We start from the raw sequence: 57,671 nt of genomic DNA, 5'->3' as shown, positions 1-57,671 counted from the left end.
CTCGGTCGTCAGCCGCTCGCGGCGCAGGGTGCGGTGCAGATCGGTGCCGCCGCGGGTGAGGTGGAGCCGGACCCGGCTGCCGGGCTCGGCGGCGCCGGTCGGGGACGCGGGATCGGAGCCGCGCAGCAGCGCCACGACGGCGGTGACCGGCTTCCCGGTGACCCGGTGCCCGTCCACCGAGCGCAGCCGGTCCCCGGCCCGGACCCCGGCGCGGTCGGCGGGGCTGCCGGGCTGTACGCGATCCACCTCGACAGCGGTACGGCGCGGCGACCGGCCGACGGCGGTCCTGCGGTCGGTGGCGCTCTCGTGGTCCGTGGCCGTGACCGTACCGTCGTCCGAGCCTGCTCCGGCGCCGCGGGCCTGCCGTACGGAGATGCCGACGCCCACGTACGAGCCGTCCAGGGCCTGCCGCAGCCCCTCGTACTCGCGGGCCGAATAGGCGGCGGACCAGCGGTCGCCGCTGCGGCTGACGACGGCGTCCGCGTCGGCGTCCCCGGCGCGCTCGCGGGCCTTGTGCGAGCCGGACGGTGCGCCCTTTGCATCGGCGGAGCCCTGCGGCGGGCCGCCCGGTGCGGCGCGGCCCGCGCCGTGGGCCGCGCTCTGGGGTGAGCCCGAGCCGAACGCGGCCAGCTCTCCGCCGAAGGCTCCGGTGGCCGCGCCGGTCGCCAGCACGCCGGCGAAGACCAGTGTCAGGGTCCCGCGCCGCGGCCGGCGCGGGCGCGTGTCGAGGAACCACGAGCCTGGCATGGTCCGGAGTGTAGGCCAGTGCGGGGCGCCGCATGGGGCGTTGGGCCCACGGCGCCCCGCGTCCTGCGTCACACCTTCAGGTACTTGCGCAACGTGAAGAAGGCTGCCACCGCAGGCATCAGCACCCCCACGGCGACGATCAGCGGCAGCACCTTGATCACCGCGTCCCAGCCGATGAAGTTGATCAGGACGATCTTCTGCTGGAGCCAGTTGTTGATCAGGAAGTACTTGCCGAGGACGAGCAGCACGCAGGCGAACCCGGCGCCGATCAGCCCCGCGATGGCGGCCTCCAGGATGAACGGCATCTGGATGTAGAAGCTGGAGGCGCCGACCAGCCGCATGATCCCGGTCTCCCGGCGCCTGCTGAACGCCGACACCCGCACGGTGTTGACGATCAGCAGCAGCGCAACGACCAGCATCAGCGCCATCACACACAGCGCCGCGATGTTCATGCCGTTGAGGAGGTTGAAGAGGTTCTCCAGCAAGCTGCGCTGGTCCTGCACCTCCTGGACGCCCTGTCTGCCGGAGAACGCAGTCTGCAGGACCTGGTACTTCGTCGGGTCCTTGAGCTTGACCCGATAGGACTCCTGCATCTGGTCCGGCGTCAGCGAGTCGGCCAGCGGCGAGTCCTTGAACTGCTCCTTGTAGTGCTTGTACGCCTCGTCGGCCGACTCGTAGTAGATCTTGTCCACGACGTCGAGCTTCTTGAGGTCGGTCTTGATCTCGCTCTTCTGCTGCTGGGTGACGGCGCCCTTGGCACAGTTGGGGTCCGAGGAGGCGTCGTTCTTGTTGCACAGATAGATGGAGACCTGGACCTTGTCGTACCAGTACCCCTTCATCGTGCTCACCTGCTCGCGCGCGAGCAGCGAACCGCCCGCGAGCGCGAGCGACAGGGCGACGGAGACGATCACCGCGAAGGTCATCGTGAGATTGCGACGGAGACCGACGCCGATCTCCGACAGGACGAACTGGGCGCGCATGGCGTCCTTTCCTCAGTGCTGGTGCCTCAGTGCTGGTATCCGTAGACGCCGCGCGACTGGTCGCGCACGAGGCGGCCCATCTCGAGTTCGACGACGCGCTTGCGCATCTGGTCGACGATCTGCTGGTCGTGGGTGGCCATCACCACGGTGGTCCCCGTGCGGTTGATGCGGTCGAGCAACTTCATGATGCCGACGGAGGTCTGCGGGTCGAGGTTGCCGGTCGGCTCGTCGGCGATCAGCAGCATGGGCCGGTTGGCGAAGGCGCGCGCGATGGCCACGCGCTGCTGCTCACCACCGGACAGCTCGCCGGGCATCCGGCCCTCCTTGCCGCCCAGACCGACGAGGTCGAGGACCTCCGGCACCGTCTTGCGGATCTGACCGCGGGACTTGCCGATCACCTCCAGCGCGAAGGCGACGTTCTCGCCGACGGTCTTGTTGCCCAGCAGCCGGAAGTCCTGGAAGACGGTGCCGAGCTGCCGCCGCATGTGCGGCACCTTCCAGTTCGACAACCGGGCCAGATCCTTGCCGAGCACATGCACCTGCCCGGAGCTGGCGCGCTCCTCGCGCAGGATCAGCCGCAGGAAGGTGGATTTGCCGGAACCGGAGGAGCCCACCAGGAACACGAACTCGCCGCGCTCGATCTCCAGCGAGACATCGCGGAGCGCTGGACGGTTCTGCTTGGGATAGGACTTGGAGACGCTGTCGAATCGGATCACGGATACACCACGTCGACCTGGGTAGGGACAACGGAAGCCGCGGTGCGGCCCCCTGGATGAGCCTCCCAGCGTCTGCCGGGGGGCGGTGTGGGCGACCATACGCGAAGCGTGGTGTGCTGCGCACGCGGCACCGGCGCACACTCTGAGCAACCTCCCCCGAGCTCCTCCGGCAAGCTCCGGAGCAGGGAGTACCCCTGTCCTGCCTGCCTGTTTCCGCCCGCCCGTTCCCGTGAACTGGTGGTTTCGGCGGAAGGCCGCCTCACCTGGCAGAGTGGTGGAGAGCACCCCTGGGGAACGAATCACTCACGGGTGGCGTTGGCGCGACTGAGGAGGAGTTCGCATGACATGCGATCGACTGGTGTGTGCCAACTGCGCGGGGCCCGTGAGCGAGGGCCGCTGCGCCGTGTGCCGTGCCCACCGGGAGCGGCTGCACCGGGAAGCACCGCTGGCGCACCTTTCCCCCACGGCACTGATCGCCTTGTTGGCCACACTGATAGCAGTAGCGCTGGTAGCACAGCGCGTAGCGACGGCTTGAGCGCACTCGGGGCGACACCACAACGCGCTGGGTCCGGCGGTCGTGAGACCACCGCGACCCAGCGCGCTGTTGTGAGCTAGCTCTTAGGCAGCAGTACGCCGCGAGGCCAGCCGCGGCATCAGGCGGAAGCCGATCCCGCCGGCGATCATCGTCGCCGCGCCCACCAGCAGGAACGTCGTCTCGCTGGAACCGGTCTCGGCCAGCTCGTCCTGCTTCTTGCCCGGAGCCGCCGGCTTGCTGTCCTCGACCGGCTGGCTGCCCGCGCTGTCCGGGTCGGCGCCGCCGCCCTCGCAGTTCACCTGGTCGCCGTCGAGGTCGCAGGTGTCGTCGTCGCCACCGCCGGAACCGCCGGTGGTCGCGGGCTCCTCGCCGCCGCCACCGTTGCCGCCGTTCCCGCCGTTGCCGTTGCCGCCGTTGTTGGCCGCACCGCCGTCGTTGCCACCGTTGCCGTTGCCACCGTTGTTGGCGACACCGCCGTCGTTGCCACCGTTGCCGTTGCCGCCATTGTTGGCGACACCGCCGTCGTTGCCACCGTTGCCGTTGCCACCGTTGTTGGCGACACCGCCATCGTTGCCACCGTTGCCGTTGCCGCCATTGTTGGCGACACCGCCATCGTTGCCACCGTTGTCCTCGCCGCCGATGGTGACGGTGCCGCTGATGCCGCCGTCGTCACCGCCGGAGGTGCCACCGTCGTCACCGCCGGAGCTGCCGCTGTCGCCGCCGCCGATGATGCCGCCGATGATGCCGTCGTTCTCGGCGGCCTTGGTGGCACCGTCGGTGTCACCAAGGCCCGCGGCCTGCGCGGCGCCCGCGGCGGTCAGCGAGGCGCCGGCGGCGAACACCGCAGCAGCGGCTATCCGCGCGACCCGCAGCCGCGTCTTCGATTTGCTCATGTTCCAACTACCCCCAGTAGCTGTACTCGTGGATGGGGCAGCTGCGCGTGGAGCGCGACCCGCACCGGGCTTACCGTCGAGGCAAAATGCGTGCCCCACCCCGGACTGCCGCCTTTTGCTCACCGGGGCTCTGAACCCCGTCCGTGCGCCCCTGACACAGGCATGCCGAGCGAACAGCTTTCCCCAGCTCTTACATGCCCGTCAAGCGAAGAACCGTTGAACAGAATTGAATACGGAACTGATCCGCCGTCAGACCTGCGTCTGTTCCTGCTGCTTACGCCAGCGAATCCCGGCTTCCAGAAAGCTGTCGATGTCACCGTCCAGCACGCCCTGCGGGTTGCCCACCTCGTATTCGGTGCGCAAGTCCTTGACCATCTGGTACGGGTGCAGCACATACGAACGCATCTGGCTGCCCCAGGAGTTGCCGCCGTCGCCCTTGAGGGCGTCCATCTTGGCCTGCTCCTCCTGACGGCGGTAGGCCAGCAGCCGGGCCTGCATGACGCGCATGGCGGCGGCACGGTTCTGGATCTGCGACTTCTCGTTCTGGCAGGAGACGACGATGCCGGTCGGCAGGTGCGTCATCCGGACCGCGGAGTCCGTGGTGTTCACCGACTGGCCGCCGGGCCCGGACGAGCGGAATACGTCGATCCGCAGCTCGTTCTCGGGGATGTCGATGTGGTCGACCTGCTCGACGACGGGCAGCACCTCGACCCCGGCGAACGAGGTCTGGCGGCGGCCCTGGTTGTCGAACGGCGAGATGCGCACCATCCGGTGCGTGCCCTGCTCGACGGAGAGCGTGCCGTAGGCGTACGGCGCCTTGACGGTGAAGGTCGCGGACTTGATGCCCGCCTCCTCCGCGTAGGAGATGTCGAACACCTCGGTGGGGTAGCCGCGCCGCTCGGCCCAGCGCAGATACATCCGCATCAGCTGCTCGGCGAAGTCGGCGGCGTCCACACCGCCTGCCTCGGCCCGGACGCTGACGACCGCCTCGCGCGGGTCGTACTCGCCGGACAGCAGCGTACGGACCTCCAGCTCGTCCACCGTCTTGCGGACGGCCGCCAGCTCGTTCTCCGCCTCGGCGCGCGCGTCGGCGTCGTCCTCGCTCTCGGCCAGCTCGAAGAGCACCCCGACATCGTCGATCCGCCCGCGCAGCTCCTCGACCTTCCGCAGCTGCCCCTGGAGGTAGGAGAGCCGGCTGGTCACCTTCTGTGCGTTCTCGACGTCGTCCCACAGATCCGGGGCCGCCGCGTCTTCCTCGAGCGCGGCGATGTCTGACCGCAGCTTGCCCAGGTCAAGGACGGCCTCGATCGACTCCATGGTGGAGGAGAGGGACTTCAGCTCTTCGGATACATCGACGACTGCCACGCTCCCCACCCTAACCGCAAGCCCGCCACCCCAGCCCTAGCCCACTTGGGCGTCACGCTCCGCGCTGTGGTGTGCGGTCAGCGTGGTCACCAGGACATCACGGCGGGCCGGCCGGGTGGTGTCCGCAGGACGGAGCGGGCCGACCTCGTGCAGGGTGGCGCGGTCGTCGCCGAGCAGCAGGGTGCCGGGTTCCTGCAGTGTGGTGACCAGGATGCGGGCGCCGTCGGGCATGTAGACGCTGCTCTGTCCGCCGACGGCGTTCTCCCGGGCGATCATCAGGGAGGTCACCAGGGTGACGCCGTCGCGGTGCCGCCCCTCCGGGGTCGGCAGCCCGGCGCTGTCGGCCGAGGCGACGACCCGGAACGGGTGCACCTTGACGCTCCAGATGTCGGCGTCCTGCAGGCAGCTCGCGATCCGGCCCAGCAGCCGCATCAGCGACTTGAACAACGGGTCGGCGACGAAGACGTCCGTCAGCGGCTCGAAGTGGCGGTCCACACCGGTGTAGAGGGGGTTGGTGTCCTCCGGCTGTGCGAAGGCCAGGTGCGGCATCGGGCGCAGCGCCCCGGTGCGGTCCAGGGTGAAGTGCCCGTATCTGCGCAGCCTGTAGGTGCCCTCCTGTGCCGCGTACTCGTCGTGGGCCAGGTCCTCCCAGTGGACGGCGAACCGGCGCCAGTCCGCCGCGTCCGCGCCCAGGCACCGGGAGACGGCGGCGGGCTCCATCACATGGGCGTGCCGGGAGAGCAGCGCCTTCCGGGCCTCGGCCACCTCACCCGCGCTCCGCAGCGTCGGAGCACCCGAAATATCCTCCATGCCGCAATCCTCCTATGCCCAGTCCGGGTCTGCATCCGGGCTTTCGGCCCAGGCCGTGGGGGCACCTGTCGGCCCGGGACCGGGGGAAGGCTCGGGCGGCGGGAGCGGCTGGAGGGGGACGCGCAGCGCCGAGGCGCCGACCCGCCAGCACTCCAGCAGGGCCGCGCCCAGCCGGTCCTCCAGGAAGACCGTGGCGTCCGCGCCGAAGGCGACGTCGGACTCCAGCGCGGGCTCGTCCTCCAGCAGACCGCCGACCACCTCCCGGCGCACCACCTGCTCGTGCACCGCATCGGCCTCCACATGCTCGTCGTAGAAGCGCTGGGCCGCCTCTCCCGCCTCCAGGCGGCGCAGCGCGGCGGCAAGGCGGCGGGAGCCGGGCGAGGAGGTGATCTCCACACAGGCGAAGTGGCCGACCAGGGCACCGCGCAGCGACCGGTGCAGCCCGAAGAGCGACATCAGGTTGACGGGCGCGAGCGCCGGTCCCGGTGCGGCGTCCAGATAGTGCCCGTACGCGGCGTCCAGATCCAGGTCGCGCAGCAGCTCGGCGAAGAGCCGGGCGTGCACGTTCTCGGCCCGTCCGGCACCGAACTCGTCGTACTCGACGGCGACCATCGCGGCCTTGGCCCGCCCCGCGAGGCGCGGGATCACCCAGGCGTGCGGGTCGGCCTCTTTCAGGTGATAGAGGGAGCGCAGGGCCGCGTACTCGCGCAGCTGCCACAGCTCCCCGCGGTGCTGGAGGTAGGCGGCCACGCTCTCCTGCTGGTCGTCGCCGTGCAGCGCCACGGGGCCGGCCGGCTCCAGCAGCAGCTCGCCGAAGGCGTCGGCCACCGTACGGCCGGCCGGGACGTCCCTGCGCAGGGCCGTCAGGAACCGGTCCTCCAGCACTCCGCGCACCCGCAGCAGGTCGGGGTCCCACTCACGGCCCTCCGGCACCCCCGCGAAGCCCCGGTAGTGCAGTTCGTAGAGCACATAGAGGGCCAGTTGCAGGTCCTCGCCGTACGGGTCGGCGGCTGCGGCCTCGCTTCCGGGCTCCGGCCCGGCCTCCGCACCGGCCTCGCGGAACAGCGCCGCTGTCTCGGGGCGCCCGCCGGTCAGCGCGGTGAGCACGGCCGCCGAGAGGGGGCCACGGGCGGTGGGCAGGACGGGGCCGGTGGCACGTACGAGGTCCGGGATCGCCGTCATGAGGTGCTCCCGTGGAGTCGGCTCCGGGGCGGGTGCCGGCACAGGGCCGGGTCCGCCACCGCCGTCTGCGGCGGTCAGTCGCCCGAGTACCCAGACGAGGGCGCGGGCAACGAGCCGGTCTCCTCCTCGGACGAGGCCAGCCAGCCGCCGACCGCGAGCGCCGCGGCCAGCAGTGCGGCTGCGGCGCCGATCTTGAGCCGCCGGCGGCGTACGGCGACACGGTGCCGCGCGGACCCGGCCCGCGCCTCCCCCGACGCCCGCGGGGCGCGTGCCGTGCCGTGCGCTCCTCCGGCCAGCTCGTCCTCGCCAGGCACCCGCATGCTCGTATGGGTGTCCCGGTTCGCGTCGGGGCCGACCCGTGAGTGGACGAGCGGCACGGCGCCCCCGCCGGCGGCCGGTGCCGCGCCGGCGCCGGAGAGGGAGTGCTCGACGTCCGCGCCGTCGGCGTCCGCGCCGTCACCGTCCTGGTCGTGGTCGCCGTACTCGGCGTAGCCCTCCTCGCCCTGCTCGTCGATGTCGAGCGGCGGCAGCCCCTCCAGCGTCGGCAGCAGCTCCCGCAGCCGGGCCGCCAGCTCGGCGGCGCGCAGCCGGGAGGCAGGCGCCTTGGCGAGGCACTGATGGATGAGCTGCCACAGCTCGTCCGGGATGCCGGGCAGCGGTGCGACGGTCTCGGTGACATGCCGGCGCAGCACCGCGCCGGGGTGGCCGCCGCCGAACGGGGTGAAGCCCGCGAGCAGTTCGTAGACCACGGTGGCCAGGGCGTAGATGTCGACGGCGGCGCGCGGCGGCAGCCCCTCGACGATCTCGGGCGCCAGATAGTCCGGGGTGCCGATGATCGAGGTGGCACGGGTGCGGCTGGGCGAGTCGATGAGCTTGGCGACGCCGAAGTCGGTCAGCAGCGCGGGCGGCGCCCCGCCCGGGCCCTCCAGCGAGAGGGCGTCCAGCAGCACGTTCTCCGGCTTCACATCGCGGTGCACCAGACCGGCGGCGTGCGCGGCGGCCAGCGCGTCGGCGACGTCGGCCGCGATGGCGACGGCCGCAGCGGGCGCCAGGCGACGGTCCCGCTCCAGCCGGGTGCGCAGATCGGTACCGCGCACCAGATCCATGACCAGGGCGAGCTCGTTGCCGTCCACCACCAGGTCGCGGACGCCGACGACGCGCGGGTGGTCGAGGCAGAGCAGGGCGCTGCGTTCCTGCACGAACCGCTCGACCAGATCCTGGTCGGAGGCGAGGTCCTCACGCAGCAGCTTGATGGCGACGGGACCCTCGGGTCCATCGCCGAGCCACACCGTTCCGGCACTCCCGCGCCCCAGGATCCGGTGTGCCGTGTAGCGACTGCCGATCTTCCGTGCCATGGCGACAAAACTACGCGGCGAGGCCCAGGTTGGGAGCCCCGGATGCCGGTAACTGTCACTTCTGTGGGGGAAATCCCCGCTCACGAGTCGACAAATCACCGTAGTCGCCGGTGACTCGACGTACCGTCACCGGCAACTCGTCAGCCGCTGCCGCCGGTGCGGTCACCGGCCACCGGCGGCTCGTCAGTTGTTGAACTGGCCGAAGAAGTCCCCTATCTGGTTGAAGACGTCCTTCGTCGTCTCCCAGGCACTCTGGCCCTCGGCCCACCACTTCGGCGCGTCCGTGAAGTTCCAGACCAGCACGCCCGCCACCACGACGATGACGATCAGGAACAGACAGCCCTTGAGACAGCCCAGCCCCGGGATGCGCATGGGGTTGGCGCTGCGCTGCCGCGGCTCACGGCGCTGCCGGGGCTCGCGCGGCGGCCTCGGCTCCCGCTGCTGCGGCCTGGGTTCCCGGCCCCGGGGCGGCTGCGGTTCGTAGCGCTGCGGCGGCGGCTGCGTGGGCGGCTGCTGCCCGTACTGTCCGCCGTACTGCTGCTGCCCGTAGGACTGACCGCCCTGCGGAGGCGGCGGCGGGGCCGCGCGGCGCTGGGGGCGTCGGCGCAGCGGGTCCATGCTCGGGTCGAGCGGCTGGAACTGGGTCTGCTCGTTGCGGTCCCGGGCCGCGCGCAGCTGGTTCTCCCACGGGTGGGGGCCCTCCTGCTGCGGCGGTCCGCCCTGGCCGCCGTCCGGCGGGTTGCCCGGGACGGGGGACATCACCTGGGTGGGCTCGGAGTTGCTGCCGCCCGGCCCCTGGCCGCCGTAACCGCCCTGGGGGCCGCTGGTCTGCGGGAGGACGTTGGTCTCGGCCGACGGGTCGTACTGCCCGCCCGCGCCCGCCGCACCGCTGTGCGGCAGCACCTGCGTCTGGTCCGACTCCCCCGCACCCGGACCCGGGGCACTTCCGCCGCCGGAGTTCGGGACCGGCGCGGGCGCCGGGTCCGGCGCCAGCAGGGCGGCCACTCCGAGCGCCGCGCTCGCGGCCTGCGGCGTGGCCTGGGCACCGATGCCGTCGGCGACCGTACGCAGACCGCGCGCGAGGCTGACGGCGCTGGGCCGCTCGTCGGGGTTCTTGCGCAGACAGCGCTCGATGACCGTCCACAGCGGGTCGGGGATGTTCCGGGGCCGCTCGGGCTCCTGCGCCAGGTGCTGGTGCAGTACGGCCAGCGCGCTGTCCCCGCTGAACGGCGGATAGCCGCTGACCAGCTCGTACAGCAGGATGCCCGCGCCGTAGATGTCCACGGCGGAGGTCTGCGGGCGGCCCTCGGCCGACTCGGGCGCGACGTAGGCCGGGGTGCCGACGAACTCCTGGGTACGGGTCAGCCCCGGTGAATCGGCGAGGCGGGCGATGCCGAAGTCGGTGAGCATCGGGCGCATGCCGTTCTCGTCCTCGGTGAGCAGGACGTTCGCGGGCTTCAGATCCCGGTGCACGACGCCGTCCGCGTGGCTGGCCGCCAGCGCGTCGGCCACCTGTGCGGTGACCAAACAGGCTGCGATGGGCGAGAACGGGCCGTTCTCGCGCAGGTAGCGATGGAGGTCCGGGCCCTCGATGAGATCCATCACGAGCGCCAGCAGATCGCCTTCGACCACCAGGTCGCGGGTTCTGACGATGTTGTGGTGCGTCAGCCGAAGCAGCACGGAGCGCTCCCGCAGGAAGCGCATCACCACGTCGGGGTCGTTCGCCAGCTCCTCCTTGAGGACCTTGATCGCGACGGTCTCGCCGGGCTGCCCGGCCACCGCCGCCTCGGAGCCCGCCGTCTCTCGCTGGCGGGCCCGCCAGACGGTGCCCGTGGCGCCGCGCCCCAGCGGCTCTTCGAGCAGGTACTTGCTGCCTACCGGCCGCACGTCATGCGCTCCCTGGTCTCGTACTGCAATCCCGCCCACAATAGTGCCGCCACGCAAGGCGGTGTCGGGTCTCCGCGCGCTGTGCTCTTGGGCACCCGCGCGCTTTTGTGCACCGCATGTGCTTCTGTGCACCGCCTGTGCAGTTGAGCACACGCTCGTGCTCGCGGGCACACGCTGTGCACACGCCCGGGCACCCGCTCGGATACCAGGGCACACGATCGTGCGCCTGAGCACGCGGGAGCCGGACGTTCCCCGGATTCCCGGTCCCCGGGTAGACGCACACCGGGTGGCGATGGTTGCGGCGGCGCCGCTGCCCGGACAAGATCCTTCCGCGCGGCAAGATCGTGCGGATGGCCAGGACGGGCCCCGTTGTCCGTCGCGGGTGCGAGTATGCATGCAGTGGTACGGACGATGTGCCGGCGCGCTAGCGCAGTGGTGGGCGGGCAGCCTGCCCGGCACACGGCGCGGACGGGACCTGGAGGCGCAGATGCAGATCCGGCTGACTGTCGCCCTGGCGCCGCGCGGCGCACGCGGCGCGGCCGACGCGGGCGAGCCCGGCGGCACCGGACCGGCGGCGCGCCCGACCGCCCGGCAGCAGCCGGCCCAGTCACGCGCCGGGCACCCGGGCCAGCCCGTCGGACAGGCGAACGTGCTGGTCACAGCGCCCGCCGGCACGGTGCTCTCCGCGGTGACGAACGCCCTGGCGACCTCGGCCGCTGCCGCCCTGGCGACGGCCTCCTCCTCCGGGAGCGAGGCGACGGAGGAAGCCTCCCAGGAACCCGTGGTCGTCTACGCCGGAACGCGGCGGCTCGATCCGCACCGCCAGATCATCGGCGAACCCCCGCTGCTGGACGGCGCGCTCGTCTCGCTGTACGCACCGGTGGCCCCGGCCGCGCTGCCCGCACACGGTGCCGCCGTCACGGCGCTGACGGCGTACGGCTCGGCCAAGGCCAGGCTGCATGTCACCGGCGGCCCCGACGCGGGCGGCATCCACCTTCTCCAGGGCGGCAAGGTCCACCTGGGACGCTCCGCAGAGGCCGACGTCCCGCTGGACGACCCGGACGTCTCCCGGCTGCACTGCGCCGTCACCGTGACCGACGGAGGCGCGGTCACCGTGACCGACCTCGGCTCCACCAACGGCACCACCCTGGACGGCACCCCTGTCGGCCCGCAGCCGGTCCTCTTCCGCCCCGGCGCGACGCTGCGGATCGGCGAGACGACCGTCCGGCTGGAGGCCACCGGCGCCCGTACGGCCCCCGATGCGGGCCCGGGCACGGAGGCGGACACGGCAGTCGGTGCGGGAGAACCCGCCGCCCCGCTGGCCCTGCCCACCACGCCGGACGGCGAGGGGCGGCTCCGCCTCGTCCACGAGGGTTCCGCGGGGGACGGCGCCCGTGCCGAGATCCCGGCCGCCCGCTCCGGCGAGGAGTTCGCCTCCCCCTCCCCCGAGGGCGCCGGGGAGAGCGCGAGGGCCGAGCACTGGGGCACCGGAGAAGGCCCGGACAACCAGGGCCACGCCTACGCACCGGCACCCGGCGGACCCTTCCCGGCTGCCGACATGACCCACAGCGCCGGCATCGTGCCCCCCAGCGACGCGGGGGCCGTACAGCCGCCGGACGCCGACGACGCGGCGCACCGCAAAGGGCGAGGGCTGGGCGCCTGGGCGCGCCGGTTCGCGGGCGGCCGGGCGGAACCGGCGGACAGCGCCGCCGCCGGGCCGGGCGCGGCTCCCGGCAGCGCGCCGCCGCACCCCGGCCGCGGCCCGCACGGGCCGACGCGGTACGGCTCCGGCACGGCGGGGGGCTACAGCCAGGGCTACGCGGCGCACCCTGCCGAGAGCTCCGGCGCCCTCCCCCCGGCTCCTCCGGCAAGCTCCGGAGCTGCCTCCGTGCCCCTGTCCGCCGCGGGCGGCGGGGAGCAGCGCTGGCCGGATCCGGCCGCCGTGCTGCTGAGCGCCCTCGGCCCGGGGCCCCGGCTGTGGGAGCGCGGCCCGGGCCATCCGGACGCGCTGACCGTACGGCTCGGCGTCACGCACCGCAGCGGTGGGCACGGCGATCCGGTCACCGTCGATCTGCAGCAGTCCGGTTCGCTCGGGCTGGCCGGGCCGCGCGCTCGGCTGGCCGGGCTGGCGCGGGCCGTGCTCGCGCAGCTGACGGCGCTGCACGGGCCGAGCGCGCTGGAGATCGTCCTGCTGGCGGCGGACAGAACGCGCAGCGTCCAGGCGCGCCAGCAGGAGTGGTCGTGGCTCGGCTGGCTGCCCCATCTGCGCCCGGCGCACGGCCAGGACTGCGCGCTGCTGACGGCGTACGACCACGAGCAGGCCGCCGCGCGTACGGCCGAGCTGCTGCGGCGGCTGGAGGCGCAGAGCTCGGCGCCCCGCCGCGGGGGCACGCGCGGACCCGCCGTGGTCGTGGTGGTGGACGGCGACCCCGGTCCCGCGGAGCTGCGGACGAGCGTGGCCCGGCTGGCGCGGGAGGGTTCGGCGGCCGGTATTCATCTGCTCTGCCTCGCCGAGACCCCGCCCGCCAGCCCTTCCTCACCGGTCGCCGCGACTCTGGAGGCGGCGTACGCCGCCTGCGCCCCCTTTCCCGAGTGCGGGACCGTCGCCCTGCTGAGCGGCGACGTGGCGACTGCGGTGCGGGTCCTCCAGCCCGCCCCCCGCACAGCGCGCGGCGCCGAGGCACAGGGGCCGCAGCACGGTGCCCGGAGCACGGAGGCCGCACCGGGTCCGTACGGCGGGACCGGTCCGGCGGGGGCTGCCGGGGGCGGTGCCCTGGGGGCACCGAGCGGACCTGTGGCGACCGTGGATGCGGTGTCCGCCGCCTGGGCGGAGCGGTTCGCGCGGGCGCTGGCACCGTTGCGGGAGCCGGAAGGCGCGGGGGCCGACGCCTCGGCGGCCCCGACGGTGACGCTGCCTGACCAGTGCCGGCTGCTGGACGAGCTGGGGCTGGCGCGGGCCACGCCCGCCGCGCTGCTCGCCCGCTGGTCGGAGCGCCCGGCTACCGCTTTCGGGAAGGTGCCCGTGGTCTTCGGCGCCGGCCCGCACGGGCCGCTGGAAGCCGACCTCTCCGATCCGTCGGGGCCGGCCGGACTGGCGGCACAGATCGCGCCGACGGCCCCTGAAGGTGACGCTGACGGGGCGGGCCGCGCCTTGCCGGGGCACACCTTCGTCAGCGGCGGTCCCGGCTCCGGCAAGACCGAGCTGCTCCGCTCGCTGGCGGCCTCCCTCGCCGCCGGGGAGCGCCCGGACCGGCTGGCGCTGGTGCTGGTCGACGGCGCGGGGGCCGACGCCGGTGAGGGGCTGCGGGTGTGCGAGGAGCTGCCGCATGTCACCGGCCGGCTGACCGCGGGCGACCCGGTACGGATGCGGCAGTTCGCCCAGGCACTGAGCGCCGAACTGAAGCGGCGGGCCGAGCTGATCGGCGACGAGAGCAGCTACGAGGAGTACGTACGTACGGCCGCCCGTCCCGGCGGACGGGTGGTTGCGCCGCGCCAGGCCCCCGAGCGGGCACCGGTGCGGGAACAGGCCGCAGCCGCCGAGGAGGGGGTACAGCTCCCGGCTCCCGCCCCGGCACCCGACGAGCGGGCAACCGTGGCCGCCCATCCCTCCGGCCGTCGCGGCGGCGGCTCCGCCGAGGACCGTCCGGCGGGCGAGGGCGGGGCCGGGAACGGGGGCGGGAGCGGGTCCGCGAGCGGGGCCACCGGCGGGCTGAACACACTGCCCTCACAGGCCACGCCCGGAGCAGGCGGCCGACTCGGCGGTAGCAGCAGCGGCAGCGGCAGCAACAGCGGCAGCCGCAGCAGCGGTGAAGCACCCGCTGCCGAGCCGGACAGCACCCGGCGCACCCTGCGGCTGCGCCGCACCGACGAGTCGCCCCGGACCGGTGCGCAGGAAGCCGACCCCGCGGAGTCCGGGCTGACCCCGCCCTCCGCGGCGGGTCCCGATGGGGTGCCGCCCCGGCTGGTGGTGCTGGTGGACGACTTCGACACGCTGGTCGACCCGGCGCTGGGGAATCCCGGTCGGCCGGCGGCCGGATCGGTCGTGCGGGCGCTGGAGGCGGTGGCCCGGTCCGGGGCGCGGCTGGGCGTACATGTGATCGCGGCGACGGGCCGCGCGGACCGTACGGTGCACACGGTGCTGGCCCGCACGGCGGCGCTGCATGTGGAGCTGACCGGCGGCGAGCGCGGTGCGGACGGTACGCCGCGCGGTCGCGGCACCCTCACCATGCGACAGCGCCGCGGCCCTGAGGGCGCGGTCGTGGGCGGGGTACCGGTCGCCTTCCAGGCGGGCCGGGTCACCGGCCGTATTCCGCGTACGGCGACGCTTCGGCCCACCGTGGTGCCCCTCGACTGGGCCCGCGCGGGCGATCCGCCCGCCCGGCGTCAGGTGCGGGAGCTGGGCAACGGCCCCACCGACCTGGCTCTGCTGGCCAGCGCGATGGAGCGTGCGGCGCAACAGGTGACACCGACCGCCGCCCCGCCTTCGTCGTAGCCGCGGCCCCGCCTTCTCGCCATAGCCCCCGCGCGGAGCGCCGCCGGCCCCCGGTACAGGCCGGTTCACCGGCGGGTCCGAGTTGTGGTGCCGCCGGACCGATACGTCGCTCTGGACCGCCAGACCGATATGTCGTTCTGATGCCGCCGGACCGATATGTCGCTCTGGTGCCGCCTGGTACCGCTTGGCCGATACATCGGGGTTGATCGATGCTGCGGTGGAATGAGCGGAATGAGGGAGTCGGCACAGCCATCGCGCACGCCCCTCGGCGGTGTCTCTCCGCTGCCCGCGTCTCCACGGATTCTCTCGCCGATACCGTTCAGATATGTAGACGCGCGTTCAAAAGTTGTAAGAACGCCCCTGGTTGAGGCCGGTTCACGAGGCGGCGAAACGTCCGATCCGTGGACGGCGCATGTAACAGTTGTGTGAAAATTCTGTGCTTCCTCAAGAGCGGCTCGCACGCTGGTCGAGGGGGGCTCGCGGGGGCGGTCAGCGCGGTTCGGCACGGCCCGTCCGCCACCTTTTGGGAGCCCGCGCGAGGTCGCCTCAACTCCCCCTCGTTACCCAGGAGTTCGCAGATGAGGGCGTATGAGAGCGCTCTGCCAGGTCACGGACTGATCAAGATACCGGCAGCGAGCCGAACACTGTTGCCAGAGGGCGTCCTCCCGGCGTACAAACTTCCGCACAGATAGGTACGACGCGGTGCCGCCCCCCGGCAGGCCGCGTCTGCTCATCTCCCGTTCATCCGATGGAAACGGGAGTACACGGGGAAAGGGACGGCACTCAACCATGCGTATCTCGCGTGCTCCACGCACGGCTCTCGCGCTCGCCTCCGCAGCCGCCCTGACACTCACCGCTGCGGGCTGTGCCGCCGAGGACGAGGGGAGCGAGTGGGCGGCTTCGCACAAGCCGACCGTGGATCTCCCCAAGCTCAACGGCCAGAAACTCCAGGTCGCAGCGGTGTGGACAGGCGACGAGCAGAAGAACTTCCGTAAGGTCCTCGACGAGTTCGAGAAACGAACCGGCGCCAAGGTCGAGTTCGTGCCGACCGGCGACAACGTGGCCACCTACATCAGCTCCAAGATCGAGGGTGGTTCGCCGCCGGATGTGGCGATGATGCCGCAGGTGGGTGTGTTGCGGGAGTTCGCCAAGAAGGGCTACCTCAAACCGCTGGGCAAGCAGGCACTGGCCGAGTCCAAGAAGAACTTCGCCAAGGGCTGGCGGGACCTGGGCAGCTACGAGGGCAAGCAGTACGGCGTCTACTACAAGGCCGCCAACAAGTCCCTCATCTGGTACAACTCCCAGGCGTTCCAGGACGCGGGCGTCAAGGAGGCGAAGGACTGGAAGTCCTTCGTCAAGGACGCTGAGACGCTCTCCGACTCGGGCGTCGACCCGGTGTCGGTCGGCGGCGCCGACGGCTGGACGCTCACCGACTGGTTCGAGAACATCTACCTCTCCCAGGCCGGTCCGGAGAAGTACGACCAGCTCTCGGAGCACAAGATCAAATGGACCGACGAGTCGGTCACCAAGGCGCTGAAGACCCTGGCGCAGCTGTGGGGCCAGAAGCATCTGCTGGCGGGCGGCAACCAGGGCGCGCTCCAGACGGACTTCCCGAAGTCCGTGACCCAGACCTTCGGCAACCTCGCCTCGCCGGAGGCCGCGCTCGTCTTCGAGGCCGACTTCGTCGGCGTCAACATCGCTGGCGACACCAAGGCCCGGATCGGCAAGGACGCACAGGTCTACCCGTTCCCGAAGGTCGGCGACCAGTCCCCGGTGGTCACCGGGGGCGACGCGGCAGCCGTGCTGAAGAACGGCAAGGGCGCGCAGGCACTGGCCACCTTCCTCGCCTCCAAGGACGCGGCGGGGATCTGGGCGGCCGAGGGCGGTTATGTCTCCCCCAACAAGGAGCTGGACCTGTCCGCCTACCCGAACCAGCCGCAACGCGAGATCGCCAAGGCGCTGGTCGACGCCGGGAACGACTTCCGCTTCGATATGTCCGACCAGGCGCCCGCCGCGTTCGGCGGCACCAAGGGTGAGGGCGAGTGGAAGGCCCTCCAGGACTTCCTGACGAACCCCAAGGACATCAAGGGCACTCAGCAGGCGCTGGAGAAGGCCGCCGCCAAGGCGTACGAGAAGTGAACCGCGCCGTAACCACATCCGCCGCGACCCGTACGACGCGTACGACAGCTACGACGCGTACCTCCCGTACGGCTCTCGCGATCTCCACGCCTCACTGACGGACCAGACAGGGGAGACCACCGTCATGCCGACCCCGAGCCAGCCAGGAAGCGGCGCGACCGGAGGCATACCGGACGACACCGGCACGCCCGACGCGCCGGTCACCGGTGCCGCTACCAGCACCAGCTCCAGCACAAAAGCAAGCAGCACAGCAAGTACCGCAGAGACCGGCGCGGCAACCGCCGCCGCCGACGCGGCCCCGGCCGCAACCCCCGCCGAGCAGACCTCCGCGGAGCGCACCGGCGCCCGTACGACCGGGAAGGGGGCCTCGGCACTGCGCCGCCGCCCCTGGATCGCCGCGGCGTTCCTGCTGCCCGCGCTGGTGGTCCTCGGCGCGCTGGTCGTCTACCCGATCGGGTACTCGACCTTCCGCAGCCTGATGAACGCCGACGGCTCCAGCTTCGTCGGGCTGGACAACTTCAAGGAAGTCTTCACCGACGACGGCACACTGATCGCCTTCCGCAACAACCTCATCTGGGTCATCGTCGCGCCGGCCGTCTGTACGGCGCTCGGCCTGATCTTCGCCGTACTGACCGAGAAGGTGCGCTGGGGAACGGCGTTCAAGCTGCTGATCTTCATGCCGATGGCCATCTCGATGCTGGCCTCGGGCATCATCTTCCGGCTCGTCTACGAGCAGGACCCGGACCGCGGCGTGGCCAACGCGATGTGGACCACCGTCCACGACACGTTCGCCGAGACCTCGCCCTGGCCGGACGCGCGACCGCGCACCGATGCGCCGCTGTCCATCTCCGGCGGCGCCTACACCACCAGGAAGACCGTCGACGCCGCCAGCCCGGCCTACCTCCCGCTGGTGGGCATCCCGCCGAAGGAGGCGAGCGACGCGGCACCCGCCAAGAAGCCCGCCAAGGCCGAGGGCGACAAGGTCACCGGCGCCGTGTGGCTGGACTTCGTCAAGGGCGGACGCAGCGAGCACGGCGTCATCGACCAGCAGGAGAAGGCGCTGGCCGGCATCAAGGTGGAGGCGGTCAAGGACGGCCGCAAGGTCGCCGAGGCCACCACGGCCGACGACGGCACCTTCACGCTCCCGGCCGCCGCCGACGGCGCCAAACTACGGCTGCCCGCCTCCAACTTCGCGGCGCCCTACAACGGGGTCGACTGGCTCGGCCCCACCCTGGTGACCCCGGCCATCATCGGCTCGTACGTCTGGATGTGGGCGGGCTTCGCGATGGTGCTGATCGCGGCGGGCCTGGCCGGTGTGCCCCGTGAACTGCTGGAGCAGGCGCGGGTCGACGGCTGCAACGAGTGGAAGGTCTTCCGCAAGATCACGGTGCCGCTGCTGGCACCGGTGCTCGGCGTCGTCACCGTCACCCTGATGATCAACGTCCTCAAGATCTTCGACCTCGTCTACGTCATCTCGCCCGGCGCTTCCCAGCGGGAAGCCAACGTCCTCGCACTCCAGCTGTACCTGAAGTCCTTCGGTGGCAGCCCGGACCAGGGCGCGGGCAGCGCGATCGCGGTGATCCTGCTGCTGCTCGTCGTGCCGGTCATGATCCTCAACATCCGCCGTCTGCGCAGGGAGTCCCGCCGATGACCACGCTGACCGCCACGGGCGCGTCCTCAGATCCGGCGGCTCCGGCACCCGAAGCCGCCACCCCCAAGACCTCGGCCGCCTCCCGGGTGGCCGCCTTCACCGGCCACTGGGCAGTGCGCTTCGCACTGGTCGTCATCGGGCTGTTCTGGCTGATGCCGACGGCCGGTCTGCTCAGCTCGTCGCTGCGCGACCCGGCGGAGGTCTCGATCTCCGGCTGGTGGAACATCTTCGACCTGAACGGCAGCTTTCCCTGGATCATCGACAAGAGTCAGCTGACCGTCTCGAACTACGACGCGCTGTTCGCCAACGACCAGGTGATGAGCTCGCTGTGGACCACGGTGCTGATCACTGTTCCGGCCACCGTGCTGGTCGTGGTGATCGGTGCGCTCGCCGGATACGCCTTCGCCTGGATGGAGTTCCCGGGGCGTGACTGGTGGTTCCTGGTCGTCGTAGGGCTGCTGGTGGTGCCGGTGCAGGTGGCACTGGTGCCGGTCGCCAAGCTGTTCAACACCCTGGGCATTTTCGAGACGACGCCCGGTGTGGTCCTCTTCCACACGGCCTTCGGTCTGCCGTTCGCCATCTTCCTGCTGCGGAACTTCTTCGCGGAGATCCCCCGCGAGCTGCTGGAGGCCGCGCGGCTGGACGGTGCCGGTGAGATCCGGCTGTTCGCGCGGGTGGTGCTGCCGCTGGGCGGGCCCGCCATCGCCTCGCTGGGCATCTTCCAGTTCCTGTGGGTGTGGAACGACATGCTGGTCGCGCTGATCTTCGCCGACTCGACGAACCCGCCGGTCACGGTGGCGCTCCAGCAGCAGATGCGGCAGTTCGGCAACAACATCGACGTGCTGGCGCCGGGCGCCTTCATCTCGATGCTGGTGCCGCTGGCGGTCTTCTTCGCCTTCCAGAAGCAGTTCGTCTCGGGCGTGATGGCGGGCTCGGTCAAGTAGCCGTCACATGGCCTCGCCGTCCACCTGCGGCTGCCCCCGGCCCTTCGGGTCGGGGGCAGTTGCCTGTGAGAACACCAGCGTCCGCGTCCCCCAGAAGCGCACGGCGGTGCCCAGCACCAGGCCCACGCCGGCGCCCGATACGACGTCGGCCAGGGTGGAGGTCAGCCCCAGCGCATGGCGGGAGAAGCCGAGACAGCCCAGCTGTACGGCCCCGCCCGCGGCGTTGACCAGCAGGAAGACGGCAAATCTGCGCCAGCCGCCGGACACCTTGCGGTCACGCAGTCTGTAGGGGCCCAGCGCGTTGCCGGTGTACGCGACGGCAACACCGGCGATGAACGAGAGGGCTTTGGCGTACATCGGGTCCATCCCGACGGGACCGCGTAGCCACAGGAAGCTGCCGACATCCGCGAGGAAGGCGAAGACGCCGACAGTGGCGAACCCCGCGAACTCTGTGCAGAGGGCTTGCGGCCTACTCGTCACGGCTTGCCCCGCATGAGGGGCTGCGCTTGCCCACCCTGCGCCCTGGGGGCACCTCCCGGACGGAGTCTGGGGGAGCAGACTGCCCAAGCTTCGCGGCCAAGCCATCAAGGGGCGCGGGGAACTGCGCGACCAGCCACAACGCAACCCGCAGTCCGCAAGCGACGGGCAGGGGCACCCCCGTCCCGGAACCCACTACAGCCCCGCGACCGACAAGCCGTACAACAGCCCCCAACACACCGCAGTAACCGCCAGCGGGCGATCCCGCAGCAGCACATCCTCGGGCGACCCAGCCGTACCGCGGTCGATGAAAACCGCATACCGCAGCACGGCCAGGATCATCGGGACCATGGACAGCTGCCGGCACAGGGAGACGGAGGCACCCGCGCCCGCATCCGTCCCCAGGGCCCACAGGCAGTACGCGAGTACTGCCGTCCCGGCGGCGAGCTGCCATACGAAGCGCAGGTAGCCGACGGTGTACTCGCGCAGCAGCGCCCGGGTGCCGCCCTCGCCCTCGCCCATCAGCAGCGCTTCCGAGTAGCGCTTGCCCGCCACCATGAACAGCGCGCCGAACCCCGCGGTGATCAGGAACCAGCGGGAGAGCGGAATCCCCAGCGCCAGCCCGCCGGACATCGCCCGCATCACGAACCCGGCCGTCACCACGGCCAGATCGACCACCAGGACGCGCTTGAGCCGCAGACAGTAGGCGATCTGCATGGCCACATAGGCCGCCAGCAGGGCCGCGGTCGCGGCGTTGCACAGCAGCGCGGCGGCCACTCCCGAGGCCAGCGCGAGCAGCGACCCGAGGACGTAGGCGAGCGGGACCGGAACGGTTCCGGCGGCGACGGGGCGGCGGCACTTGTCGGGGTGCGCGCGGTCGGCCTCGGCGTCGCGTGCGTCGTTGAGCAGGTAGACCGCCGAGGCCGCTGCGGTGAACAGGGCGAAGACGAGGACGAGTTCGAGCACCGTGTGCACAGCGGCGAGCTTGCCCGCCGCGGCGGGGGCGGCGACGACGAGCAGGTTCTTGACCCACTGCCGGGGCCGTACGGTCAGCAGCAGCCCGCCGGCGAGGGTGCCGGCGAATCCGGGCGGGCGCCCGGCGGCGGGCCCGGCGGTGGGGGCGAGGCGGTGCGGCTCGGCGGGCCGTCCGGGCGGCTGTGGGGCGGGCGAGCCGGTCAGTGTGGAGCGTTCAGCCATCGAGCCGCACCCTCCGGATGCCGCGCCCCGCGCAGCCCCGCGTGCCCAGCCGTACGGTCAGCGCGCCCAGCGCTGCGCCCGCCAGCACGTCCGAGGGGTAGTGGACGCCGACGACCAGCCGGGAGACGCACATCAGCGCGGCCAGCGTGGCGAGCGGCGTTCCGTGCCGCAGCCCGCCCAGAGCCAGTGCCGCAGCGCTCGCGGAGGCGGCGTGGGAGCTGGGGAAGGAGTGCCGTCCGGCCGTCCGTACCAGCGGGGCGCGGCCGGCCAGGCCGGGGCGCGGGCGGCGCACGACCCGCTTGATCCCCATGCTGGCCAGGTGCGCGGCGCCCACGAGCCCGGTGCCCTTGAGCCAGCGCTCCCGCTGCGTACGGTCGGTGGCGGCGCCGACGAGTCCGACCAGGAGCCAGACGGCGGCGTGCTCCCCGCTCCAGGACAGGGCGCGGGCCGCGCCGGCGACCCGGGCGTCGGCTGCGCAGTCGCCCAGGGCGCACAACAGCCGCCGCTCCCACTGCCCCCATTGTCGGGCCCTTCTCGCTGCCACGGTCCGACTCTGCCGCGCCCCGCGCCGCCTTCGGCCGAGATCCGACCCGACACTCGGCCTTTCACCCTTTCAGCGACACCAGCGGCACGGCGTCCCCTCCCTCGCATTTCGGGGCACTTACCGTCACGTTCATGCCCGCTCAGCACATCCAGCGCGACGCGACCGCACCACAGTCGGCACCGCCCGACCGCACCGCCCGCCTGCTGACCGGCTGGGGCAGGACGGCGCCCACCGGCGCCCGGGTGCTGCGGCCGCGGACCCGGCAGCAGGCGGTGGAGGCCGTACTGGCGGGCGGGGCGCGCGGCAGCATTCCGCGCGGTCTGGGGCGGGCCTACGGGGACGCGGCGCAGAACGCGGGCGGCACCGTGCTGGACACCACGGGCCTGGACCGGGTGCTGGCGATCGACGCGGTCGGCGGGACGGTGACCTGCGAGGCGGGGATCAGCCTGCACCGGCTGATGACGGTGCTGCTGCCGCTGGGCTGGTTCGTCCCCGTCACTCCGGGGACCCGCTATGTGACGGTCGGCGGCGCGATCGGTGCGGACATCCACGGCAAGAACCACCACGTCTCCGGCTCCTTCACCCGCCATGTGCGCTCCCTGGAGCTGCTGACGGCCGACGGGCAGGTGCGTGAGGTCGCGCCCGGCAGCGAGCTGTTCGACGCGACGGCGGGCGGTATGGGGCTCACCGGGCTGGTGCTGAGCGCGACGGTGCGGCTGCTGCCGGTGGAGACGTCGCTGATGACGGTGGACACCGAGCGGCTGCCCGATCTGGACTCGCTGCTGGCGACGCTGACCGCCACCGACCACCGCTACCGCTACTCGGTGGCCTGGATCGACCTGCTGGCGCGCGGTACGGCAGCCGGGCGCGCCGTGCTGACGCGCGGCGACCATGCACCGCTGGAGGCGCTGTCCCATGGCGGCCGACCGGCGCGCGCGGCGCGCCGGGACCCGCTGGCCTTCCGTCCGGGGCGGTTGCCGCCCGCGCCGCGCACCGTCCCCAACGGTCTGCTGCGCGGCAGCACGGTGGGGGCGTTCAACAAGCTCTGGTACCACAAGGCGCCGCGCCGCCGCCGGGGCGAACTCCAGCGGCTGGCGGCGTTCTTCCACCCGCTGGACGGGCTGCCGCACTGGAACCGGGTCTACGGCAGCGCGGGCTTCGTGCAGTGGCAGTGCGTGGTGGGGCACGAGCACGACGACGCGCTGCGCCGCATCGTGCGGCTCATCTCGCGCCGCTCCTGCCCTTCCTTTCTCGCCGTACTCAAACGGTTCGGCGCCGGGGACCCGGGGTGGCTCTCCTTCCCCACCGAGGGCTGGACGCTGGCGCTGGACATCCCGGCCGGGCTGCCGGGCCTTGCGGACTTCCTCGACCTGCTGGACGAGGAGGTCGCCCTGGCCGGCGGGCGGCTGTATCTGGCCAAGGACGCGCGGATGCGGCCCGAGCTGCTGCCCGCGATGTATCCACGCCTGGACGACTTCCGGGCACTCCGCGCGCGGCTGGACCCGCGCGGCCTCTTCACCTCGGACCTGGCACGGCGGCTGGCGCTGTGAGGGGCCGACCAACTGTTCAGGAGCTCCCATGAAGGACGCCTTCGGTTACCCGCAGTCGCTGCTCGTGCTGGGCGGCACATCCGAGATCGCGCTGGCGACCGTGCGCCGCTTCATGGCCCGCCGCACCCGGACGGTCTGGCTCGCCGGGCGGCCGGGCACCGGGCTGGACTCGGCGGCGGCCGGGCTGCGGGACGAGGCCGCGGCGCACGGCGCGGAGGTCACCGTCCGTACGGTCCCGTTCGACGCGCTCGCTCCCGAGACCCACGAGAAGGTGCTGGAGAAGATCTTCGCGGAGGGCGATATCGATCTGGTGCTGCTCGCCTTCGGGGTGCTGGGCGACCAGCGCACCGACGAACAGGATCCGATGGCCGCCGTGCGCGTCACCCGGACGAACTACACCGGCGCGGTCTCTTCCGGGCTGGTGTGCGCCAAGGCGCTGCGCACTCAGGGGCACGGCTCGCTGGTGGTGCTCTCCTCGGTCGCCGGCGAGCGGGCCCGCCGCGCCAACTTCGTCTACGGCTCCAGCAAGGCGGGACTGGACGCCTTCGCGCAGGGCCTCGGGGACGCGCTGCACGGCAGCGGGGTGCATGTGCTGGTCGTACGGCCGGGATTCGTGCACACCCGGATGACGGCGGGCCGGGCCCCGGCGCCGCTGGCCACCACGGCGAGCGCCGTGGCGGAGGCGATCGAGCACGGGGTACGGCGCCGGGCGCGGACGGTGTGGGTGCCTGCCGCGCTGGGCCCGGTGATGAGCGTGCTGCGGCATCTGCCGCGTTCCGTCTTTCGACGGTTGCCGGGCTGAGGACTTGCCCCGTGCCCGGCTGCTGGGGAGGGGGTACCCCCTGCGGACCGTTGCAGGCTGCGGATGCTCCCCCAAGCTCTTCGAGCAGGGGGTACCCCCATGGCTGGGCGCGCAGTTCCCCGCGCCCCTTCGGGGCGCGGGGACCTCTCCAGCGCCGGGATGTGGTCCCGCACCGCATATGGGATAAATCAGATTGTTCGCCCCGTACAACGGAGCCAGCCGTCCCGTCGACCCCGCGGATCCGCCATGCCCCGTTTCAGCGTGATCGTCCCCGTCCATCAGGTGCAGGCGTATCTGCACGAGTGCCTCGACTCCGTACTCGGACAGTGCTTCGGCGACTTCGAACTGATCGCCGTGGACGACGACTCCCCCGACTCCAGCGGCGAGATCCTGGACGCCTACGCCGCCGCCGACCCGCGGGTGACCGTCATCCATCTGGCGCAGAACGGCGGGCTGGGACCGGCCCGCAACGCCGGCACCGCATGCGCCCGCGGCGACTACGTCCTCTACCTCGACAGCGACGACACCATGGCACCGGGCGCGCTGCGGGCGCTGGCCGAACGGCTGTCGGCGACCAGCGACCCGGACGTGCTGGTGTTCGACTATGCCCCCGCCTACTGGGACGGCTCCCTCGCTCCCCCGGCCCACGCCGACGTCCTGGCGCCCGAGGCGGGGCCCGAGGTGTGCACCCTCGCCGAGCGGCCCGAGCTGCTGCGGCTGCCCGCATTCCCCTGGGCCAGGGCGTACCGCCGCGACTTCCTGCGCCGCGAGAACCTCGCCTTCCCGCCCGGCACGTACGAGGACACCCCCTGGAACTTCCCCGTGCTGCTCACCGCGCGCACCATCGCGACGCTGGGCAGAGTCTGCGTGCACTACCGGCAGCGGCGCGGCGGCAGCATCCTGACGACCACGGGGCGCAGCCACTTCGACGTCTTCGAGCAGTACGACCGGCTGTTCGCCTTCCTCGAAGCGCGGCCCGAACTGGAGCGCTGGCGGCCCCATCTGCACCAGCGGATGACCGACCACTTCGCCACCATCCACAGCAGCCCCGGCAGACTGCCCCGTTCGGCCCGCGCCGAGTTCCTGCGCCGCGCCCGGGCGCACTGCCGCCGCCACCGGCCCGCGCCCGGCGCGGACTGCCCGCCCGACACCAGGGCCCGGCGGCTGCGCCGGCTGATGGTGCGGTGCGGCGCACACCGCGTCTTCCGGCTGCTCTCGCACGCCGGCCGGGCACGCCGCCTGCTGGGCGCCCGGCTGCGCGCCGTACGCCCCCTGGCCCACAAGGCGGTGCTGCGCGGCCACTACCTCCTCCAGCGCCGCCGCCCCCTCGATCCGGGCCTGGCCGTCTTCTCCGCGTACTGGGGCCGCGGCTACTCCTGCAACCCTGCCGCGATCGAGGCGAAGGCCCGCGAGCTGGTTCCGGACATCCGTACGGCGTGGATATGCGACCCCGCGTACGCGCATACGCTCCCGCCCGGCGTACGGCACATCCGGCCGGACTCGGCGGCGTACTGGACCGCCCTGGCCCGCGCCCGGTTCCTGGTCAGCAACGTCAACCTGCCGCACGGCTACCGCAAACGGCCAGGCCAGCTGCTCCTCCAGACCCACCACGGCACCCCGCTCAAGCACATGGGGCTGGATCTGATGGCCTACCCGGCCGCCGCGGACGGCATGGATTTCGAACGGCTGCTGGAGCACACCGACCGCTGGGACTACAGCCTCTCCGCCAATCCGCACTCCACGCTGGTGTGGGAGCGCGCCTATCCCTCGCCGTACACCACGCTGGAGTTCGGCTACCCGCGCAACGACGTCTTCCAGACCGCGACCGCCGCCGACGTGGCCCGTATCCGCGCCGAGCTGGGTATCCCCGGGCGGGCGACGGCGGTGCTGTACGCGCCCACCCACCGCGACTACCAGCGCGGCCGGCAGCCCTGGCTCGACCTGGCGCGGCTGGTGGCCACGCTGGGCCCGTCCTTCGTCGTACTGGCGCGTTCGCACTACTTCCACGCCGACGAGGGGCTGCCGTGCGAGCCGCCCGGGGGGCTGATCGACGTCTCGGCGCACCCTGCGGTGGAGGAGCTGTGCCTGGCCTCGGACGTGCTGGTCACCGACTACTCGTCGCTGATGTTCGACTACGCCAACCTCGACCGGCCGCTGGTGGTCCACGCGCCCGACTGGGAGACCTACCGGGACGCACGCGGCACCTACTTCGATGTGACGGCCATGGCGCCGGGCCCCGTGGCGCACAGCGAGGACGAGCTGATCGACCTCCTCGCCACCGGCGCCCATGCCACCGAGCACGCCCGTGCCCGGCGGGCCGCCTTCCGGCAGCGGTTCTGCCCCTGGGACGACGGGCACGCGGCCGAGCGCGTGGTGCGGCACGTCTTCCTCGGCGCCGGCCCCGGCCCGGGCTCCCCCGCCGCCGGTGGCCCTGTCGTCACTGCCTCGTCCCCTCCCGTCGTGCCGCTGGGCGAGCGGCGGCCCGCGCCCGCGCCGGGCAGCTCCGGCACCCCGGGCCCCGGCTCGCCCGCGCCTCTTCATCCCCTCGCAGCGAAGGACTGGTGGTCATGCCCCGCTTCAGCGTCGTCGTACCGGTGTTCAAGGTCCAGGGCTACCTGCGCGAGTGTCTCGACTCGGTACTCGGCCAGTCCTTCACCGACATCGAGGTCATAGCCGTCGACGACAACTCCCCCGACCACAGCGGCGCAATACTCGACGAGTACGCGGCACGCGACCCACGGGTGCGGGTGCTGCACCTGCCCAAGAACGTAGGGCTGGGACGCGCCCGCAACACCGGTGTGGAGCATGCTCGCGGCGACTATCTGCTCTTCCTCGACAGCGACGACAGCTGTCTGCCGGGCGCCCTGGCGGCCGTCGACCGGCAGCTGACCGCCTGCGGCACCCCGGACGTGCTGATCTTCGACCACCAGCGCTCCTACTGGGACGGGCACACCGAGGCCAGCTCGTACGGCGCGCAGCTGGCCGCCGTCGGCACCCAGACCTTCACCGTGGCCGAGAACCCCGAGCTGCTCACGCTGTTCCACGTCGCCTGGAACAAGGCGTACCGCCGCGCGTTCTATCTGCGTGAGGGATTCCGCTTCGAGCCCGGACTGTACGAGGACGCGCCGCTGTCGAACGAGGCGCTGGTGTGTGCCGCTTCCATCGGCTGTCTGCCGCGCATCTGCATCGACTACCGGCAGCGGCACCAGGGCGCCATCACCCGCTCCCCCGGGCGCCGGCACTTCGACGTGTTCCCGCAGTACGCCTCCCTCTTCGCCTTCCTGGAGCGGCGGCCCGAGCTGGCCGCGTACCGTCCGCTGCTGTTCGAGCGGATGGTGACGCATCTGATCTTCTGCATACGGCGCCGGGAGCGGGTGCGCCCTGCCGACCGGCGCGCCTTCTTCCGGCAGGCGGCCCGGCTCTACCGCGAGCACATACCCCCCGGTTTCACCCCGCCGCGCTCCCGGTCCCGCGACTGCCGGCTGCTCGCCCGCAACACCTACGCACTGTTCGCCGCGCGGGAGTCGGTACGCCGCAGCGCGGGGCTCGCCCGGCGCTCGGTCCGCGCGGCCCGCCCCGCCGTCGTCCGCGCCGCTCACCGCCTCTACTACGCCCTCCAGCGGCGGTTGCCGCTCCACCCCGACGTGGCGGTCTACTCCGCGTACTGGAACCGCGGGGTGGCCTGCAATCCGCAGGCGATCGAGGCCAGAGCACGCGAGTTGGCGCCGCACCTGCGCAGTGTGTGGGTGGTACGCCCGGACGCCGTGCCCTCCCTGCCGCCGGGCACCGCCCATGTGGTGCCGGGCTCGTGGCGCTACTGGCGGGTGCTGGCCCGCGCCCGGTACTTCGTCAACAACGTCAACTTCCCCGACCACCTGGTGAAACGGCCGGGCCAGCTACATGTGATGACCCACCACGGCACCCCGCTGAAGACGATGGGCCTGGACCAGCAGCCGTATCCGGCCGCAGCGCAGATGGACTTCGGCAAGCTGCTGCGCCGGGTGGGCCGGTGGGATCTGAGCGTCACCGCCAATCCGCACTCGGCCGAGGTGTGGGACCGCGTCTTCCCCTGCGGCTACGAGGACCTGCCGGCGGGCTACCCGCGCAACGACCGCTATGCGAACGCCACCGCCGAGGAGATCGCCGCCGTCCGCGCCCGGCTGGGTGTCCCGCGCGGCCGGATCGCCCTGCTGTACGCGCCCACGGCCCGCGACTACCGCAGGGGCTTCGTCCCGCGGCTGGATCTGGAGCGGCTGAGCGCGGGGCTGGGCGAGGAGTACGTGCTGCTGGTGCGTACGCACTACTACTACGGGCGGGACAGAGTGCTGCGGGACCTGCACGCACGGGGGCTGGTGCGGGACGTCTCCCGGCACCCCTCGGTTGAGGACCTGTGCCTGGCCGCGGATGCGCTGATCACGGACTACTCGTCCCTGATGTTCGACTACGCCAACCTCGACCGGCCGCTGGTGATCCACGCGCCCGACTGGGAGAGCTACCGGGACGCCCGCGGCGCCTACTTCGACCTGCTCTCCGGCCGCCCCGGCGAGACCCCCGGCCCGGTCACCCGCACCGAGGACGAGCTGACGGCGGTCTTCCGCAGCGGCACCTGGCGCGGCCCGGAGGCACGGGCCCTGCGGGCCGCCTTCCGCGCCCGTTTCTGCCCCTGGGACGACGGCCGCGCCGCCGAACGCGTCGTCCGCCGCGCGCTTTTGGGGGAGCCCGCCGATGCACTCCCGCCGGTGATTCCGGTCGCTGAACGGCGCCGGGCGCCCACCCCGGACGAAGCCGAGGCCGCGGTGGAAGTCTCCCCTGCGCCCTTGGGCCGAGGCCCGGCCCCGGAACCCCTCAGCTGACCGGGCCTCCGCGCGTTCATGGCGTTGCCAGGTGACGTGGTCCGTATTCGTCACCGGCCAAGGGGGTGACGAGTGCGGACATGGCCCGTATCTGGACGCCGGTGCCCCGCCACTCTTCGCCTGGGTTGCGGGGCATCAAGCGGCCCTCCCGCAGCTCAGCTTTCCGGAGGGAGGGGGGTGAGTCGACGGGCCGGCGCCCTCAGCCAGCGCACCAGCGCGGAGGCGCCCGAGCCGGTCACCGCTCGCCAAGCGGGCCCGGCGTCGGCGGAGATCTCCGCGCAGAGCGCGTCCGCGTCACCGCGCCAGGCGAGTTCGAGGGTGCGGCGGCGGCGTGGGTCGAGCCGTTCCAGGATGCCGTCGCCGTGGGTGCTGATCAGCCGGGCTGCGCCGGTGCAGACGGCTTCCCGCTCGTCGTCCGGGAGCGCGGTGAAGTCCGTGTCGAAGAGCTGGAACAGCTCGACGTGGAAGTGCCGCTTGTGGAAGGCGTCCCGCAGCGGGCCGGGGGGCAGAAAACGGCAGGTCGTCTCGAACAGGCGCTCCGCGCAGCGGAGTCGCACCATTGGTGGGGCCTGGTAGGTGATGTTGCTGGAGTCGGCGCGGCGGACGGCGAAGTAGTGCGGCTTGTCGGCCAGCACGGAGATCCGTGCCGCGCGTACGCACGCCTCCAGCACGAACGGCTGGTCGCTGAAGGCGGGCATGGTCTCGTCGTAGCGGATGCCGTGCTCCTCGATCAGGGAGCGGCGGAACAGCTTGGTGTTGGACAGCGCCCACGGCAGCCCGTCGCCGACCAGCCGGATGGCGGACGCCGAGCGGCTGAACACCCCGGTGGGGACCGTGCGTTCGCCGATCGGGAGCATCTTGCACAGCAGCACGTCCGAGCGGCAGTTGTCGGCCATGGTCACCATGCGCTCCAGCGCCTCGGGCGACAGATGGTCGTCGGCGCCGAGGAAGAAGACATAGCGCCCGCCGGCCAGCTCCAGGCCCAGGTTGCACGGTGCGGCCGGGCCGCCCGAGTTGGGCTGCCGCAGGGTGGTGAACAGGCCGGGGTGCAGCGCGGCGAAGCGTTCGGTCTCCTCGGTGCTGCCGTCGGTGGAGCCGTCGTCGACGACGACCACCTCCATCCGCCGCTGCCCGATCGTCTGCTCGACGAGGGAGGAGAGGCAGCGGGTGAGGTAGGGCATCGTGTTGTAGACGGGGACGACGACGCTGACGTCGGGGCCCGTCCCGGGGTCAGGACCGGGGGTCATGCGCGCACCACCCCCCGCCCGGCGCCGTCCCCGATGACCACCCGCCGCACCCCGGCCCACAGCGCCGGGTCGGTGATCCGGCGGCCGTCGACCAGCACTCGTACGCCGGGCAGTTGATCGGCGGACAACTCGCGGTAGGCGGCGTGGTCGGTCTGCACCACAGCCGCAGAGACCGACCGGCCGGTATGCGGACGCAGCCCCAAGTCGGCCAGCTCGTGCGGCTCGAAGAGCGGGTCGGAGACGTACGGGCGGGCTCCCCGCTCGCGCAGCGCCGCCACCGTGGCGAAGACGCCGGAGAACGCGGTCTCCTTCACCCCGCCCCGGTAGGCGGCACCCAGCACCAGCACCTCGGCCCCGGTCAGGTCGCCGTACGCGTCGGCGAGGAGGTCGACGGCGTGTTCGGGCATGGCCTCGTTGGTCTCGCGGGCCGCGCGTACGACGGCTGCTTCCGGGTCGTTCCACAGATACATCCGCGGATAGACGGGGATGCAGTGGCCGCCCACCGCGATGCCGGGGCGGTGGATGTGGCTGTAGGGCTGGGTGTTGCAGGCGTCGATGACGGCGTCGATATCGACGCCCGACCGGTCGGCGAACCGGGCGAACTGGTTGGCCAGCGCGATGTTGACGTCCCGGTAGGTGGTCTCGGCCAGCTTCGCCAGCTCGGCGGCCTCCGCCGAGCCGAGGTCCCACACCCCGTTGGGCCGGGGCAGCTCCTCGCGGACGTCGAAGTCGAGTACGGACTCGTAGAAGCGCACCCCGTCCTTGGCCGAGTGCGGGCCGATGCCGCCGACCAGCTTGGGATAGCGGCGCAGATCGGCGAAGACCCGTCCGGTGAAGACCCGCTCCGGCGAGAAGACCAGCGAGAAGTCCCGTTCGGGCAGCAGTCCCGAGCCCTCGGCCAGCAGCGGCGCGAAGCGGTCCCGGGTGGTGCCGACGGGGAGGGTCGTCTCGTAGCTGACGAGGGAGCCGGGGCGCAGCCCGGCGGCGACGGCGCGGGTCGCGGCGTCCATCGCCCGGAAGTCGGGCGTGCCCCGCTCGTCGACGAACAGCGGTACGACCACGACGACGGCCTCCGCGTCGGCGACGGCCTGAGTGGTGTCCGTCGTCGCCGACAGCCGCCCCGCCGCCACCGCTTCGGCCAGCCGCTCGTCCAGCCCTGTCTCACCGGGGAACGGCACCACTTTGTCGTTGACGCAGGCGACCACGCGCGCGTCGGTGTCCGCGCCCGTCACGCGGTGTCCCTTGGTCGCGAACTGGACGGCCAGTGGCAGCCCGATCTTCCCGAGCGCCACCACACAGATCCGCATTCCCGTCTCCTTCTGGCTGGTTGTGATGCTCCGGTCGCTCCTGTGCTGCCGCCTGGAGCAGCTGTGTGTAGATCCCGTCGAGCGTGCGGGCCTGGGTTTCCCAGGTCCACCGCTCCAGCAGTCCGGGGCGCTCGTAAGCCGCGCGGTAGCGCTCCGGTGCTTCGAGCACCGCCCGGACGGCGCGTACGTAGTCGGCGGTGTCCTCGGCCCGGAAGACCTCGCCCTGGCCGGTCTCCAGGGTGGTGGCGGCCATCGTTTCCACGTCACTGACCACCAGTGGCAGCCGCGCGTGCGCGTACTCGAAGAACTTGGTGATCAGCGCGATCTCGTGGTTCGTCCAGTGGTGCAGCGGAATCGCGCCCGCGTCCGCCTCCGCGAGGAAGGGAACCACCTGCCAGTAGGGCACGTACGGCAGCACATGCAGCCGCTCCGCCACCCCCAGCCGAGCAGCGCGCGCCACCAGCTCGCGTACGTAGCCGGAGGCGGGCTTGCCCACGATCAGTGCCGTGTGCACGCCTGGCAGTCCGGGCAGTGCCTCCACCATCGTGGCCAGGCCGCGCTGCGGGGCCGCGGCGCCGCTGTAGACGACCAGCGGGGTCTCGGTGCCGATGCCGCACCGGGCGCGCAGGCTGGGGATCTCGTCGGGCGCGCTCCGACGGGTGGTGTGCGCCTCGGGCGCGTTGAGGACGACGGCCGGGTCCTCGGCCAGCCCGTGGGCGCGGCGCAGCAGCTCGGCGGCCGTCCGGGAGACGGTGACGGCGGCGTCGGCGTACGGCACGTACTCGCGCTCGTGTGCGATGTGCGCCGGCAGCCAGCGCACATCGTTCGTCCACGGCCGCACCCCCGGCAGGAACTCGTGCGCGTCCCACACCAGCTTCACCGGCCGCCCCTCGGCCGCGGCGCGGATCTTGGCACGCGCGCCGACTCCCACCATCCGGAAGTCGTTGGCGTGGATGATGTCGGGCCGCAGCTCGTCCACGACGCGGCCGTAGGCCAGCTCGAAGTCGTAGAGGCTCGGCCACAGCATGCGCCAGCAGCGCTCCCTCAAGGCGCGCTGCCAGAACGCGACGGCGGCCCGGTCCAGCAGACCGGAGCCGCGCCGCTTGGCGGCCACCTCGAGCTGTCGCTTACGGAAACCCACCCAGCGCTGGGCGAGCCGGGCCGCGGCGCGGGGCAGGGCGAGCCGCGCGGCAGCGGTACGGGGCACAGGTCCACCCTGCTTGAGCGCGGCGCGACGGGTGCGCAGTTCGTCCCGCCATGCCTTGACGCGCTGTACGCGATAGGGCGCCGCGCCGGGCCGGTAGGCCAGCGGGCGGGTCAGCAGCGGGCGGCGGGTCGTGCGGGGCGGGTGCGCGAGAGGGGTGGGTACGGGCAGCAGCCGTACCTCTGCGCGGCCGACGCGCCAGGAGGCGGACCGCCCGTCCGGGGAGCGGCCCAGCAGGGTCACCTCCCACCCGGCCTCGGCGGCCGAACGGGCCGTCTTCTGTACCCGGGAGTCACCGACCACCCCGTTGCACACCAACATCACGATCCGGCCCCGCCGCCCGGCCGGCGCCTCCGGTTCCGGAGTGCCGTTCGTCCCGGGGCCGCTGTCCAACTCCACAGGCTTCCCTCTCTGTTGTCGGCTGCCGGCCGTCCCGGCGCTCAGCGCAGGAAGCCGTCCAGTACGTCGGCGGTGTAGGTGCCGTCGTGGTAGGTGCGGACGTACTCCACGGATTCCTGCGCGGTCCGCATCGCGAAGTCCCGGTCGTCCAGCAGGGATTCCAGGGCGCTGCGCAGTGTGGCGGGGGTGGCGTTGACGATGGGCGGGCGGATACCGACGGACCGGTGCAGCCGCTCGTCCAGGAAGGCGATCACGGGCCTGCCCGCTGCCATCCCCTCGCAGGCGAACGTGCCGTAGGTGCCGACCGCGAACTGGTCGACGACGAGGTCCGCCTCCTTGACCATCTCCTGCACCTCGGCCCAGGGCGCCCCAGTCACCAGGCGGAACTCGATCAGCCCGCGCCGGTCCAGTTCCTCCAGCACCGGCACCGCCTGCTCGGTGCCCTTCGTCCAGCGCTTGGAGGGGGCGTGCAGCACCACCGGGCAGGCCCGCTCCATGGCGGGCCGCTCACTCGCCCAGCTGTCGGCGTCGACCACCAGCGGCGCCCACCGCGCCCCGGGCAGCTCCTCCAGCAGATCGGGCGTCGTCACGAACTGGGGCAGCCCGCTCTGCGCCGCCATCCGCCGGTTGCGGGCGCTCTTGTTGGCCAGCTTCCTGAGTATCGTCTCGTCGGCGGCATGGAAGAGGGAGTGCTCGTAGCGGCTCATGTGCCGGTGCGGGTCGCGTACGTCGCTGCCGTGCGCGAGCAGCGCCACCTTGATCCCGGCAGCGGACAGGGAGGGCAGGTCGTCCTGGATGTGGCCGCCGTTGAGCCTGCCCAGTGCCGGGGTGAAGGAGTCGGCGAGGTAGTGGGTGTAGGAGCCCAGGACGCGGCGGGCGCGGTCGAGCTGGAAGCCCAGGTCGCCGGTGCGCTCGCCGATGGCGTAGATGTCGGCCGGGTAGATGACGCTCTGCTCGTGGGTGTGCATCACGACCTCGGCCGACAGATCCTGGCGCCGCTCGCACAGCGCCCGCGCGAATCCGGCCAGCTGCCCCGCCGAGTTGGCGCAGCCCAGGCCGAGCCGTACCGGAGTGCTGCCCAGCGACCGCCATCCGGCCGGCATGACGCGCGGGGTGGCCGGCTCGTGGGGCCGTGCCCGGCCGGGAGCGCCCAGGCCGGGCTGTTCGGAGGCCGACCAGGGCACGCTGCATGGTGCGAGCCGGGCCGCCGCCGCGGGGCCGGCGAGGCGCTCGTAGAGGTCCAGCAGTCCGGCCGACTGCTGCTCCCAGGACAGCTCCTGAAGCAGCGGCTCGGTGATCCGCGCGGCCAGGGCGCCGCGTTCGGCGAGGCCGCGCTGTACGGCGGCGACGAAGGAGGGGACGTCCTCGGTGACGAACACCTCGCCGACGCCGGTGCGCTCGACGAAGTTGCGCAGCGTCCGCACCCCGCTGGTGACCATCGGCAGTCCGGCGTGCAGATACTCGGCGGCTTTGGTGGGCAGCGAGATCTCGCAGTTGGGCACGTGCCGGAAGCAGATCAGCCCGAGGTCGGCCGAGGAGAGATAGTCGGGCACCCGCTCCTGCGGCACATAGGGCACCACGTGCACCCGCTGCCGTACGCCCAGTTCCTCGGCGCGCGCGAGCAGCCCCTGGAGGGTGGCGTTCTCCTTGCCGGCGACCAGCGCGAGGTGGGCGTGCGGCAGTTCGGCCAGCCCCTCGACGGCGGTGTCCAGGCCGCGCTCGGGGCCGATCCACCCGGCGTAGACGAGCAGCGGCACATCGGGGCTCAGCCCGCAGGCGTCCCGTACGGAGACGCCCGCGTCGGAGCAGGCGCTGACGGTCTCGCGTACCGGCGCGTTGGCGACGACCAGCGGCTGCGCCACCAGCGCGTACGCCTCGCGCAGGATGCCGGCCAGCTCCTCGGAGACGGTGACCACGGCGTCAGCCCGGCCGATGAACTCCGCCTCCACGCCGGGGAAGGCACTGGCCCGCACGGCGTCCGGCCACTCGACCCCGCGGACGTACTCGTGAGCGTCGTACAGCCAGCGGGTGGGCAGGCCGCGGGCGCGCAGCCGGGCGGCGCTGCGCGCCCCGACGGCGATCATCAAATGGTCGTTGGCGTGGATGACGTCCGGCTCGATCTCCTCGATGGCCGGGCCGAAGGCCAGGTCGATGTCGAGGAGTTCGGGCCAATCGGTGCGCCAGTCGCCGGTGGGCTGCGGTGCGCCCGCAACCCGGCGGCGCTCCCACTGATAGGCGCGCCGCCGGCCCTTGTGCGCATACCGGCGCGCCCGCACCCACCCCCGGAGCGCTTCGCGGGCCAGCTGCCGGGAGAGCGCGGTGGGCAGTGGCCCGGGCGTCCGCGGCCCCTCCGGCGCGGGGCTCCCGCCCACCGGGGGGCTGAGCCAGCCCACCCGCGCCGTCTGCTCGCGCACCCACGCGGCGTGCGCGGCGCGGGCCCGTACCAAGGCGGAGTCGTCGGGCAGCCCGAACTGGGTGAGGCGGCTGCGCAGCTGAGGGCGGCGGCGCTGGGCCGCCACGACAGCCCGCATATGCGCCGGGACCGGCACCCTGATGACGCGGACCGGGCCGAGCACCGACTCCTCGCGCCGCTTGGAGGGGCTGCGGCCCACCAGCGTCACGTCCCAGCCCGCGCGGGCCGCGGCGATCGCGGTCTTCTGCACCCGCGAGTCACCCGTGATGGTGTTGCCGACGACGACCGCCAGCCGCGGCCGGCCCCGGGGGTGCTCCTCGCCCGTACGCGCGACGCCCTCGCCCATCCGTCCCACGGCCGCGTCGGGCGCTTCCGGGGCGTTGCTGCCGTGCGCCGTCCGGCGCCGGAGGATGCGGTGCGTCTGCTTCATGCCGTGTGCTCCGCAATGGTGGGGGCCGACGGGTCACGTTCGGGCGCTGTGGCCGGGACCGGGGCCGGGGTACGGACGGCGGAGGGCGTTCCGGTGGGCTCCACGGGCCCGACGGGCTCCACGGACCCCACCGGTTCTACGGGCCCGACCGGCTCCGCCGGAACCGCCGGAACCGCCGGAACCGCCGGGGCCGCCGGGGCCGCCGGGGCCGCCTCGCGTGCCGAGGCCAACACCGCGGCCGACACCTGGACCGTCCGCAGCCCCTCGCGGGCCGTGACGATGCCGCTGCCCTCGCCCGTCCCGTCCCGTACGGCGTCGCGGAACCGCTCGTGCTCGACGACCAGCGGTTCGCGCTTGGGGAAGGCGTAGCGCACGGTGTCGCCCTCGGCCACGCCGCGGAAGGCGCGCAGGGCCTCCCACTCGGTGGCGACGGCGCCGTTGGCGTGGAAGGTCAGATCGGCGGTGAGGGTGTCGGCGACGAAGCAGCCGCGCTCCCCGGTGACGGCGGTGAAGCGCTCCTTGAGCGGGCTGAGCCAGTTCACCAGGTGGCTGACCATCGTGCCGTCGGTCAGCGAGCCGACGACCGCGACCATGTCCTCGTGCTCCCGGCCGCTCTTGGAGACGGTACGTGCCGACAGCGAGGCGTAGGCCCGACCGGTGATCCAGCTCGTCAGGTCGATGTCGTGGGTGGCCAGGTCCTTGACCACACCGACGTCGGCGATGCGGTGCGGGAAGGGTCCCTGGCGGCGGGTGACGACCTGGAAGACCTCCCCCAGCTCCCCCGCCTCCAGCCGCGTCCGCAGCTGCTGGAGCGCCGGGTTGAACCGCTCCACATGGCCGACCCCCGCCACCAGCCCACGCTCCTCGAAGGCGTGCACCAGCCGCCGCGCTGCCTGCGGCGTGTGCGCCAGCGGCTTCTCGATGAGGGCACACACGTCGTGCGCGGCCAGTTGGAGACCGACCTCCTCGTGCAGCCCCGTCGGACAGGCCACCACCGCGTAGTCGACGCCCAGCGCCAGCAGGTCCGTCACCTCGCGCAGCACCGGTACGCCCAGCATGGCGGGTACACAGCCGTGCGGGTCGCCCGCCGGATCGACCGCGGCGACGAACTCCACGCCGTCGAGCGAGGACAGGACCCGCGCGTGGTTGCGCCCCATCACACCGAGACCGATCAGCCCGGCCCGCAGCCGCCGCCCACCGGAGCGGCGCTCGACCAGCTGCTCGGCCGGTACGGGAGGGAATTCCGTCCCGGGACCGTACGCGGCCCGGGGCGCGTCCGCGGTCTTGGGGGCATTGGCCGTGGGGGCGACGGGGGTGGTGGCCGCGGTCGTCGCCGCTGCCGCCGTCGCCGTTGCTGCTGCCGTCGTCGGTCGCCTCGCCGTCATCGGGTCACTCCCGCCTTGCTCGCCGCCCTGTTGGCGGCTGCCACGATCTGGTCCAGGTCGCCCGGGGTGAGCGAGGGGTGTACGGGGAGGGAGAGCACCTCGGCGGCGGCCTGGTCGGTGACCGGCAGGTCGGCGCCCAGCTGCGCATAGGGCTTCAGCCGGTGGATGGGCGTCGGATAGTAGACGGCGCACCCCACGCCCGCGGCCTGCAACTCGCGCTGCACCGCGTCCCGTACGGCAGTGCCGCCGGGCACCCGCACCGTGTACTGGTGGTAGACGTGCCGGGCGCCGTCGGCCACCCGCGGGGTGATCAGCCCGCCGGTCAGGCCCGCGTCGAGCGCCTTGGCGTGGGTACGGCGCTGCTCGGTCCACTCCGGCAGCCGCTCCAGCTGGACCCGGCCGATGGCGGCTGCCACGTCGGTCATCCGCATGTTGGCGCCGACGATCTCGTTCTCGTACCGCTGCTCCATGCCCTGGTTGCGCAGCAGACGCAGGGTGCGGGCCCGCACCCCGTCGGGCACGACGACGAGGCCGCCCTCCAGGGCGTGCATGTTCTTGGTCGGATAGAAGCTGAAGCACGCCGCGTCCCCGAAGGCCCCGACCGGGCGGCCGTGCAGCGCCGCGGCGTGCGCCTGGCAGGCGTCCTCGACGACGGCCAGCCCGTGCCGCTGCGCGAGCTGGGTCAGCCGGCCCATCGGCGCCGGATGGCCGTACAGATGCACCGGCATCAGAGCGGCCGTACGCGGCCCGACGGCCTCGGCGGCGGCGTCCGGGTCGAGGCAGAAGGTCTCCGGATCGATCTCGGCGAAGACCGGCTCGGCACCGGCCAGCCGCACCGCGTTGGCCGTCGCGGCGAACGAGAACGAGGGGACGACCACCTCGTCGCCCGGCCCGATGCCGAGCGCGAGCAGCGCCAGGTGCAGCGCGGAGGTGCCCGAGTTCACGGCGACGCACGGCCGGCCCTCGACCAGCGCGGCGAACTCCTCCTCGAACGCCGCCACTTCGGGGCCCTGCACCACGCGGCCGTCGCGCAGCACCCGCACGGCGGCGGCGACCTCGTCGTTCCCGATCACGGGTTTGGCAGCCGGAATCATGTCTTTTCGCAGCCCTTGCATGGCGGATGTGCCCTCCGGTTCCCCCGGCAGATTCGTCCCTATGTGGACCCGGATTCGGCCGCCCCTTTGCATGATTTGCGTACAAATCACCCGTTTTGCCTACGGGATCGCCCAGGGCGAGGGCTGCGACTCCTACGCTGCGTCACCTCATGGGCGTCACCTCGCGGAGCGTGACGGCGCTCTCGGATGCGCCGGCCCTCTGCGCACCGGACTCCGCGCGCTCCTCGTACCGCTCACCCGTCCTGGGGCACTCCCACTCCCCGGGCCGCTCCGGCACCGGACGCAGCCGCAGACCCGCCCGGCCCACCCAGCCGATACGGCGTGCCGGCACCCCCGCGACAAGGCCGAAGTCGGGCACGTCGGCCGTCACCACGGCGCCCGCCGCCACCATCGCCCAGCGGCCGATCCGTACCGGCGCCACACACACCGCCCGTGCGCCCAGCGAGGCACCGTCGCCGACCGTGACCCCCACCGGCTCCCAGTCGCCCGCCCGTTTCAGCGCACCGTCCGGGTCCACCGCGCGCGGGGCGCGGTCGTTGGTGAGCACGACGGCGGGCCCGACGAAGACGCCCTCGCCCAGCACGGCCGGCTCGTAGACCAGGGCGTGGTTCTGCAGCTTGCAGCGCGCCCCCATCCGGACACCCGCACCGATGTAGGCGCCGCGGCCGACCACGCACTCCGCGCCGAGTTCGGCACCCTCACGCACCTGGGCCAGCTCCCACACGGTGCTGCCGTCGCCGACGACGGACCGCTCGGAGACCTGGGCACCGGGCATGACGCGGAAGCCACCGGGGCGCGAGGGGTGCGGGGCACTGAAGGAGGAGGCGGGAGCGGGGGTCGGGCTAGGCGGCGGGGTGGGGGTGGCGTCGGCGGCGGTCATGGGGGCTCGCTTTCTGGTTCGTACGGATTCGTACGGACCGGGACGGTCCGCACGGGCCGGGAGACGGTTCGTACGGAGACGGTTCGTACCGATCGGGAGACGGTTCCTACCGATCAGGAGACACAGGTCCGTGGCCGAGGATGGCCGCGCCACCCGGCGTGTCCGGTGTCCGGCGCGCCGCACGGCACGCGGACTCCGCCCCCTGCCCCGGGTCACCCCTCCGCCAGCCGGGTGAGCGGCACCGGGAGGCGCGCTGCACGCGTGGTGGTCCGGCGGGGCCGGAGGGAAGGTGACGGTATGTCCCGATCCGATGAGCTCCCCGCCCCCCAACCGGCCGAGGGGCCACGGGCATTCGCCCTGCCCGGCACGCTGGCCCAGCGCTGGAACGCGCTCGCTGTCGCCGCCTGCGGTGCGACGGTCCTCGTCCTGGGGTACCGGCACCGCTGGACCAACGACGACGCACTGATCTACACCCGCGCCGTCCGCCAGATCCTCGCGGGCAACGGCCCCGTCTACAACATCGGCGAGCGCGTGGAGACCTCCACCGGGACACTGTGGCAGTGGCTGCTCGCGGCCGGCAGCACCCTGCCCGGAGTGGACGATCCGCTGCGGCTCGCCGTGGCCCTCGGACTGCTGCTGACCGTGGCGGGCTTTCTGCTCGCCCTCGACGGCACCCGCCGGATGATCCGCCTCCGCCGCCCCGCGGGCGCCCTGCTGCCCGCGGGAGTGCTGGTGCTGCTCCCGCTGACCGCGACGTGGGACTACGCGACCTCCGGGCTGGAGACCGGACTCTCCTTCGGCTATCTGGGCGGCTGCTGGTGGCTGCTGGTCCGGGCCCGGGCGGCAACCGGACAGGGAACGGCCGCGGGACGGGCCCCCGCCTCCGGACGGGCGCTGCCGGCCACCGCGTTCGCGCTCGGCCTCGGCCCGCTCGTGCGGCCGGACCTCGCGCTGGTCAGCGCGGTGTTCCTGGCCGCGCTGTGGCTGATGGTGCGGCCCACGCTCCGTACCACCCTCGGCTGCGCTGCCGCGGCGCTGGCGCTGCCCCTCGCCTACGAGATCTTCCGCGCCGGGTACTACGGCCTACTCGTCCCGCTCCCCGCCATCGCCAAGGAAGCCTCCCGCCCTCAGTGGGAGTACGGCTGGGGCTACCTGCTCAACACCCTCGCCCCGTACGTCCTGTGGGTACCGCTCGCTCTCCTCGCCGCGTTCGGAGGGTGCGCTGCGCTGGCACAGGCACGGTACGGCCGTAGCCGTCCGTCGGGACGAGTGCGTACGGCAAACGCCGCGCTGGTGGGGGCGCCCATGGTGGCCGGGCTACTGTCGGCGTTCTTCGTCGTCAGGATCGGCGGCGACTTCATGCACGGCCGGATGGTGCTGCCCGCGCTCTTCCTGGTGCTGCTGCCGGCCTTCCTGCTGCCGTTCGGGCGCGCGGCGGCGGCGGTGGTCTCAGCAGTGGGCGTCTGGAGCCTCGTCTGCCTTCTCGCGCTCCGCCCGCCGTACGAGAGCCCCGACGACGGGCGGATCATCTTCGACTCGCACACCGTCTACCAGGAGGCCCTCGGCGCGACGCACCCGGTGAACCAGCGCGCACACACCACGGCGCCGCGCGACTTCGCCAAGGTGGCCCGGCGCGCCGTCCGCGACGGCAAGCACATGCTGGTGCTGCGGCTGCCCGGCGACTCCCGTTACCCGCTGGTGCCGCTGGCGGCGCAGGTGAGGGCGCCGGTCGGCGGGGCGGAGGCGCGGCTGGGGCTGGCCGGCGCGGTGCTCCCGCTGGACGGACTCGCGGTCGACCTCCTCGGCCTGGGCAACCCGCTGGGAGCCCACACCGAACCGGTCGAGCACAACAAGGCGGGGCACGAGAAGCCGCTCGACCGCGCGTGGATCGTCGCCGACCTCACGGAGCCCGGCACGCCGGTGCCGGACGGTGTCAATCCGCGCCATGTACGGGCCGCCCGGCACGCCCTCACCTGCGGCCCCCTCCCCGACCTCCTCGCCTCCACCCGCGCACCCCTCACCCCCAGCCGCTTCCTGACCAACCTCCACGGCGCCTGGGCCCGCACCCACCTCCGCATCCCCGCGAACCCGGTCGAGGCCGAACGCCGGCTGTGCTGAACCCCTCTCAGCGGCGGGCGCGGCGCAAGGCGCGGGTCATCAGCGGGGGGAGCAGATCGGCGGCGAGGCGGCGAGCCGCAGCAGCGCGGGGGGCGAGTTTCGCGGCGGCGGCACCCGCGACGGCCGCAGTGCCTGCAACAGACGCATGCCGCGAGACGGGCAGCCGTGGCGCGTCGGCCTTGCGCGCTCCCACCAGCAGCAGCCGCTGCCCGGCGACCTCCTGCCACTGCAGCCAGCACTTGCCGCGCGCCCGTAGCTCCGCGTGGAGCGCGTCCTGCCAGGGCCGCGCATCCCCCCAGGTGCCGTAGAACTTGTTGCTGGAGACGCACACCGGCCGCAGTCCGCCCTCCAACACGGCCTGCCAGGTGGCGCAGGCGACGCCGGGGGTGTGGTCGGAGCGGTAGTCGTCCAGGACGACGAGCCCTTCGGGGTCCAGGACGTCCCGCGCTGCGGCGATGTCCCCGTGCACGTGCTCGTACAGGTGCGAGGCGTCCACGTGGACGAAGCGGCAGCTGCCGTCCGCGACCTCGCCGGGCACCACTGTCGTGGGGTCCTGCAGGATCCGCGGCAGCTCGTCGTGGAAGGACAGATAGTTGGCCTCGAAGGCGCGCCGGGTGAGCGTCGAGTAGGAGTGCTGCATCTCGCGCCCGTTGGCCTCGTCGGGCGCGGCGTCGGAGTCGAACAGGTCACAGACGGTGAACCGTTCCTCGGCAGCATCCAGGTAGGCGCCCATGAGGACGGCGCTCTTGCCCATGTAGGCGCCCATTTCCAGCAGGTCGCCGCGGTGATCGAGCTCCCGCTGCCGGCTCAGGAACCAGTCGAAGAGGATGAGGTCGGTGCGGTAGAACCAGCCGGGCACCTCGTCGAAGGTGCGGGGCTGCGGCAGACCCTGGGGCGCGGCGGGGGGAGCCTGGCCGGACGTGGCTGTGGTCGTCATGGGGAGGGAATCTCCTTGGGACGGGTGCGTACGTGGGGGGGTCCTGGGCCCTGTATAGGGGCCCGCGGCGACCCGGCGCACGCCCGGGTGCCGCCGATCGGCAGAGCTTCGGCACGCCGCCGTCCGCGGGCCATCCGACGTTCAGTCGCCGTTCGGGGCCCCGCCCGCCGTGCCCGGCGCCATCGCTGCTGCTCCGATTCCCCTTCCCGGTCCGGCGCCGGCCCCCGCCGCTTCCGGCACAGTGCCCGTCGGCGCCATGGCGTTCGGCGCCACCGCATCCGGCGCCGTTCCGTCGGGCCGTACCGGGCGTCCGCGCAGCCACCCGGGGAAGGGCGGTTCCACCAGCGGCCACAGCACCTGCCGTACATGCGGCAGCCCCAGCAGCACGGCGAGCCCGCAGGCCAGCACCGTGGTGCCCACCACGGCCAGCAGGCCACCGGTGAACACCGCCTGGTACCCGCCGGCTTTCTCGACCGCCTTGACGACGAGGCCGTGCAACAGGAACGGGTAGAGCGCGCAGGCACCCAGCACGGTGTATCCGGTGCGGCGTGCCGGGACGAGCGCCAGGAACGCGGCGACGAGCACCGCGCCGACGGCGAACAGCGCGAGCCTTACCCCTACGTACTGCAGCGGTCGGATGCCCAGCTCATGGGCGCCCGACTCCATCAGCAGCCACTCACGGCTCACCCGGGGCGCCGCCCACCAGGCCCCGGCCGCGGCGGCGGCCATCACGGGCAGCGCCCATCTGCGTGCCGCACGGTTGCGCAGCGGGCACAGCCGGTCGGCGCGCAGCCGCAGGCCAAGGACGAACCACGGCCAGTACATCAGCAGCTGAGGCAGCGCGAGTTCGTCCCCCAGGTCGGTGAACCCGGCGGCGACGGACAGCACAGCGGCGAAGACCACCGGCCAGCGGACGGCGCGCCACAGGGGCGCGGTCAGCCGCCAGACGAACAGCGCCGCCAGGAACCAGCACACAAAGGCCGGCCGGGTCGGGGTGACGGCGAACGGCCGGTCCCAGAAGAGGGTGAACATCCCCGCGTAGGCCGCCTCGAAGACGAGATACGGCACCAGCACATGCGTCAGCAGTCTGCGGATCTGGTCCGGCCGCCCGGTGAAGCTGCGGGAGAGGTGACCGCACAGCAGCGCCAGCGCGGGGATGTGGAAGGAGTACACCAGCAGCGAGGCGGCCTTGACGCCGCGCATCGCGTCGGCGACGGGTGCCCAGTTGTGGCCCAGGACCACGAGGACGACGAGCAGGAACCGCGCGTTGTCGAGGAACGGGTCGCGCCCGCCAGCGCGGCCCGGTGCCGAGGCCCCGTTGGTCCGCCGCACCCGCGCCCACCCGGCCGTACGCGCCCCCGTCGGCGCCTCGGCTCCCGTACGGCCGCCGCCCGCCCGGCCACCGCCGGTTGCCCGGCCGCCACGCGGACGCCGGGTGCCCGAGGACGACGGCGCCGAGGCGGGCGCGGGGAACCCGGAGCCGGACGGGTGCGGTCCCGGGGTCCCACCGTCGGGACCGCCGTCCGCCGGGGCCGGGAAGTGCTGCGCGGGGTGCGCGGGGTACGTGGGCTGTGCGAAGGGCCCCACGGCCGACGCCGCCGGGGCGGCGTGCGCCGACGCGAAGTGGTCCGGTGGCGCCCCGCGCGGCGGAGCCGCCGCGGGGGAGGAGAGCCGGGCAGCGGCGCCGTGCGCCGTGCGACCGGGCGTCGCGAAGCTGTCCGTCGCGAAGGTGTCGGTGAAAGGATCCCAGGCCATCACGCCGTCCTTGGCTCACTCGTTCCGGGCGGGCTCTCCCGGCGCCGCGACCGGTTCAGACCCGGCACCGGTGGCTCGATGAGGGGCCGCGCGAGCCGCCGTACGGGCGCGGTCGACAGCAGTACGGCGACGGCGGCTCCGCAGGCCGTCAGCAGGGCGGCACCGAGGGGGCCCAGCGGGCGCAGCGGTGCGTCCCAGCCGTAGGCGTGCGCGGCAGTGGTCAGCAGTCCGTGCAGCAGATACGGGTACAGAGTCACGGCCCCGAGCCCGGTCAGCCACCGGGTGCGCCGGGGCACCAGGGCCAGGAACGCGCCGGTCATCAGCGCCGTCCCCGCGAACAGGCCGAGCCGTACCAGCAGATAGGGCAGGGTGCCCACGCCCAGCTCGGCCTGCCCGTGGCTCATCCACAGCCAGTGCACATCGGTGCCCGGCGCCACCGCGTATGCCACCGCACCGCCCGCCACCAGCACCTGCGGGGCACACCAGCGAAGTACGCGGCTCTCGCGCAGCCACGCGAAGTGGGCGGGCCGCAGGGCCAGTCCGAGTACGAACCACGGCAGGAACATCAGCACCCGGGGCAGCGCCAGGTCCTGCCCCAGGCTGGAGGTGCCCGCCGCCAGCGAGACGAGCGCGGCGACCGGCACCGGCCAGGGGATCACCCGCCACAGGGGCACGGTCAGCCGCCAGACGAAGAGCGCGGCCAGGAACCAGCACACGAACGTCGGCTCGGTCAGGGTGAGCCGGAACGGCTTCCCCCAGGCGGCGGCTTCGACCGCGGTGTAGAGCACCTCGAAGACGAGATAGGGCACCAGCACCCCGGCCACCAGCTTGCGCCCCCAGACTCCGTCCGGGAGGTACCCCCACTGCTCGGGCCGCCCCGCGAAGCCGCGCGAGAAGTAGCCGCTCAGCAGGATGAAGGCAGGCATGTGGAAGGAGGAGATCCACAGATAGCCCGCCTTGACGGTGCGGGAGCCCTCCACGAGCCCCATCGGCCAGGTGTGGCCGATCACGACGAGCACGATGAGCAGGAACTTCGCGTTGTCGAGGAACGGATCCCGCGCCGTGCGCCCGCCACCGTCCGCCTCCCGCACCACGGCACGGCCCGTGTCCTGGCCTGGGGCACGGTCCGCGTCCCGCCCCGCGGCATCGGGCACCGCGGCGTCGGGCCCCGCAGCGCGCGGCTCGCCGGACGGCGCCGATGTGGGCACTCCGTCCTCGGCGGGCGTGCCGCTGCCGCCCGGCCCGGCTGGGTCGATGATCTTCGAGGCCATTGATCTGACAGTAGGCGCGGCTTGTCCCCATTCGGTCGCGGCATGCCGCTGCGAGGGCCGAACGAGGGACATACGAGTGTTAAGAATGCATCCCCTCCCTTTTCACACCTCAAATAGTCGGAGGAAACCGGCTGATTTCGAGCTCGCAGTGCACAGAAGGGGAAGCCGCGAATGAAGATCGTGTTCCTGCTGGACAACGCCTATGGAATCGGCGGGACGATCAGGTCGACGGTGAACCTCTCAGGAGCGCTTGCTGAAAGGCACCAGGTGGAGGTCGTCAGCCTCCGCAGGACGAGCCAGGAGCCGGAGCTCGCCTTCGACCCGCGCGTCACTCTGACCTCTCTGATCGACCTGCGCCGTTCCTCCCGCAGCTACGACGGGGACGACCCGGACTTCCACCGGTGCAGCGAACGCTTCATCGAGGGCAACGACCACTTCGAGCGCGGCATCGCCACCCGGCTGGGCGACCTGCGGGTGAAGGCGCTGCTGGAGAGCCTGGAAGCGGACGTGGTCATCGGCACCCGGCCGAAGATCAACGACTATCTCGCCGCGTACGGCACCGACCGCTACGTGCGGATCGGGCAGGAGCACCTCACACACGCGACGCACAGCAACCACGTCCGCGCCCACCAGGACGCCGCCCTCCCGAACCTGGACGCGTTCGTCACCGTCTCCTACGCGGACGCCGCCGACTACCGCGCCGCTCTCCCCGACCTGCGGACCGAGATCGTCTGCGTGCCCAACGCCGTGCCGCATCCGCAGGTCGAGCCGTCCAGCGGGCAGGCCAAACTCATCGTCGCCGCGGGCCGGTTCATCAAGATCAAGCGGTACGACCGGCTGCTGCACGCCTTCGCGCTCGTGGCCGACAGGCACCCGGACTGGTCGCTTCGGCTGTACGGACGCGGGCAGCAGCAGCGTGTCCTGCGGTCCACCCTCAACCGGCTCGGCCTCCACGACCGCGCATTCCTGATGGGTGCCCACTCCCCCATCGAGACGGAGTGGGCCAAGGGCTCCATCGCGGCCGTCTCCTCCGACGCCGAGTCCTTCGGGATGACCCTGGTGGAGGCCATGCACTGCGGCGTTCCGGTCGTCAGCACCGACTGCCCCTACGGGCCGGGCGAGATCATCGCCAACGGCAAGGACGGACTGCTCGCCCCGTTGGGCGAGGACGAGAACGTGACCGTACGCGCCTTCGCCGACGCCCTGCTGCACCTCATCGAGGACCCGGACCTGCGCTCCCGGATGAGTCGAGCAGCCCTGAAGAAGGCAGCGCGCTACAGCCCCCAGCGCATCGCGGGCGAGTACGAGGACCTGATGACCCGTCTCCTGGAGGGCCGCCCCGGCGCGGGGGCAGCCGCGCCGAGCACGGGCAGGTCCGGAGCGAAGGCTGCGCGGGCGGCGCCGTCGGCGAGCGCCGCGCCCTCGGCGAGCGCGCCTTCCGAGCGCGTCCGGCAACGGGCCCGACCCGCTGCCCCGCACAAAGGGGGGAGCGCCCGGGCCGTTCGGACGGTGCGCAGCATGGTGCCGCGCCCGCTCGTCCCCGTACTGCGCCCCCTCACACGCGTCCTGCGGAAGGACCGGGCCGTGCGGCGGGAGGCGAGCGCGCTCAAGGGGCTGCCGCGGCCGGTCGCCCGCGTACGCGTCCAGGCTGACGGGGCGCTGCTGATCCGGCTGCGCGCCGACTCCCTCCCCGAGAGCGCGGCGGTGCTGTCGCTGCGCTCCCGGGACCGGGACGGTGCGGAGCCGGTCCGCGTCCCGCTGCCGCCCCGCGAGAGGGCGGACGCGGACGGCTGGGTCGAACTCCGGCTGACCCGCCCGGAGATGAAGCTGTTCGAGGGGCGGTGGGACGTCCATGTGGAGCGCACCTCGGACGGTCGGAGCAAGCAGGTCAAGGCGCTGATGGTGGAGACGGCACGGCTGCTCACCATGCCCGCGCCGCTCGCCCCCGACGGCACGCTCCAGTCGTGGATCCCGTACGCCACCGGCGACGGCCACCTCGCCCTGCGCATCTGGTCCCGCGCCCGGCACGCGGAGGTCACCTCGATCGAGCTGGGCGAGCACGGATACACGCTCACGGCGCGGCTGTACGGGAAGGCTTCGCGCCCCGCGCTGTCGCGGCGGACCCTGGAGCTGTCGGGCGGGCCCGTGCTGGTGGCGGTGCCGCGCGGCAACCCGCGGCAGACGTTCGAGTTCCCCGGCCGCCGGGACGGCGACGACGAGAACGCCACCGTGCGCCTGGAGTTGCCCTACGAGCTGCCCGCCGCGTTCGCCGACGGCTCGCCCGAGGGCGTGTGGGATCTGTGGCTACGCCCCGGCCTCGGTCCCGAACGGGTACGACTGGGACGGGTGCTGGGGGATCTCGCGGACCGCAAGAAGACCGACGTCACCCCGCCCGCCCGGCTGGACGGGACCGACCTGGCCGTCCAGCTGTATTTCTCGGTGAACAACAATCTCGTCCTGACGCTGAAGTCCGTCGGTCCACGCAAGACGGAGCAGGCGGAACAGACCGAACAGGCCGCACAGGGGGCTGCTGCCGCGGACGCGCAGAGCCCTCAGCGCCCCTCGTCCTCCCCGAGCGCCTCGGCCAACGCCTGACCCCGCTCCCCCTCCCGCAGCCGCTGCTCACGGTCCTCGGCCGCCCGCGCCAGGGCCTGCACCGCGCGGTTGAAGCGGACGAGGGAAGGCGGCTCGGCAGGCCCGAGCAGCCGGACCTTCAGCGCGGCACGCGCCGGGGCGAGCGTGTCCTCCTCCGGGTGGCGTACGGAGTGCAGGAGCTGGGGGATGCCGGAGCCGTCGGGGCCCAGGATGGCCGCCGCGCGGACGGTGGGGCAGGCGGCGCGGAAGCTGTCGTCGTCCATACCGCTGGTGTTGGCCACCGCGTACGGCTTCTCGCTGCTGAGGTAGTCCGAGACGACGGAGGAGACGTCCGAGACCAGTACGTCGGCCTCGTTGAAGCAGCTGAAGAGGCCGGGCCGCGAGCCGGTGATGACGCGGTGCTGCCAGGGCGGCTTCGCCGCCCAGTACGCCTCCTCCCACACCCGGAGGGCCTCCGCCGCGGCCTCGGCGCGGCCCGGCTCGGGCGCCGCCTGGCGCAGCATCCGTTCCACCTCGTCGGCGTGCCGCCCGACGTCGGCCCGGGTCAGCGCCTTCAGTTCGCCGGCCGCCTCCTCCAGCGCCGCGACCGCCTCCGGGCTCGGCTCCTCGCCGTCCCGCTCGGCGTTGGCCTCGCGGACCAGCGTGCGGATCCGCCGGTCGGCGGCCCCGGCCCGCGGGTCGATGGTGCCGGTCATCGGATGCGGCTTGTACAGCAGCCGCACTTTCGGGTCCGCCAGCAGCGCATTGACGATGTTCTCGCCCGCCATGAGCACGGAAGTGTGGCCGGGATCGTCGGTGTAGCCCTCCCAGGTGGGGGCGTAGAGAACGGTGAGATACCCGGCGCGGTCGCCCACGGTACGGGTACCGGCCGGCTGGATGGCGGCGAGCTGCGGGCGGCCGACCTCGACCACATCCTTGTCCTCCACCCCGATGTACGCCTGTGCGTACCGCTCCCGCGCGGCTTCCCCGGCGACCCACACCTGGTCGTACGCCTTGGCGTAGGGGTTGCAGGAGGAGAGCTTGTCGGACTCGCCGTGGTTGATGAAGGCGTGCTTGAGGGTGGGGATGCGCAACACCTGGGCGGTCTTGCCGGAGTTCGCCGGATGCAGCAGCACCTTGAGCGTGGAGTGCTCCAGCCGCATCAGGTGCGTGACCTTGGGGATGCAGACGATCGGAATGTCGGTGGCGTCGATCTTGCGCACCATGAACCGCTCACGCAGCACGATCAGCGGCCGTCCGTCCAGCTGGGCGAGGGTGCTCAGCCACATGTTCGCCTGGTACGCGGAGGCCGCGCCCCCGGAGAAGTACATGCCGACGGTCGGCCTGTACTCCGCCAGCCACTGATCCAGCCACGCCAGCGCCTCGTCCTCGCTGACGACCTGCTTGCCGGGCAGCAGCCAGGTGGCCAGCCACCCGGTCCCGGCCAGCACCCCGGCACAGCAGCACCAGGCGACGGTCTGCGCCCACGCCAGATCGCCCGTCACGGCTGCGGCGCACATCCCGGCTGTCATCAGCGCCGAGACGGCCGTCAGCCGCAGCGTCGCCCGCTTGACGAACAGCGCGGGCGGCGAGGAGGACAGCCGCAGGGCCGAAGCGTCGATGTTGCGGGTGACGATCGGCAGCCGCCGCCGGGTACGCACCGCACCCGCGATCGCCTGGCAGAAGAAGTGCAGCGCCCAGCACAGCAGCACGGCGCCCAGCAGCAGCGCACCGGTTCCACCGGGACGCAGGACATCCAGCCTGCCCAGGCCACCGAGCAGCAGCGCGTCCCGCAGCATCTGCCGTGCGGGCGGGGTGAACTGCGCCCGGCGCAGCTGCCGCGTCATCTTCCGTGCCCGGGAGGGCATCAACACCTCGGTCAGCAGGCCGAGCACGGCGCCGAAGACGACGAAGGGGGCGTGCGAGTCGACGATTCCCGCCACCTGGAGCAGATAGCCGCAGGCCAGCAGCAACAACGCGGAGACGGACTTCGACCGGCGCCGCGCGAGGGCGGCGCGGCGCTGCCGCTGGAGTGCGGCTTCGATGCTCTCCGCCTCGTCCTCGTCCTCGTCCCCGCCTTCGCCTTCGCCTTCGCGGCCTTCGCGGCCTTCGCGGTGACCGTCGCCGCCGGTGGCCCCGGCGGAGCGGCTGCCGTCGGTCACCGGGTCGAGCACAAGCGTGTCGGCGACGTTCGCGGCGTCCGCCGCCGCATCGCCGTTCCCGGCAGCGCCGCTCTCGTCGTTAGCGCCGCCGTCGTCGTTCGCGTCGTCCACTCCGTCTACCAGCGCACCCACACTTCACGGTAGGCAGCACCGGAGCGGCCCGTCGCGCCACAGAGGGCCGAACGCGTGACCGCCGCCGGGGCTGATACCGGCGGCGGTCTGCAGGCACGTCGTGGCGGGCCGCGCAGTTCCCCGCGCCCCTTGCGGGGCGCGGGGAACTGCGGAGCTTGGGCAGTCTGCTCCCCCAAGCTCTTCGAGCAGGGGGTACCCCCATGCGCAGGGTGGGCAAGCGCAGCCCCCCATGCCGGGTACGCGAAAGGCGCCGCTCAGCGATTACTGCGCAGCAGCGTACGCATCGTCCGCATCGCCACCGAGAGGTTCGCCAGGTCGAAGGTCTCGGACGCCTGGATCTCGTCCAGGGTGGCCCGGGCGCGGACGAGGATGGCGTGGTTCTTCTCCTCCCACGCCTCGTACCGCTGCTCCGACGTCGCGGCACCGTCGGCCGCCGCCAGCACATCGGCCGTCAGCAGCTGGTGCGCCGCGTAGAGGTCCTCGCGGATGGAGGAGCGGGCCATGGACTGCCAGCGGTCGGCACGCGGCAGTTCGCTGACGCGGCCCTGGAGCTGGGTGATGCCGAGCCGGTGGGCCAGGTCGAAGTAGACCTCGGCGACGTCCATCAGCTCCTTGTCGGTACGGCCCGCGACGGCCACCACGTCCAGCGCGGAGAACGCCGCGGCCGAGCCCGCGATGCGCAACGCCAGGTCCGCCGGCACACCGGCGCCCGCCAGCTTGTCGTAGACCCGCTGGTGCCACCTGAGGTCGTCGCCCTTGAGCAGCTTGGGAAGCTCCGCCCAGACCGTCTCGACCCGGTCGGAGAACAGCTCGATGGTCTCGGCCAGTGCCAGCGGCTGCGGACGGTTGTTGAGCAGCCAGCGGGTGCCCCGCTCGACGAGCTGCCGGGAACGCAGCCGGATGTCGGTGAGGACGCCTGCCGCGACCTTGTTGTCCAGCGCCTCCACCTCGTCCCAGATGTCGCCGAGCCGGAAGATGGCGCGCGCGGCCGTATGGGCGCGCACGATCTCCTCCGTGGAGGCCCCGGACTCCTCCTTCATCCGGTGTACGAAGGTCGAACCCGAGGTGTTGACCGTGTCGTTGACCAGCAGCGTGGTGATGATCTCGCGGCGCAGGGCGTGGCCCGCGATCTGCTGGGCGAACCGCTCCCGCAGCGGCTTGGGGAAGTAGGCGTACAGCAGCCGTTCCAGGTAGGGGTCGTCCGGCAGCGAGGTGACGATCAGCTCACCCGTGATGTTGATCTTGGTGTACGCGAGCATCACCGCGATCTCCGGCTGGGTCAGCCCCTGCCCGTTGCTGCGCCGCTCCCGGATCTGCCGGTCCGAGGGCAGGAACTCCAGCGACCGGTCGAGCTTGCCCTCCTTGGACAGCGCCCGCATCTGCCGCTGGCTGGCCAGCAGCAGGCTGGGGGCCTGGGCCAGGGAGTTGGCCAGCGCCACGTTCTGCGCGTAGTTGTTGCGCAGCACCAGCTCGCCGACCTCGTCGGTCATCTCGGCCAGCAGCTTGTTGCGCTGCTTGACGGTCATATCGCCGTCGGCCACCACGGAGTTCAGCAGGATCTTGATGTTCACCTCGTGGTCGGAGGTGTCCACACCGGCGCTGTTGTCGATCGCGTCGGTGTTGATCCGGCCGCCGTTCACGGCGAACTCGATCCGGCCCAGCTGGGTGCAGCCCAGGTTGCCGCCCTCGCCTACGACCTTCACCCGCAGGTCCTGGCCGTCCACCCGGATCGCGTCGTTGGCCTTGTCGCCGGCGTCCGCGTCGCTCTCCGTCGACGCCTTGACGTAGGTGCCGATGCCGCCGTTCCACAGCAGATCGACGGGGGCGCTCAGGATGGCGCGCATCAGCTCGGCGGGGGTCATCTTGGTGATGCCCGACTCGATGCCCAGCGCCTCGCGCACCTGCGGGGTGATCGGCACCGACTTGGCGCCGCGCGGGTGGATGCCGCCGCCCGCCGAGATCAGCTTGGCGTCGTAGTCCGCCCACGAGGAGCGCGGCAGCTCGAACAGCCGGCGGCGCTCCGCGTAGGAGCTAGCCGCATCAGGGTCGGGGTCGAGGAAGATGTGCCGGTGGTCGAAGGCGGCCACCAGCCGGATGTGCTCGGAGAGCAGCATGCCGTTGCCGAACACGTCGCCGGACATGTCGCCGACGCCGACCACGGTGAAGTCCTCGGTCTGGGTGTCGTGGCCCAGCTCGCGGAAGTGCCGCTTGACGGACTCCCAGGCGCCGCGTGCGGTGATGCCCATGCCCTTGTGGTCGTAGCCCGCCGAGCCGCCGGAGGCGAAGGCGTCGCCCAGCCAGTAGCCGTACGCCTCAGCGACCTCGTTGGCGATGTCGGAGAAGGTGGCGGTGCCCTTGTCCGCCGCGACGACGAGGTAGGTGTCGTCCTCGTCGTGCCGCACCACGTCCTTGGGGTGCTCGACCTCCCCGGAGACGAGGTTGTCGGTGACGTCCAGCAGTCCGGAGATGAACGTCTTGTAGCAGGCGATGCCCTCGGCCTGCCAGGCGTCGCGGTCGGTGGCCGGGTCCGGCAGCTGCTTGCCGACGAAGCCGCCCTTGGCACCCACCGGCACGATCACGGTGTTCTTGACCTCCTGCGCCTTGACCAGGCCCAGGATCTCCGTACGGAAGTCCTCGCGCCGGTCGGACCAGCGCAGACCGCCGCGTGCGACCTTGCCGAACCGCAGGTGGACGCCCTCGACGCGCGGCGAGTACACCCAGATCTCGAACTGGGGCCGCGGCGCGGGCAGGTCCGGGATGGCCTGCGGGTCCAGCTTCATCGACACATAGGTGTGCGGCTTGCCGTCGCTGGCGAGCTGGAAGTAGTTGGTGCGCAGGGTGGCGTTGATGACGGTGAGGAAGGAGCGCAGGATGCGGTCCTCGTCCAGGCTCGCCACCTGGTCGAGCGCGCCGTTCAGCTCCTCCAGGATGCCGTCCGTCAGCTCGTGCCCCGCCCACCTGCGTGCCGGGTCCAGCCGGGCCTCGAACAGGTTGACCAGCAGCCGGGTGGTGTGCACGTTCCCGCGCAGCGTGTCCTCGATGTAGGACTGGCTGAAGGTCGAGCCGGCCTGCCGCAGGTACTTCGCGTACGCGCGCAGCACCATCGCCTGCCGCCAGGTCAGCCCCGCGGAGAGCACCAGCGAGTTCAGCCCGTCGTTCTCCGCACGCCCTGTCCACACCGCGGAGAACGCTTCCTGGAAGCGCTCGCGGGTCTCCTCCTCGAGACCGCGCCGGCCGTCCGGCATCCGCAGCCCGAAGTCGTAGATCCAGGCGTGCGAGCGGTCGGCGCAGCGCAGCTCGTACGGCCGCTCGTCCACCACCTCGACGCCCATCGCCTGCAAGCCCGGCAGTACGGCCGAGAGGGAGACGGGGCTGCCGGTCCGGTACATCTTGAACCGGCGCTCGCCGGGACCCGCGCCGACCGGCTCGTACAGGCTGAGCGAGAAGTCGTTCTCCTTGCCGCGGTGCACCAGCTGTTCGATGTGCTGGAGGTCGGCGACGGCGGCGCGCGGCGAGAAGTCCGCCTTGTAGCCCTCGGGAAAGGCGCGCGCGTACTTCTGTGCCAGCTCGGCGGCCTGCTCCTCACCGCACTCGGCGATCAGCGCCTCGTTGAAGCCGTCCGCCCACGAGCGCGCCGCCTCGGCCAGCCGGGCCTCGATACGTTCGATCTCCGCGTCGGTCAGCTCGGCGAGCTGGGCACCGGTCCGCACCCGGATGACGAAATGCAGCCGGGAGAGCACCGACTCGGTGTTCCACGCGGTGAAGTCGACGCTGGTACCGCCCAGTTCCTCGGTGAGGATCTCGGTCAGCCGCAGCCGCACCGCGGTCGTGTAGCGGTCGCGGGGGAGGTAGACCAGCGCCGAGTAGTACCGCCCGTACTCGTCCTTGCGCAGGTAGAGCCGCAGCTTGCGGCGTTCCTGGAGGTAGAGGACGGAGGTGACGATGGACCGCAGCTCCTCGACCGAGGTCTGGAACAGCTCGTCGCGCGGGTACGTCTCCAGGATCTGCAGCAGGTCACGCCCGGCGTGGCTGTCGGGCGTGAAGCCCGCGCTCTCCAGCACGTCGGCGACCTTGCGCCGTACGACGGGGACCCGGCGCACCGACTCGGTGTAGGCGGCGGACGAGAACAGACCGAGGAAGCGGCGCTCCCCGATGACGTTCCCCGCCTCGTCGAACTTCTTGACGCCCACGTAGTCCAGATACGACGAACGGTGCACGGTCGCACGGCTGTTCGCCTTGGTGAGCACCAGCATCCGGTGCTCCCGCGCCTTGGCCCGGGCGTCGGCTGGCAGCCGGTTGAAGGACGGCGAGACCGGGTGACTCTCCTCCGTGCTGCGCTGCGGATCGGCGCGCAGGATGCCCAGCCCGGTACCGGCCAGCGGGGCGAGGCTCAGCTCCTCGCCTTCGTCGCCCGCCTTCCCTTGTTTGCCGCCTGCGGCATCCAGCTCGTACTCGCGGTAGCCGAGGAAGGTGAAGTGGTCGTCGGCCAGCCAGCGCAGCAGCTCCCGGGCCTCCTCGATCTCCTCCTGCGGGAGCTCGTCGGTGGGCTCGTTCGGCAGCTCCTCGGCGATCCGGAGCGCCGCGCCGCGCATCTTCTGCCAGTCCTCGACGGCCTCCCGCACATCGGAAAGGATCCGGCGCAGGTCGGCCGCGATCTGCTTGAGGTCCTCGCGGTCGGTCTCGCGGTCGATCTCGACGTGGATCCAGGACTCGACCAGCGCGTCGTGCGGCAGCCCGGCGCCCGGTGCCTCCTTGCCCTTGCCCCTCTTCTTCGGCTTCGCCTTCTCACCCTCGGTGGCCCAGGTGTCCGGGAACTGGGTGTCCGGCATCTGCGCGAGGTCGTCCCCGCCGACCGAGAGCACCTCCAGCAGCTTTCCGGCCAGATCCCGGCGGACCACCATCTGCGGGTGGATCACTGCATGGATGCCGCGGCCCTGCCGGGAGAGCTCGTTGGTGACCGAGTCGACCAGGAACGGCATGTCGTCCGTGACGACCTCGACCACCGAATGCGTGCACGACCAGCCGTTCTCGTCGATCGACGGCGAGTACACGCGGACGTTGGCCGTGCCCTGCGGTCGCTCCTCGGCGAGCCGGTAGTGGGCGAGTGCGCCGCCGAGGATGTCGACCGGATCGCGGTCGGCGAGGTCCTCCGGCGCCGTGTGCAGGTAGTACCGCTGGAGATACGCGCCAAGGGCCCCCTCCTTGGGGCCGTCGGGCCCCTGGGCCGGGTGGCGCCCCTGGGCCGGGCTCTGTTCAGCCACCCGGACGGCTTCCGCCAGCCGCTCGGCTTTTGCTTCATCCAGCTTGCTCTGCATGTCCTCTGGCTCCTGTCGCGCGCCGTTGCGTGACGTCGGGAAAATGAAGGCACGGCACCGGAATGACGCGGGGTCTCCGCTCGGGTCCGCCGCTGTGCCGCGAGAGACGACCAGCGACGCCCCACCCGCGGTCGCGCGGGGGGCGCTGCACGGAGGGGCGCCCGAGGGCGGATCCTCCGGTGGATATCGCGCTGATCACGTAGGTAAGGCTATCGCTCTCGGCCTGCGGAGTGTCATGGGCCTGATTTGTACAGATAGCGAGTGCAATTTGTACGGACAGCTAGCACACCGAGATCAACTTCTCCGATCCGACCAGCAGGGGAAGGGCCGGGGGAACTCTTGGCAAAGCGGCGATCGCGGGGCACGTTGGCACAGACGGTACCGGCGCCCCGGGCGGTTCCCGTCCGGGGCGGCCCCCGGAAGAGGGAGACAGCATGACGGCGAACATCCTGCTCGTGACCGGCGACGCCGCCGAGTCCCTGGAGGTGCTCTATCCCTACCAGCGGCTGCGGGAAGAGGGCTACACCGTGCATATCGCGGCCCCCACCCGTAAGAAGCTGCGCTTCGTCGTCCACGACTTCGAGGACGGCTACGACACCTACACCGAGAAGCCCGGCTACACCTGGCCCGCCGACCTCGCCTTCTCCGAGATCGAGCCCGGCCGGTACGCCGGCGTAGTCATCCCCGGCGGCCGGGCGCCGGAGTACCTGCGCAACGACCCGGAGCTGCGCAAGGTGCTCAAGGCGTTCTTCGACGCGGACAAACCCGTCGCCCAGATCTGCCACGGGCCGCTGCTGACCGCCGCCGTGGGCGTGCTGAGCGGGCGCCGGGTCACCGCCTATCCGGCGCTTGAGATGGACATGCAGACAGCGGGCGCCGACTTCCAGGACGCGGAAGTCGTGGTGGACGGCCCCCTGGTCTCCTCCCGCGCCTGGCCCGACCACTCCGCCTGGATGCGGGAGTTCCTGGCCGTACTGCGGGCGAGGGAGTGAGCCGGAGGCTGGCGGAGCAGTTCCCGCGCCCTTGACGGGGCGGGTCCCTCCGGCCCCATGCGGGTCACGCAATCTTCAGGGCCGCCCCAGCGGCTCCGCCGCAACCCGCTCCGCCGTCTCGACGGCCTCGTGCAACGTGTCGACCACCGGGACCCCGGCCTCCTCCAGGCTGGCCCGGCTGTGCGAGCCCCCGGTGAACAGCACCGCTCTGGCCCCCGCATGCGCGGCTGCCAGAGCGTCGTCCACCGCATCCCCGATCACCACCGTCCGGCCCGGCTCGACGCCGCCCAGCGCCGCGAGGTGCCGCACCATCTGGGCCGCCTTGCCGCCGCCGGACGGCCCGACCGAGCCGTCGACCCGTACGAAGTGCGAGTCGATGCCGTACGTACGCAGCAGTGGCAGCAGCCGGTCGTGCGGCGCCAGCGAACACAGCGACTGGGTATGGCCCGCCTCCTGCCGGGACGCCAGCAGCTCGGCGGCTCCGTCGGCGAGGCCCGCATCGGAGACCCGCGCCCAGTAGTGCCGGTGGAAGGTCTCGTCCATCAGCTCCCACTCGCTGTCGGTGGGCAGCCGACCGAGCAACCGCTCGTAGAAGCGCGGCACCGGAACGCAGTACAGCTCCCGATATCTCTCCAGCGTGATGACCGGAAGGCCGAGTTCGTCGAACGCGGCGTTCGTCGCTTCGAGGACGGTGTGGATGTCGTGCAGCAGCGTGCCGTTCCAGTCCCACACGATGTGTGCGGACTTCTGCTTTCTCCCCAAGACCATGCGTCTGACGGTAGGAGAGGGCACTGACATTTAGCTTTGGCGTTGGCCCTTCGGGATCTTCGGGGGCTGCGTAGGGTGCGTCGGGTCCGGTTCCTCCGGCACGGCTGGATCACTGACCGAAGCGTCTGCTTGCGGGCGACTTCTCAAC

The 57,671-nt window shown here is 72.4% G+C and carries 37 protein-coding genes (1 of these 37 running past the window's edge); 12 read left to right on the top strand and 25 right to left on the bottom strand.

The annotated features are described in order from the left end of the window. The 3 genes from ACTWP9_RS11640 to ftsE all read right to left on the bottom strand — a co-directional run. On the bottom strand, positions 1 to 747 hold the 5' portion of the coding sequence (locus ACTWP9_RS11640) for a S41 family peptidase (RefSeq protein WP_443245994.1). It extends 597 nt beyond the left edge of the window; 747 of the gene's 1,344 nt are visible here — the first part of the coding sequence; the start codon lies at positions 745 to 747; its stop codon lies off the left edge, out of view. Between the two features lie 68 nt (positions 748 to 815). Then, complete coding sequence (gene ftsX / locus ACTWP9_RS11635) at positions 816 to 1,727, bottom strand: permease-like cell division protein FtsX (RefSeq protein WP_443245993.1); 912 nt, start codon at positions 1,725 to 1,727, stop codon at positions 816 to 818. A gap of 26 nt (positions 1,728 to 1,753) precedes the next feature. Further along, positions 1,754 to 2,443 carry a cell division ATP-binding protein FtsE gene (ftsE, locus tag ACTWP9_RS11630; protein ID WP_209242890.1) on the bottom strand — a complete coding sequence of 230 codons (690 nt, stop codon included), beginning with the start codon at positions 2,441 to 2,443 and terminating at the stop codon, positions 1,754 to 1,756. Positions 2,444 to 2,783: 340 nt separating this feature from the next. Between ftsE and ACTWP9_RS11625 the strand changes: the two genes are divergently transcribed. After that, positions 2,784 to 2,978, top strand: a complete 195-nt coding sequence (locus ACTWP9_RS11625; protein ID WP_443245992.1) for a hypothetical protein — start codon at positions 2,784 to 2,786, stop codon at positions 2,976 to 2,978. An 83-nt stretch (positions 2,979 to 3,061) separates the two neighbouring features. On the opposite strand, the gene ACTWP9_RS11620 is transcribed toward ACTWP9_RS11625, so the two are convergent. The 6 genes from ACTWP9_RS11620 to ACTWP9_RS11595 form a co-directional block, all read right to left on the bottom strand. After that, complete coding sequence (locus ACTWP9_RS11620) at positions 3,062 to 3,871, bottom strand: collagen-like protein (protein ID WP_443245991.1); 810 nt, start codon at positions 3,869 to 3,871, stop codon at positions 3,062 to 3,064. A gap of 249 nt (positions 3,872 to 4,120) precedes the next feature. Beyond that, complete coding sequence (prfB, locus tag ACTWP9_RS11615) at positions 4,121 to 5,236, bottom strand: peptide chain release factor 2 (protein WP_443245990.1); 1,116 nt, start codon at positions 5,234 to 5,236, stop codon at positions 4,121 to 4,123. A 36-nt stretch (positions 5,237 to 5,272) separates the two neighbouring features. Further along, positions 5,273 to 6,046, bottom strand: a complete 774-nt coding sequence (locus tag ACTWP9_RS11610; protein ID WP_443245989.1) for a 2OG-Fe dioxygenase family protein — start codon at positions 6,044 to 6,046, stop codon at positions 5,273 to 5,275. 12 nt (positions 6,047 to 6,058) lie between these two features. Continuing rightward, positions 6,059 to 7,228 carry an iron-containing redox enzyme family protein gene (locus ACTWP9_RS11605; RefSeq protein ID WP_443245988.1) on the bottom strand — a complete coding sequence of 390 codons (1,170 nt, stop codon included), beginning with the start codon at positions 7,226 to 7,228 and terminating at the stop codon, positions 6,059 to 6,061. A 74-nt stretch (positions 7,229 to 7,302) separates the two neighbouring features. Beyond that, positions 7,303 to 8,583 (bottom strand): serine/threonine-protein kinase, encoded by a 1,281-nt coding sequence (locus tag ACTWP9_RS11600; protein WP_443245987.1) that lies wholly within the window; start codon positions 8,581 to 8,583, stop codon positions 7,303 to 7,305. 183 nt (positions 8,584 to 8,766) lie between these two features. Continuing rightward, positions 8,767 to 10,470, bottom strand: coding sequence for a serine/threonine-protein kinase (locus ACTWP9_RS11595; protein WP_443245986.1), 1,704 nt, complete (start codon positions 10,468 to 10,470; stop codon positions 8,767 to 8,769). 487 nt (positions 10,471 to 10,957) lie between these two features. On the opposite strand from ACTWP9_RS11595, the gene ACTWP9_RS11590 reads away from it, so the two are divergent. The 4 genes from ACTWP9_RS11590 (at position 10,958) to ACTWP9_RS11575 (ending at position 19,696) form a co-directional block, all read left to right on the top strand. Next, a complete protein-coding gene (locus tag ACTWP9_RS11590) occupies positions 10,958 to 14,962 on the top strand; it encodes an FHA domain-containing protein (protein ID WP_443245985.1) in 4,005 nt (1,334 codons plus the stop codon). Between the two features lie 789 nt (positions 14,963 to 15,751). Then, positions 15,752 to 17,101 (top strand): ABC transporter substrate-binding protein, encoded by a 1,350-nt coding sequence (locus ACTWP9_RS11585; RefSeq protein WP_443245984.1) that lies wholly within the window; start codon positions 15,752 to 15,754, stop codon positions 17,099 to 17,101. Between the two features lie 124 nt (positions 17,102 to 17,225). Continuing rightward, complete coding sequence (locus ACTWP9_RS11580) at positions 17,226 to 18,752, top strand: carbohydrate ABC transporter permease (RefSeq protein ID WP_443245983.1); 1,527 nt, start codon at positions 17,226 to 17,228, stop codon at positions 18,750 to 18,752. After that, positions 18,749 to 19,696, top strand: a complete 948-nt coding sequence (locus tag ACTWP9_RS11575; RefSeq protein WP_443245982.1) for a carbohydrate ABC transporter permease — start codon at positions 18,749 to 18,751, stop codon at positions 19,694 to 19,696. Before ACTWP9_RS11580 ends, ACTWP9_RS11575 begins: the two co-directional genes overlap by 4 nt. 3 nt (positions 19,697 to 19,699) lie before the next feature. Here the strand turns inward: ACTWP9_RS11575 and ACTWP9_RS11570 are convergent, their stop codons facing one another. From ACTWP9_RS11570 to ACTWP9_RS11560, 3 genes are all read right to left on the bottom strand, one after another. Next, positions 19,700 to 20,176 (bottom strand): GtrA family protein, encoded by a 477-nt coding sequence (locus tag ACTWP9_RS11570; RefSeq protein WP_443245981.1) that lies wholly within the window; start codon positions 20,174 to 20,176, stop codon positions 19,700 to 19,702. Between the two features lie 192 nt (positions 20,177 to 20,368). After that, positions 20,369 to 21,370 (bottom strand): decaprenyl-phosphate phosphoribosyltransferase, encoded by a 1,002-nt coding sequence (locus tag ACTWP9_RS11565; RefSeq protein WP_443245980.1) that lies wholly within the window; start codon positions 21,368 to 21,370, stop codon positions 20,369 to 20,371. Continuing rightward, the gene (locus ACTWP9_RS11560; protein ID WP_443245979.1) at positions 21,363 to 21,914 is read right to left on the bottom strand and encodes a phosphatase PAP2 family protein; all 552 of its coding nucleotides are present in this window, start codon (positions 21,912 to 21,914) and stop codon (positions 21,363 to 21,365) included. Before ACTWP9_RS11560 ends, ACTWP9_RS11565 begins: the two co-directional genes overlap by 8 nt. Positions 21,915 to 22,045: 131 nt before the next feature. Between ACTWP9_RS11560 and ACTWP9_RS11555 the strand changes: the two genes are divergently transcribed. From ACTWP9_RS11555 to ACTWP9_RS11540, 4 genes are all read left to right on the top strand, one after another. After that, positions 22,046 to 23,464: an FAD-binding protein gene (locus ACTWP9_RS11555; protein ID WP_443245978.1), complete on the top strand. Its 1,419-nt coding sequence runs from the start codon at positions 22,046 to 22,048 to the stop codon at positions 23,462 to 23,464. A gap of 28 nt (positions 23,465 to 23,492) precedes the next feature. After that, the gene (locus tag ACTWP9_RS11550) at positions 23,493 to 24,266 is read left to right on the top strand and encodes a decaprenylphospho-beta-D-erythro-pentofuranosid-2-ulose 2-reductase (RefSeq protein WP_443245977.1); all 774 of its coding nucleotides are present in this window, start codon (positions 23,493 to 23,495) and stop codon (positions 24,264 to 24,266) included. Positions 24,267 to 24,512: 246 nt separating this feature from the next. Further along, on the top strand, positions 24,513 to 26,939 hold the full coding sequence (locus ACTWP9_RS11545; RefSeq protein WP_443245976.1) for a bifunctional glycosyltransferase/CDP-glycerol:glycerophosphate glycerophosphotransferase: 2,427 nt from the start codon (positions 24,513 to 24,515) through the stop codon (positions 26,937 to 26,939). Further along, positions 26,834 to 29,119 carry a bifunctional glycosyltransferase/CDP-glycerol:glycerophosphate glycerophosphotransferase gene (locus ACTWP9_RS11540; RefSeq protein WP_443245975.1) on the top strand — a complete coding sequence of 762 codons (2,286 nt, stop codon included), beginning with the start codon at positions 26,834 to 26,836 and terminating at the stop codon, positions 29,117 to 29,119. The genes ACTWP9_RS11545 and ACTWP9_RS11540 overlap by 106 nt, the downstream gene beginning before the upstream one ends. Before the next feature lie 155 nt (positions 29,120 to 29,274). On the opposite strand, the gene ACTWP9_RS11535 is transcribed toward ACTWP9_RS11540, so the two are convergent. The 7 genes from ACTWP9_RS11535 to ACTWP9_RS11505 form a co-directional block, all read right to left on the bottom strand. After that, entirely contained in the window at positions 29,275 to 30,366 is a 1,092-nt protein-coding gene (locus ACTWP9_RS11535) for a glycosyltransferase family 2 protein (RefSeq protein WP_443245974.1), read from the bottom strand. Beyond that, the gene (locus ACTWP9_RS11530; protein ID WP_443246230.1) at positions 30,363 to 31,631 is read right to left on the bottom strand and encodes a nucleotide sugar dehydrogenase; all 1,269 of its coding nucleotides are present in this window, start codon (positions 31,629 to 31,631) and stop codon (positions 30,363 to 30,365) included. The genes ACTWP9_RS11535 and ACTWP9_RS11530 overlap by 4 nt, the downstream gene beginning before the upstream one ends. Beyond that, complete coding sequence (locus ACTWP9_RS11525; RefSeq protein ID WP_443245973.1) at positions 31,528 to 33,276, bottom strand: glycosyltransferase family 4 protein; 1,749 nt, start codon at positions 33,274 to 33,276, stop codon at positions 31,528 to 31,530. Before ACTWP9_RS11525 ends, ACTWP9_RS11530 begins: the two co-directional genes overlap by 104 nt. A gap of 41 nt (positions 33,277 to 33,317) precedes the next feature. Then, positions 33,318 to 36,119: a glycosyltransferase family 4 protein gene (locus ACTWP9_RS11520; RefSeq protein ID WP_443245972.1), complete on the bottom strand. Its 2,802-nt coding sequence runs from the start codon at positions 36,117 to 36,119 to the stop codon at positions 33,318 to 33,320. Further along, positions 36,116 to 37,276 carry a Gfo/Idh/MocA family oxidoreductase gene (locus tag ACTWP9_RS11515; protein ID WP_443246229.1) on the bottom strand — a complete coding sequence of 387 codons (1,161 nt, stop codon included), beginning with the start codon at positions 37,274 to 37,276 and terminating at the stop codon, positions 36,116 to 36,118. The genes ACTWP9_RS11520 and ACTWP9_RS11515 overlap by 4 nt, the downstream gene beginning before the upstream one ends. Positions 37,277 to 37,500: 224 nt before the next feature. After that, positions 37,501 to 38,619, bottom strand: coding sequence for a DegT/DnrJ/EryC1/StrS family aminotransferase (locus ACTWP9_RS11510; protein ID WP_443245971.1), 1,119 nt, complete (start codon positions 38,617 to 38,619; stop codon positions 37,501 to 37,503). Positions 38,620 to 38,761: 142 nt separating this feature from the next. Beyond that, positions 38,762 to 39,394 (bottom strand): acyltransferase, encoded by a 633-nt coding sequence (locus ACTWP9_RS11505; protein ID WP_443246228.1) that lies wholly within the window; start codon positions 39,392 to 39,394, stop codon positions 38,762 to 38,764. Between the two features lie 402 nt (positions 39,395 to 39,796). On the opposite strand from ACTWP9_RS11505, the gene ACTWP9_RS11500 reads away from it, so the two are divergent. After that, positions 39,797 to 41,617 (top strand): hypothetical protein, encoded by a 1,821-nt coding sequence (locus tag ACTWP9_RS11500; RefSeq protein ID WP_443245970.1) that lies wholly within the window; start codon positions 39,797 to 39,799, stop codon positions 41,615 to 41,617. A 7-nt stretch (positions 41,618 to 41,624) separates the two neighbouring features. Here the strand turns inward: ACTWP9_RS11500 and ACTWP9_RS11495 are convergent, their stop codons facing one another. From ACTWP9_RS11495 to ACTWP9_RS11485, 3 genes are all read right to left on the bottom strand, one after another. Continuing rightward, positions 41,625 to 42,554 (bottom strand): class I SAM-dependent methyltransferase, encoded by a 930-nt coding sequence (locus ACTWP9_RS11495; protein ID WP_443245969.1) that lies wholly within the window; start codon positions 42,552 to 42,554, stop codon positions 41,625 to 41,627. Positions 42,555 to 42,695: 141 nt separating this feature from the next. After that, a complete protein-coding gene (locus ACTWP9_RS11490) occupies positions 42,696 to 44,309 on the bottom strand; it encodes an acyltransferase family protein (protein ID WP_443245968.1) in 1,614 nt (537 codons plus the stop codon). After that, complete coding sequence (locus ACTWP9_RS11485) at positions 44,309 to 45,580, bottom strand: acyltransferase family protein (protein WP_443245967.1); 1,272 nt, start codon at positions 45,578 to 45,580, stop codon at positions 44,309 to 44,311. The genes ACTWP9_RS11490 and ACTWP9_RS11485 overlap by 1 nt, the downstream gene beginning before the upstream one ends. A 171-nt stretch (positions 45,581 to 45,751) precedes the next feature. Between ACTWP9_RS11485 and ACTWP9_RS11480 the strand changes: the two genes are divergently transcribed. Continuing rightward, positions 45,752 to 48,175 (top strand): glycosyltransferase family 4 protein, encoded by a 2,424-nt coding sequence (locus ACTWP9_RS11480; RefSeq protein ID WP_443245966.1) that lies wholly within the window; start codon positions 45,752 to 45,754, stop codon positions 48,173 to 48,175. On the opposite strand, the gene ACTWP9_RS11475 is transcribed toward ACTWP9_RS11480, so the two are convergent. Continuing rightward, complete coding sequence (locus ACTWP9_RS11475; protein ID WP_443245965.1) at positions 48,133 to 50,448, bottom strand: hypothetical protein; 2,316 nt, start codon at positions 50,446 to 50,448, stop codon at positions 48,133 to 48,135. The genes ACTWP9_RS11480 and ACTWP9_RS11475 overlap by 43 nt on opposite strands. Before the next feature lie 254 nt (positions 50,449 to 50,702). Further along, positions 50,703 to 55,763 carry an NAD-glutamate dehydrogenase gene (locus ACTWP9_RS11470; RefSeq protein WP_443245964.1) on the bottom strand — a complete coding sequence of 1,687 codons (5,061 nt, stop codon included), beginning with the start codon at positions 55,761 to 55,763 and terminating at the stop codon, positions 50,703 to 50,705. Positions 55,764 to 56,197: 434 nt separating this feature from the next. Here ACTWP9_RS11470 and ACTWP9_RS11465 point away from each other — a divergent pair, with 434 nt between their 5' ends. Then, entirely contained in the window at positions 56,198 to 56,755 is a 558-nt protein-coding gene (locus tag ACTWP9_RS11465; protein ID WP_443245963.1) for a DJ-1/PfpI family protein, read from the top strand. A gap of 75 nt (positions 56,756 to 56,830) precedes the next feature. On the opposite strand, the gene ACTWP9_RS11460 is transcribed toward ACTWP9_RS11465, so the two are convergent. Beyond that, positions 56,831 to 57,523 carry an HAD family hydrolase gene (locus ACTWP9_RS11460; RefSeq protein ID WP_443245962.1) on the bottom strand — a complete coding sequence of 231 codons (693 nt, stop codon included), beginning with the start codon at positions 57,521 to 57,523 and terminating at the stop codon, positions 56,831 to 56,833. Positions 57,524 to 57,671: the final 148 nt, after the last annotated feature.

The organism is Streptomyces sp. 3N207, from assembly GCF_052246355.1.
Taxonomy (GTDB): Bacteria; Actinomycetota; Actinomycetes; order Streptomycetales; family Streptomycetaceae; genus Streptomyces.
Note: the sequence above shows the minus strand (reverse complement) of the source record. Positions and strands in the feature narration are given on the sequence as shown.

Excerpts from the sequence above, each read along its gene's own strand:
- ACTWP9_RS11565 (WP_443245980.1), bottom strand. The coding sequence starts at position 21,370 with ATGGCTGAACGCTCCACACTGACCGGCTCGCCCGCCCCACAGCCGCCC.
- ACTWP9_RS11625 (WP_443245992.1), top strand. The coding sequence starts at position 2,784 with ATGACATGCGATCGACTGGTGTGTGCCAACTGCGCGGGGCCCGTGAGC.
- ACTWP9_RS11480 (WP_443245966.1), top strand. The coding sequence starts at position 45,752 with ATGAAGATCGTGTTCCTGCTGGACAACGCCTATGGAATCGGCGGGACG.
- ACTWP9_RS11495 (WP_443245969.1), bottom strand. The coding sequence starts at position 42,554 with ATGACGACCACAGCCACGTCCGGCCAGGCTCCCCCCGCCGCGCCCCAG.
- ACTWP9_RS11485 (WP_443245967.1), bottom strand. The coding sequence starts at position 45,580 with ATGGCCTCGAAGATCATCGACCCAGCCGGGCCGGGCGGCAGCGGCACG.
- ACTWP9_RS11555 (WP_443245978.1), top strand. The coding sequence starts at position 22,046 with ATGCCCGCTCAGCACATCCAGCGCGACGCGACCGCACCACAGTCGGCA.
- ACTWP9_RS11535 (WP_443245974.1), bottom strand. The coding sequence starts at position 30,366 with ATGACCCCCGGTCCTGACCCCGGGACGGGCCCCGACGTCAGCGTCGTC.
- ACTWP9_RS11605 (WP_443245988.1), bottom strand. The coding sequence starts at position 7,228 with ATGACGGCGATCCCGGACCTCGTACGTGCCACCGGCCCCGTCCTGCCC.
- ACTWP9_RS11610 (WP_443245989.1), bottom strand. The coding sequence starts at position 6,046 with ATGGAGGATATTTCGGGTGCTCCGACGCTGCGGAGCGCGGGTGAGGTG.
- ACTWP9_RS11590 (WP_443245985.1), top strand. The coding sequence starts at position 10,958 with ATGCAGATCCGGCTGACTGTCGCCCTGGCGCCGCGCGGCGCACGCGGC.
- ACTWP9_RS11580 (WP_443245983.1), top strand. The coding sequence starts at position 17,226 with ATGCCGACCCCGAGCCAGCCAGGAAGCGGCGCGACCGGAGGCATACCG.
- ACTWP9_RS11490 (WP_443245968.1), bottom strand. The coding sequence starts at position 44,309 with ATGGCCTGGGATCCTTTCACCGACACCTTCGCGACGGACAGCTTCGCG.
- ACTWP9_RS11550 (WP_443245977.1), top strand. The coding sequence starts at position 23,493 with ATGAAGGACGCCTTCGGTTACCCGCAGTCGCTGCTCGTGCTGGGCGGC.
- ACTWP9_RS11460 (WP_443245962.1), bottom strand. The coding sequence starts at position 57,523 with ATGGTCTTGGGGAGAAAGCAGAAGTCCGCACACATCGTGTGGGACTGG.
- ACTWP9_RS11470 (WP_443245964.1), bottom strand. The coding sequence starts at position 55,763 with ATGCAGAGCAAGCTGGATGAAGCAAAAGCCGAGCGGCTGGCGGAAGCC.
- ACTWP9_RS11620 (WP_443245991.1), bottom strand. The coding sequence starts at position 3,871 with ATGAGCAAATCGAAGACGCGGCTGCGGGTCGCGCGGATAGCCGCTGCT.
- ACTWP9_RS11505 (WP_443246228.1), bottom strand. The coding sequence starts at position 39,394 with ATGCCCGGTGCCCAGGTCTCCGAGCGGTCCGTCGTCGGCGACGGCAGC.
- ACTWP9_RS11600 (WP_443245987.1), bottom strand. The coding sequence starts at position 8,583 with ATGGCACGGAAGATCGGCAGTCGCTACACGGCACACCGGATCCTGGGG.
- ACTWP9_RS11520 (WP_443245972.1), bottom strand. The coding sequence starts at position 36,119 with ATGAAGCAGACGCACCGCATCCTCCGGCGCCGGACGGCGCACGGCAGC.
- ACTWP9_RS11585 (WP_443245984.1), top strand. The coding sequence starts at position 15,752 with ATGCGTATCTCGCGTGCTCCACGCACGGCTCTCGCGCTCGCCTCCGCA.
- ACTWP9_RS11500 (WP_443245970.1), top strand. The coding sequence starts at position 39,797 with ATGTCCCGATCCGATGAGCTCCCCGCCCCCCAACCGGCCGAGGGGCCA.
- ACTWP9_RS11465 (WP_443245963.1), top strand. The coding sequence starts at position 56,198 with ATGACGGCGAACATCCTGCTCGTGACCGGCGACGCCGCCGAGTCCCTG.
- ACTWP9_RS11515 (WP_443246229.1), bottom strand. The coding sequence starts at position 37,276 with ATGGGGCGCAACCACGCGCGGGTCCTGTCCTCGCTCGACGGCGTGGAG.
- ACTWP9_RS11510 (WP_443245971.1), bottom strand. The coding sequence starts at position 38,619 with ATGCAAGGGCTGCGAAAAGACATGATTCCGGCTGCCAAACCCGTGATC.
- ACTWP9_RS11575 (WP_443245982.1), top strand. The coding sequence starts at position 18,749 with ATGACCACGCTGACCGCCACGGGCGCGTCCTCAGATCCGGCGGCTCCG.
- ACTWP9_RS11540 (WP_443245975.1), top strand. The coding sequence starts at position 26,834 with ATGCCCCGCTTCAGCGTCGTCGTACCGGTGTTCAAGGTCCAGGGCTAC.
- ACTWP9_RS11545 (WP_443245976.1), top strand. The coding sequence starts at position 24,513 with ATGCCCCGTTTCAGCGTGATCGTCCCCGTCCATCAGGTGCAGGCGTAT.
- ftsX (WP_443245993.1), bottom strand. The coding sequence starts at position 1,727 with ATGCGCGCCCAGTTCGTCCTGTCGGAGATCGGCGTCGGTCTCCGTCGC.